Genomic DNA, 56331 nt, shown 5'->3' on the forward strand with positions numbered 1-56331 from the left:
CTTCATCCTGATTCGCCCACCAGGTATCGTAGCGCAGATAGCCATCCTGCAGGTAGCCGCTGTCACCCGTAAGCTGCTGCTGAACCACCCCGTTGCTGGAGAACTGGCCAGCGTTCCCGAACAGGCGCAGCTCATTCCAGGCAGACATGCGGGTACCGCCGTCGGTGGTCTGGCTGGCGTAAACATCGTAGTTAAACAGCAGGCCGTTGCTGCCGCGCCCGGGATAGCGCGGGCCGTTTTGCGCGGCACCCCCAAAGGTCTGCTTTGGCAGCCATTCGGACGGCACCGTCAGCAGAATGCGTTGCCGCTGGCGATCGTACTCCGCCTGCACCTGATCCATAGCGGAAACATCGATAATCGAGGCGGTGATGCGCGCAGTCGGAATACCCGCCCGCTGCAGGTCGGCGGCGCGCAGCAGATAGTGGCCGTTTTGAAACTGCACCGGCACCACCTGGTCTCTCTCCTCGCCATTGACCACCAGCCCCAGCATATAATTTTGCTGCTGCTGGCTGGCAGCGGCGCTCGGCGGGGGCGGCAGCGAGCGATAGGTTTCCGCGCTGCCGGTCAGCGGTGACAGGCAGCTTAGCAGGCCAGTAACGGCCAGTGTGCAGTGCCGGCCCGGCACCCGACGGCATCTGCTCATCGACTATGGTGCTGAGCGGGTACTACGCCAACTCTGTTTATGCTCCAGCTCGGCACTCAGCTCAGCCCCGCCGGAAACCGGCACGCTGAGCGGGAATGTGTTGCTGGCATCGGCCAGCACATAGCCGAACAGGCTGCTGGAGAGGCTGCGACCGCCGAGCGAGACGTTGCTGAGGCGGGCATGCCCGCTGCCACGATTGGTGATCTCCAGCGCCTGCTTGCCGCCCTGATTCACCAGGCGCCAGCTCAGCTGCGGGCGCGCGCTCTCCGGCGCCAGCCCGTCGCCATAGACAAAGAGCGGCACCGAATAGCGCATCTGGAAATTTAGCCCGGCCTGATTATCACCCGCCTGCTGCGGGGTCGGGATCTCATCCAGCAGCACGCGGTAGGCGGCCTCTTTGCCACCCGCTGGCGGCGTCTGCTTAATCAGGCGCACCATCTGGCGCTTGCCTGGCTCAATCCTCACCAGCGGCGGGCTGGCCAGCACCTGCTGCTGAGTCTGGTACTGCTCCTGGCCATTGATCTGCTGCCAGCTGAACACCCTGACCTGCATCAGCGTGGTGCTCTCGCCCCGGTTCTCCAGCCACAGTTCGCTGGCTTTCTCCTGCGGCGCGATCTTCGGGTCGATCGGCCAAATCAGCACGGAATTCCCGGCGCTGGCAGTAGGGGACACAACACCCAGTAACAGTGCCAGCAGCGGCCCTGTAAGCGCGAATTTGGTCATCACTTCTCCTTTTTTCCCTGCTGTTACCAGCTCAACGTGACCGTCAGCGTATCGCTGTAGGTCCCGGCGCGGTTGACGCCGCTCAGCTGAAGCTGCCCGTAGATTGGCAGCGTAATGTTGTTAGCATTGCTGTAAGTCAGTGCCACGTTCTGATTCACCGGGATCGCCGTGGTATGGCTGGCGTTGGTGTAGAGGTTGTACGCCACCAGGTTGCTATTGTTAGCCACCTTCAGATTGCGGGTGGTGGTGTAATTACTGCCGCCGTCGATGCTCATGCTGAGCGTGGTTCCCGGCGTGCAGGCCAGGGCAATGGTTGAGCTCTGCACGTAGGCAGCATTCGCCGTGGCGCTCCCCACGCCGGGCTGCGTACCGAAATCGAGCGTGCCAAACACGCCGGTATTGGTGCCGGAGACCACGCAGCCGTTAACGATCGAAGCGGTAACCTGGAAGGTTTGCGTGGGCAATGACACTGCGCAACCGCTGTAAACCAGCAGCACGAGAATGAGCGGACGAGCGTCGCCCGCCAGTCCTTGAACCAGCTTCCACACCATCTCTTCCCTTGCTGCCGCAATCAGTAATTCACTGCGACGTTAATCGTGTCCGTGTAGGTACCTGCCGGAATAGCGGCGTTATAGCCACCGCCAGCAATCCGACCATAAATCGGATAGTTGTCCCCGTTGACCGGGTCGGCAGTGCCGGTATTTGTCAGGTTGGTGTTGTTAGCAATCGGCGTGGTGTAAGAGGTGGTGCCATACAGCGTGTAAGCGACACCCTGGGTGGCATTGGTGGCGCTGACCAGATAGCGCGGCTGCGCCGTGACCGTCCCGTAAACGGTGGCGGGGGCGGCGTTGCTGCTGGTGAGCTGGACGTTGTAGGTTTGCCCGGTGGTGCAGCGAACGAAGATGCCGTTACCCAGTGAACCGACCAGGGTGGCATTCAGCGTATCAAACGTCGCCGCGCTGCTACCAAAGTCGAGGGTACCAAAGTTGACGGCGGAGGTGGCGGATTGACCGTTCACCAGGCAGCCGGTGGTTAATACCAGTCTGGCCGCGATAGTCCCTGTCGTGGTGGCGGCGAATCCCGAACTGACGACGCCAAAGCTCAGGCCGCAGCCCAGCAGAAAAAGCTTCATTTTCATAACCATTCCTTACTGATTAGAGAGATGAACGTGCTTTTTCGCCTGGTGGGATATTGACGTTAGCAGGGCTAAGCGCAACGGGATAAATAATAAAAACCCTTTAGTGGGTAAAATATAACGCAAGGAACAATCTGTTATTTGAATGAATAAGTTAACACAAGTTTCTCTTACTATAGATCAGGCTGAGAGAGCCTGTGAAGCGAAACGGAAAATATTATTTATGTGTCTGACGCTTTAGAGTGAGGCGCTGGCAGCCCGCGCGGGTACTGGGCTGGTAAAATTTTCAAGAATAATCCTAAGAGAGTCTAGGTGAATGACTGGCCTCAATGCTATGTTCTCAGCAGCAGAGCGGAGTTTTACTAAACGATATAAATTATAGGGATATATCAGATTACCCTTTAACCGCACTTCTTCAGTTTTTCTCTTTCCAGGGCAGTACTAAAGACCCGGGTGTTTATGCCGATAAATTAAGCATCAGCCTGGCCATTAATTTAATGGCCCCGGGTAACTTACACACAAAGTCAAAAATGGCTACAGCAGTCGGGATTGTCATATGCTCATGAGTTCGTACGATCAATTACTGGTTATCGTCTCTTTTATTGTTGCGTTTCTCGCCTCCTATACCGCGCTGGATATGGCGGGACGCGTGGCAACTTCAACGGGCAAGGTGGCGCTGGTCTGGCTGTTCGGTGGCGGCTTCGCCATGGGCGTAGGGATCTGGTCAATGCACTTTATCGGCATGCTGGCGATGAGCCTGCCGATGGTGATGAGCTATAGCGCCAGCCTGACGGTGTTGTCGATGGTGATCGCCGTGGCCGCATCGATTTTTGCGCTGTGGATCGTCTGCTACGGTGAGCTGCCGTGGTACCGGCTGTGCGGCGGGGCGATTGTGATGGGCAGCGGCGTGGTAGCGATGCACTATACCGGCATGGCGGCGCTGATGGTAAACCCAGGGATTGTCTGGGACTGGCGCTGGATCTGGCTGTCGGTAGCGATCGCACTGGGTGCCTCCGGCGCCGCGCTGTGGCTGGCATTCCATCTGCGCCGTGGCACCGGCAGACTGGCGCTGATGCGCAGCGGCGCGGCATTAATTATGGGGATTGCTATCGCCGGGATGCACTACACCGGCATGGCGGCGGCCAGCTTCCCGGCCAGCAGTCATGCCACCCATCTTGGCGTGAACAGCAGCTGGCTGGCGATCCTGGTGGTGGTGGTGACGCTGGCTATTCTCGGCATTACGCTGCTGGTGTCGATGCTGGATGCGCGCCTGCAGGCCCGCACCTCGGTGCTGGCGTCTTCGCTGGCGGAAGCCAACCGCGAACTGGCGCAGCTGGCGCTGCACGACAACCTGACCCGCCTGCCAAACCGCATTCTGTTGGAGGATCGCCTCGACCAGGCGATCAATAAAGCTTCACGCGAGAACTCCAAATTCGCCCTGATGTTTATGGATCTCGACGGCTTTAAAGCGGTCAATGACGCCTTTGGCCACCATATTGGCGACAGCCTGCTCATCGCCGTGACCGAACGGATGAAAGAGATCGTGCAGGGGCATCACACCCTGGCGCGCCTCGGCGGTGATGAATTTGTGCTGCTGATTGAAATTGAAGATCCCAACGATGCCGCTACCGTGGCGGATGCGTTGGTGAAAGCCGTGGAGCGGCCGTTTGATATTTCCCGCTATGAGCTGGTGGTATCGCTCAGTATTGGTATCGCAGTATTTCCGGGCGACGGCATAGATGAGCGTGAGCTGATGTTTAACGCCGATGCCGCGATGTATCACACCAAAAACAACGGACGCAACGGTCACAGCTTTTTCCAGCCATCGATGAACACCATCGCACAGAACCAGCTCCAGCTGATCAATGACCTGTGGCTGGCAAAGGATAACAACGAACTGCGTCTGTTTTATCAACCGAAGTTCTGTGCGCCACGCGGGCCGATTATTGGCTTTGAAGCGCTGCTGCGCTGGCAGCATCCACGTCGTGGCCTGCTGGCGCCAGACGTCTTCCTGCCGCTGGCAGAGAAAACCGGGCTGATTGTTACCATGGGCAACTGGGTCATTGATGAGGCCTGTCGCCAGCTGCGCGAGTGGCATCTACAGGGTAATACCGACTGGTCGGTGGCCGTCAACCTCTCCGCCCTGCAGTTCGAGCAGGCAGGGCTGGTGGAAACGGTGGTCAATGCGCTGGAAACGCACCGTATCCCGCCGGAATTGCTGACGCTGGAAGTCACGGAAACCACCGCCATGCGCGACCCGGATGAGAGCGTGCGCATTCTGACCGAGCTGACCGAGCTGGGGGTGAAAGCCTCCATTGACGACTTTGGCACCGGCTACTCCAGCCTGCTGTACCTTAAACGCCTGCCGGCCAGCGAGTTGAAAATTGACCGTGCCTTTGTCAATGAGCTGCAGGCGCAGACGGAAGATGCCACCATCGTCACCGCCATTGTTGCCCTGGCACAGACCCTGAATCTGAAAGTGGTTGCCGAAGGGGTGGAAACCGCCGAGCAGCAGCAGTTCCTGACCGGGTTGGGCTGTAACACTCTGCAAGGATACCTGCTGGGTCGCCCTGTTCCACCGGATCAAGTGCCGGATCTCAAACATTTTGTCGAGAGCGAAGGGGGCGAAGCACCGGTGGCCAACGCCCCAAAGCTGACCGTAGTGGCACCGCTCTCTGACGCCGTTTAGCGATTATGGGGTATAATAGTTTCCCATTCGCTTAAAATGGCCTGTAACAGTCGTGGCAAAATATGAACAGCTGGTTGAGCAAATCAGCCAGCAAATCGAGACGGAAATCTGGCTGCCCGGGGAAAAATTGCCCTCGCTGCGTGAGCAGGTGAACCTCAGCGGCATGAGCCTGATGACCGTGATGCATGCTTACCAGGTGCTGGAAAGTCAGGGGCGCATCCAGTCGCGCCCGCAGTCGGGCTATTATGTTGCCCCACGCGCTGAATTCCTGCGCCAGCCGATGAGCCACCAGAAAGTGCAGCTGGCCGAATCGGTGGATATCAACGCCTTTATTTTCGATGTGTTACAAGCCTGCCGCGACCCGGATATCATCCCCTTCGGTTCCGCGTTTCCCGACCCTGAGCTGTTTCCCCAGCGCCAGCTGATGCGTGCATTGACCACCGTCTCCCACAGCATGAAAGCGGTAGATGCCCTGCATAACCTGCCGCCCGGTAATGAAGCGCTGCGCAAAATGCTGGCGCAGCGCTATGCCCTGCAGGGGATACAGGTTTCGCCGGATGAGATCGTCATCACTAATGGCGCGATGGAAGCACTCAATCTCAGCCTGCAGGCAGTGACCGAACCGGGCGACTGGGTGGCGATTGAAAACCCGTCATTTTACGGTGCGCTGCAGGCGATAGAACGCCTGAAGCTGAAAAGCGTGGCGATTGCCACCGATCCGCAAAACGGGATCGACCTGGACGAGCTGAGCCGCGCGCTTCAGCGCTGGCCGATCAAAGCGCTGTGGATGATGACCAGCCAGCAGAACCCGGTGGGCTGCACGCTGACCCGCGAGAAGAAACAGCAGCTGGTTGAACTGCTGGCGCAGCACAACGTGGTGCTGATTGAGGATGATGTCTACAGCGAACTCTATAGCGGGCGTGAAAAGCCGCTGCCGGCCAAGGCCTTTGATCGACAAAATAACGTGCTGCACTGCTCGTCGTTTTCGAAGAATCTGGTGGCTGGATTTCGCGTTGGCTGGGTGGCGGCTGGCCAGCATGCGCAGCGTATTCAGCGCTTACAGCTGATGAGCACGCTCTCCACCAGTGCGCCCATGCAGCAGGCGCTCGCCACCTATCTTGGCACCCACAGCTATGACCGCCATCTGCGCGGGCTGCGCCAGATACTGGAACAGCGCAAAAACCTGGCGCGCCAGGCGCTGAAACGCTATCTGCCAGCGGGGGCGCAGATTAATGATTCGCGCGGCGGCTACTTCCTGTGGATAGAGCTGCCAAAGCAGGTCAACACCACCGAACTCTATTATCGCGCGCTGCAGCAGAAGATCAGCATCGCGCCGGGGAAGATGTTCTCCTCCAGCGAGCAGTACGCCAACTATTTCCGTTTCAACACGGCCTGGTGGAATGCGTCGCAGGAAGCAGCAGTCCAAATCCTCGGCGAACTGATCGCCGATCTGCTGTAGGGGTCAGGCATGCCTGACCGGAAGGCATCAGCGGTCACGGCATGCCACGCCCCGAAGTGATTTTCGTGATTTAAACCGCTGCCGCGCTTTGATGGCCCCAGGTCAGGTGGAATACGTCGTAAAAGTCGACTTCACCCTTCAGGGATAGCAGCTTATTAATCCCCTGTTTCACCTTATCCGGCACGTTTTCGCTGTGCAGGATATCGCTCACCGCCTGGTCAGACAGAGTACGCACGTAATACCATTCACCGTTGTAGCAGACGCGCAGGTCAAGCGCGTCGATATCTTCAAAGCGGTACTTCGGATTCACATCCATCAGCATCAGGCCGCTCATCAGCAGGATAAAAATGGTCGCGCCCCAGAAGGCGGGCCAGCCGAGAAAATCGGTGGTAAAAATCAGCGCCACGGTCAGCACATAGCAGCCATACATTGAGGCCCACAGGCCGGGATGCTTTTTCAAAAACTGAAAGCTGAAGCGCGGCTTGTTATCACGCTGCTCTGCACGGTTCAAACTGTCGATCTCGCGCAGCAGTATCTGTTTTACTTCTTCCATCATGTACCTCAGGGTAAAAGTCCTGGCAGAGTGCAATTAAAACATCTCTTAACCCATAGCAGCAGACACAGTTTACTGCTATTAAGCTATAACAGTTGGCTGGTTATAATGTAGCCTGCTGGCTGATTTGCGTGTAGAATCCTGGCCCCGCAGCATCAGGTCTACGGATGATGGAACAATGGGTTATAACATGATGTTTAAAAAGATCTTTATCCTTACCTTTTTCACACTCGCCATGGTTTGGGCTGTACCCGCGAGTGCCTACGACTGCACGCGTATAAAAGGAACTGCCGACCAGACGGTATGCAGCAGCCCGCAACTGTTGTGGCTCGACAGTGTTTATAACGAGGATTTTTACACTCAGGTGAAGCAGGACCCGCAGCATGCGCAGCAACTGATTGCCCCCATGCACCATGCACCTGATGCCTGCAGCAGCGAGGGCTGCCTGCGCGGAGCCTACCTGTATATGCTGGGGGTTCTGCACGGCACCGACCAGGATTTTGACTGGCAGGGGACCTGGTGGAACGCATCGGCCGCTCATGGCAATAGTGGAAAATTGCTGATCGGTAAACTCTCCGGCTGGGAGTTTCGCATGGATGCCAGCGTTCAGGCGGGCGTCTATGAGAGCGCGTTACGCGGCGATGTGCGCCTCTATTCCGGGGTAGGATTCACCGATAGCATTGCCTGGGGCGGCGATTGTACCGTTGTGCTTATCCCCCTACACGATGGCAAAATCAAGGTGCGCAGCGACAGCAAGAACAGCTGCAAGCTGCTGATGCCGGGAGGAATGACCATCGATGGCGATTATGTGAAAAGTGACCACGATCCGCGCCCGTCCGCCACGTTACTGAGCCTTGGCATCCTGCCCGACCAGCAGACCGATGAGAAATTTCGTCAGCTGGTCGGTAAGGATTACCAGAAGTACGTTGATACCGCCACCGCCTTTAATCACGAAAAGGACCTCGACGATCTGGGTGCCAGAGTGGTGACGATGTGGATGAAAGGTCGGGCTGACCGTCAGGCGGCGATGATCATGACCACCCCGCAGGGAAAAATCTGGGCGCTACGCGTCGATCCTGAAGCGGGCAACAAGGTTAGCCAGCACTATGTCACCACCGAGCAGGACAAAAAAACGCTGCCTAATACACTGGCAAACTGGCAGGCGCGCTTTAACCTGCCGTAACGTTTAAAATCTGTCCTGATGGGAAGACAATCAGGCGGCGGTCGCTGAAGCGCAGATCGTTAAACTGCACCCGGTTTTGCCCACCGGGGCCGAGAATACTCTTGATGATCCGCGCTTCGCCCGTATCAGCATAGTAGAGGGGCTGATAAATGAAGGTCATACCCTCAGGACCGCTGGCCAGCTGCTGCAAATTCACCTTAATCATAAACTGGCTGTCATCCGGGCTGGTGAGCATCAGAGTGGTTTTACCCTCATGCAGCGCGAAGTGCGGATCGTACAGCTCACGCTGGCGCGACAGCAGGTCGTAATAACCCAGCTGCACATCTTCCCGGTTTAGCGCTGGCACAAATTCAGCGCTGCTGCTGCCCTGCAGGGGCTTCATCAGCAGCGCGCCCAGCAGTAGCGCTGCGCTGACCAGCAGTAAACTAATTGACGCAGTTCGCCATTTCATTAAATTTTCTCTCAGTTTCCCGGTAGATCAGCGCGCTCAGCACATTGCTGTTGGTACGCCAGTTCAGTACTTTCATCGCCAGCTGTTTTTGCCCGCAGGCGTTTTTAAGCGTCAGCGTGTAATTTAGCGACGTGCCGTCAAAGGCATACACCACGTCCATGGTCACATCCTGATTTTTCAGATGTTGATTCAGCATAAACAGGGTGGGACCAAGCTGCTTGTTCAGCTCAATGCCGGCGGAAGGCTCCCCTCTGGTCACCAGCTCCTGCAAACGGATGTTGCTGTAAACCGTCGCGTCATTCCTCTTTAACTGCTGTGCCGGTGGCGTAACGTACGGCCAGACAATCCATGCCAGAATCACCAGCAGCACGAGCGCCTGCATCGGTACCAGCCAGCGCCAGAAGGATGCCCGATCGCGCGCGACCACAGCTGGCTGGTTGTCCAGCAGCTGGCCGTCGGTGGCGGGGGCTTCAGGGGCGATGCTTTGCGTGGGTAGCCGGTTGAAAAAGGGGTTCTCTTCAACGTCATCCAGTTCAGGTACCGGGACGAACTGACAATATTCCTTTTCGAGGATGTAGCCCTTTTTAGGAATGGTTTTAATAATCTTTTGCTGTTTACCGTCATCTTCCAGCGCCACGCGCAGGGCATGAATCGCATTAGGTAAACTGTTATTGCCAATCACGCGCCTTTCCCACACCAGCTGATTCAGCTCATCGCGTGACAGTATTTCTCCGGCGTGCTCTGCCAGCACCTGCAGCAGCCTGATCTGAAATTCACCCAGACGTCGTTGCTCACCCGTATTTTTGTGGGTAAGCGTCCCGACCGAGAAGTCGACATACCAGTGATGGATAATACAATAAGGAGTCATAGTGATCTTGTATCAGAGTTGTCCATGTGACCGCCGGATAAAGCGTCCTGGATATTATCATGGCCAGGATCTTTATTATGCGAGGGCAAAATCCCTATTAACTGATAATTCGATATTTCTGGAAATATCAGTAAATGAGCGTTTGTAAAAACTAATTGCCAGTGATGATGATTGTTAATAGTGATAGTGTCACTGAGCAATATTTAATTTTATCACAGGCAGTGGTAAAAAAGTGAAAGTTATTGTGCGGGTATGACAACAGCATGAATTTGACTTATGTTCAATTAAATTAATGTGTTATGTGATCTCTCGCGTGCAGGAAACATTGCAAGCTGGCTAAACGGTGCCACACTTAATTTAACAATCATTCAACACCGTTTTTGAAGCCACAGGAGCCTGTTATGCTGTCTGACTCTCGCAGTGTGATGTTGCTGATGTCGTTTGCTGCCGGAACTTTTGCTGCGGGCGCATCCACCAACCCGCGACATCTGATGCTGTCACAACCTTCCCAGGGCGTCCCCAATAATCCTTTGCCGCTGATCATTTATCCGCAGGTCATTCCTGATGAAACCGACGAGGATATGAGCGCGTGGTTTAAAGCCGAGTTTGCCGCGCACGGCTGGCCGGTTAGCTGGCAAGCGCCGGTTTTCCCCTATACCCATTACCACCCGAACACCCATGAACTGCTGGGGATTACCTGCGGCTGGGCCGAGATCCTGTTTGGCGGCGAGAGCGGAAGAATGGTCACGGTGTACGCCGGGGATGCGGTGCTGATCCCGGCCGGGGTAGGGCACCAGCAGATCGCAGCCAGCGATGATTTCCTCGCGGTGGGGGCGTATCCCCCTGGCGTTGTACCGCGGACGCTGCGTGACGAGCAGGCCTTAATGGAACAGTCTATGCTTGAAATAAAACGCGTGGCGATGCCGCAAGCCGACCCGATCACCGGTGGGGTAGGCGCACTGACCGAAGTCTGGCATCCGCTGGCCGCACAATAGTTTCACCTCTTCTTTAGCGCTGCGGGCTGCACTTTATTGGTGCAGTCTGCCGCCGCGTTTCGCTTTCCCCGTTGCCAGGAAAAGCTTTCGCCTGTTGTCGGTCCGCATGCCATGCGGCTCAGGACGCCACGCCTGACTCTGGCACACTTTGTGCAGATCTCATGACAGGTTCACAGACAGCGGTAGGGAAATCATGAATCAAAGCTATGAAATAGCGTCACACTTTTATGATGAAATGTTGCTGAGCGATGGACACTATCGTCGGCACTACCGGGAATACTGGCAATGGCTACAGCAGGCCGACCAGCAGGCGATTGCGCGCAAGCGCGAAGAGGCGGAACTGCTGTTTCACCGCCTTGGGATCACCTTTAACGTTTATGGTGAAGACGGCGGAGCCGAACGGCTGATCCCCTTCGACAGCGTTCCGCGCATTATTCCGGCCAGCGAATGGGCGATGCTGGATAAAGGCATCCGCCAGCGCGTGCAGGCCCTGAACGCTTTTCTGCATGATATCTATCACCAGCAGCATATCCTCAAAGCGGGCCTGATTCCCGCCGAGCAGGTGCTGGTCAACGATCAGTATCAGCCCTGCATGCAGGGCATCAACCTGCACCGCGACCTGTATGCCCACATTATCGGCGTCGATATGGTGCGCAACAACGACGGCGAATATTACGTGCTGGAAGATAACCTGCGCACCCCGTCCGGCGTCTCCTACATGCTGGAGAACCGCAAGATGATGATGCGCCTCTACCCGGAGCTGTTCGCCGACCAGCGTATTGCCCCGGTTGAGCGCTACCCGTCGCTGCTGCTGCAAACCCTGCGGGAAAGCTCCCCGGTTAACGACCCGGTGGTGGTGGTTTTAACCCCCGGGCGCTTTAACAGCGCTTACTTTGAACACAGCTTCCTTGCCCAGCAGATGGGGGTGGAACTGGTCGAGAGCGCCGATCTGTTTGTTAAAGATGGCGCAGTACTGATGCGTACCACCGCCGGGCCGTGCAAAATCGATGTGATTTATCGCCGCGTCGACGATGCCTTCCTCGACCCGCTGGCGTTCCGCCCGGACTCGATGCTTGGCGTGCCGGGCCTGCTGTCGGTGTACCGTTCCGGCAACGTGGTGCTGGCAAATGCTATCGGCACCGGGGTGGCGGACGACAAGTCGATCTATCCTTACGTGCCGGAGATGATCCGCTACTACCTTAACGAAGATCCGATCCTCAACAATGTGCCGACCTGGCAATGCCGCCGCCCGGAGGATCTGTCGTGGGTGCTGGCAAACCTTGAGCAGCTGGTGGTGAAAGAGGTCCACGGTGCCGGCGGCTACGGCATGCTGATCGGCCCCGTTGCCAGTAAACAGCAGTTGGAGGATTTCCGCGCGCTGCTGAAAGCCAAACCGCAGAACTATATTGCACAGAATACGCTGGCGCTCTCTACCTGCCCGACCTTTGTTGAACAGGGGCTGGCGCCGCGCCATATTGACCTGCGTCCGTTTGCCCTCAGCGGCGCCGATATTCGGCTGGTGCCCGGTGGGCTGACCCGCGTGGCGCTGAACGAAGGCTCGCTGGTGGTTAACTCCTCGCAGGGCGGTGGGACCAAGGACACCTGGGTTCTGGAGGATGACGCATGCTAAGCCGCACGGCCAGTGGCCTGTACTGGATGGCGCGCTATTTAGAGCGCGCGGAAAATATTGCCAGGGTGCTCGACGTCACCAACCGGCTCTCCCTGATGCCGGTGCGCGGCAGCCACAACAATGAGCTGCGCGTCCCGCTGAACCTCACCAACACCAGTGACCTGTACTGGTCAGTCAACGATCGGCTGGCGATGCCGGAGCTGTTCAACTTTTTTGCCCTCGACGAGCGCAATCCCGGCAGCATCTATAACTGCTGGCAGGCGGCGTGGAATAACGCGCATGCGGTGCGCGGCAGCCTCTCATCGGAAGTGTGGGAGAGCATCAACTCCAGCTGGATCGAACTGCGCAAGCTGCGGCGCAACGGCGTTAGCAACGGTGGGGCGGATGCCTTCTTCGACTGGGTGAAAGAGCGCTCACACCTGTTCCGTGGCGCCATGTTCGGCACCCTGATGCGCGGCGATGCGATGAGCTTTATTCGCCTCGGTACGCTGCTGGAGCGCGCCGACTGCACCGCCAGGCTGCTCGACGTCTACCAGCATCTGACCGATGAAGATGACGACACGGTGCGTGAGTACTACCGGCTGGATACCCTGCTGCGCTCGGTCTCGGCGCGCGAGGCTTACCACACTATCTACAAACAGCAGATGGCGGCGGATAACGTCAATGAGATGTTGATCCTGCGCGAAGAGAGCCCGCGATCGCTGCGATCCTGCGTCGAAGAGATCGCGAACCAGCTCAATCTGATCGGCAGCAGCGGTGAAGATCGTCCGCGTTACCTGCTCACGGTGCTGCATGCGCAGCTGCGCTTTAGTAGCTGGGAATCTCTGATGACGGACGGGCTGCACGCCTGGCTGCAACGTTTTCTGGCAGAGCTGGCGGCGATTGCCGACAGCATTCACCAAACCTATCTGGAGGCGAAATAACATGAAGCTGAATATTGAGCATAAAACTTGTTTCAGCTACCAGAGTCTGGTGCGCCAGAGCACGCAGTATCTGCGCCTGACGCCGCAGGACTCTGTCCATCAGCACATTATCTCGTGGGATCTCTTCCTGCCGGAGCAGGCGATCTGCACCACCGATGCCTGGGGCAATGTGATGCACGTACTGACGCTTGACCGCCCGCATCAGGAGATAGAGATCGCCGCGCGCGGCGTGGTCGATATTCTTGATGAAGAGGACAGCTCGCCAGACCCGGACTGCGTGCTGTCGCCGCTGGTGTTCCTGCGTATCACGCCGCTGACGCAGCCTGATATGGCTATCCGCGATTTCGCCCGCCGCTATTACCGTGAAGAAGCACCGCTCGCCAGCCTCGAACGCCTGATGGGCGAGCTGCTGCTGAAGATGCCGTATCAGCCCGGCAGCACGCTGGTGACCGATACCGCCGCCAAAGTTTTTGCCGCTGGAAGTGGCGTTTGTCAGGACCACAGTCACGTATTTTTAGCCTGCTGTCGCAGTCTGCACATCCCCGCTCGTTATGTTAGCGGCTATCTGTATACTGAAAATGTGGAACATGTGGCGACCCATGCATGGGTGGAAGTGTGGCTCGACGGCAGCTGGCACAGTTTCGATATTACCAATAATACCCGCAGCACCCGGCAGCATCTGAAGCTGGCTGTCGGTGTGGATTATCTTGATGCCTGTCCGGTGCGCGGCATGCGCCTGGGCGGCGGCAGTGAAGATATGCAGGCCGTGGCTGCGGTACAACTGGTGTTCTCGCAGCAGTAATTTTTGAACGGGCAAACTATGACCTACTGTGTGGCAATGCGCTTATCGTCAGGGATGATTTTCGTTTCCGACTCCCGGACCAATGCGGGCGTGGATCATATCTCCTCGTTCCGAAAGCTCCATGTTTTTCAGCAGGATGACGAGCGTACGCTGGTGCTGCAAAGCGCTGGCAACCTCGCCACCACCCAGAGCGCGCTGAGCCTGCTGCGGCGCGGCTGTGAAGATGGTAAACAGCCTAACCTGATGAGCTGCACCAATATGTACGATGTGGCACTGCTGGTCGGGGACACGCTGCGTACGGTGATCAAACGTGACGGCGAGGAGTTTGGCGGTACGCTGATGCTGGGCGGGCAGATTAAGGGTGAAGAGCCGCGGCTGTTCCAGATCTATCCGCAGGGCAACTTCATTGAAGCCAGTACCGATACGCCCTATTTCCAGATAGGCGAAAGCAAATACGGCAAGCCGATTATCGACCGGGTGCTGCGCTATGACACCGCGCTGGACCAGGCGATGCAGTGCGCGCTGATTTCGATGGATTCGACGCTGGCGAGTAATATCTCCGTCGGCCTGCCGCTGGATGTGATGGTCTATCCCACCGACAGCTTCAGCAGCATGCAGCAGTACCACATCACCGAAAAACACCCCTATTTTTCTCAGATCCGCCAGCTGTGGAGCAGCGGATTGCTCAGCGTTTTTTCGCAGCTGCCGCCGTTACGGCTCGACGAATAATCCGGGCTGGGCATGCCCAGCCCCTACAATCGGCCAAGCCGTTTTACCGTTATCTCCCACTGCCTCCCTGCTTTGCGCCATCGGTAAATTTACAGAATATTGCAGCTGTCATGTCACTGACACATCATCGTCATCCGGGCTGGTTAGTGTGCGGCTAAAACACCCGGAGATAAGCCTGTGTTTACTGTTGAAAGTGTTTTAGACGACCTCAGCCCTGGCCATCAGACGCCATCGTGGCAGAAAAGCCTGCTGCGCCGCCTGCTGCGTGAAAAAGAGTTCCAGCAGTTCAATCAGCGAAATCGCCACCTGAAAGGGCTGGACATGGTGGAGCAGGTGCTGGAATACCTCGACGTCAGCTGCGAGCTGAGCGAGCGCGACCTGGAGCAAATCCCCAGTCACGGACCGGTGGTGATCGTCGCTAATCATCCGCTCGGTACCCTGGATGGCCTGGCGCTGCTGCACGCGGTGTCGCAGGTGCGGCGCGATGTGAAAATCGTCACTAACCGTCTGCTGAACTGTCTCGCATCCCTCAGCAGCCTGATGGTGCTGGTGGACAATATGGGCAACCGCACCAGCCGCCAGCAGGTCGAACAGATGCAGGAGCAGCTGGAAAGCCAGGGCGTGCTGATCTTCTTCCCGGCGGGGGAAGTGTCGCGCTTCGGCAGCAAGGGGGTAAAAGACAGCCCGTGGAGCCACGGCTTCCTGCGCATCGCCGCCCGCTACCGCGCACCGATCGTGCCGATCCACGTCAGCGGCCGCAACAGCGCGCTTTTCTACCTTACGTCAAAAATTTACCAGCCGCTGTCGATGCTGCTGCTGGTGCGCGAGATGTTCGTCAATCGCGGTGCGCGGTTAAAGCTCAAGGTGGGCAAGCGCATTCCCTTCGCCAGCTGGCACGATGGCCGTACCCCGGCGAAAGAGCTGGCGGCGCGCTTCCGGCGTCATCTCTACCGTATTGCGCAGGGCAAGTCTGCCCTGTTCCAGACCGAAGCGGCGATAGCGCGTGCGGAAGATCGGGCGGTGCTGAAACGCGCGCTGGCCGGATGTGAAGTGCTCGGCCAGCTGCCGGACGGCAAGATGATTTACCTTTATCGCCGCCACGGCGAAGACTATGTCCCGATCCTGCGCGAGCTAGGGCGGCTGCGGGAAATTGCCTTTCGCGCGGTGGGCGAGGGCAGCGGCACGCGGCGCGATCTTGACGATTACGACGACGATTATTACCACCTGATCCTGTGGGATGCAGAGGCGCTGGACATCGTCGGGGCCTATCGCTTTATCCCGACCGCCGAGCAGTTCGAGCGCAAAGGCTTTGAGGGGATCTACAGCCACAGCCTGTTTCACTATGACCACCAGATGAACCCCGTTCTGATGCAGGGGATCGAGCTGGGGCGCAGCTTTATTCAGCCGGCCTACTGGGGCAAACGCGGCCTCGACTATCTGTGGATGGGCATTGGTGCTTACCTGGCGAAATATCCGCAATACCGTTATCTGTTTGGCCCGGTGTCAATTTCCGGCGGTCTGCCGCTGGCAGCGCGCGACCTGCTGGTGGCATTCTATCGCCTCTACTTCGCGCCTGCGCTGCCGCTGGCTACCTCACGCCGCCCGTACCCGGCATCATTGCCGGACGTGCTGGCGCAGTTCAGCGGTGATGATTATGTTGAGGATCTCAAACGCCTGAAGCGCCTGCTGAGCAACCTCGGCACTGGCATCCCGCCGCTGTATAAGCAGTATTCCGAGCTGTGTGAAACCGGCGGGGTTCAGTTTATCGACTTCGGCAGCGACCCGGACTTTAACCACTGTATTGATGGGCTGGTGCTGGTGGACCTCACCCGCTTAAAAGAGAGCCGCTACCAGCGCTATATCGCGGTGCATCAGGGTTAGCAGCAAGGTTCAGCGTGTAGGGGTTGACTCGCTTTTCCGGTCAACCCGTCCCGCAGCATGCCCATTTCTGTGACACTCCTCTGAAATAAATTTTTTTATCCTACTGAATTAAATCATCTTTATTTGAACGTTACCTCTCGGTTAACGGTCAGGCTTTGCGCGTAATTGTTGCAGAGCCTCCGCAGGCGCAGACTTGTAGCCAGACTGAAGCACCCCGTAATGGGTGCGCTCACAGGAGGTTACCGCATGATATCCACCCCCTCTCCCCGCGTCTGGGATACGCGCCGCCGTGAAAAACAGCGCCGTATCGCCAGCCTCGGGCTGAATCACAAAGTCCTGCCCACCGACGATCTTATCCCTATGCTGGAAAAACTTATCGCGCCCGGCGATCGCGTGGTGCTGGAGGGTAATAACCAGAAGCAGGCGGATTTTCTCTCCCGCTCACTGGCCGAGGTTAACCCACAGAAAATCCATGACCTGCATATGATTATGCCGAGCGTGGGCCGCAGCGAACATCTTGATATCTTTGAAAAAGGTATTGCCCGTAAGCTCGACTTTTCATTCTCCGGCACGCAAAGCCTGCGCATTTCCCAGCTGCTGGAAGATGGCCTGTTAGAGATCGGCGCGATCCACACCTACATCGAACTCTACTCGCGGCTGTATGTCGATCTCGCGCCTAACGTGGCGCTGATCGCCGGATTCAAAGCCGACCGTAAGGGCAATTTGTATACCGGGCCGAGCACCGAAGACACTCCGGCACTGGTCGAGGCCGCCGCCTTCCATGACGGCATCGTCATAGCCCAGGTCAACGAACTGGTGGATGACGAATGCGACCTGCCGCGTGTCGATATTCCGGGGTCGTGGATCGACTTCGTGGTGGTGGCCGACAGGCCATTCTTTATTGAACCGCTGTTTACCCGCGATCCGCGCCTGATTAAGCAGGAACACGTGCTGATGGCGATGCTGGCGATCAAAGGCATCTATGCCGAGCATCAGGTGCAGTCGCTCAATCACGGTATCGGCTTTAACACCGCCGCCATTGAGCTGCTGCTGCCAACCTACGGCGAGCAGCTGGGGCTGAAGGGCAAAATCTGTCGTCACTGGACGCTAAACCCACACCCTACGCTGATCCCGGCGATCGAGAGTGGCTGGGTGGAAAGCGTGCACTGCTTCGGCGGCGAGCTGGGGATGGAAAACTACGTCGCCGCCCGCCCGGATGTGTTCTTCACCGGTGCCGATGGCTCGATGCGCTCTAATCGTGCTTTCTGCCAGATGGCCGGCCAGTACGCGGCGGATATGTTTATTGGCTCCACGTTGCAGATTGATGGGCTGGCTAACTCCTCGACGGTGACCAAAGGCCGCCTTTCCGGCTTTGGCGGCGCGCCCAATATGGGGCACGATCCGCACGGCCGCCGTCATGCCACGGCTGCCTGGCTGGCGATGATCAATGAACCCGACCCGCTGGCACGCGGCCGCAAGCTGGTGGTGCAGATGGTGGAAACCTTCCAGGCGGGGGCAAAACCGACCTTTGTCGAGAAGCTGGAAGCGGTGGATGTGGCGAAAGCCTCCGGCATGCCGCTGGCTCCGGTGATGATTTACGGCGACGACGTCACCCACGTGCTGACCGAAGAGGGCATTGCCTACCTCTATCGCGCCAAAACGCTGGAGGAGCGGCGGGCGATGGTGGCCGCGGTCGCGGGCATCACCGATATCGGCCTCGGCGCCGACGCGAAGCGCGTCGCGCAGCTCAGGCGCGAGGGCAAAGTGGCCTTCCCGGAAGATCTTGGCATTCGTCGCACGGATGCCAGCCGGTCGCTGCTGGCGGCGGGCAGCGTCGCCGATCTGGTTGAATGGTCCGGCGGCCTCTATCAGTCACCGGCAAAATTCAGGAGCTGGTAATGAACCTGCAGCGGCAGCTCGCCGCCTCCCCGGCTGAACATTTTGCGCAGCGGCTGGCCGACCTGGCCAGCGCCTGCCTGCTGGATGAAGCCCGGCTGACGCCTAAACCCGGCCTGGTGGACCAGCGCGGCAGCGGCGCACATCGTGACCTGACGTTGGCGCTGATGGAGCGCTCGGCCTTAAGCCTCCGCCCGACGTTTTATGCGCTGGCGCTGCACAGCTGGCAGCGCCCGGCGGATATTGCCCTGCGCCAGCGCGTCGGGCTGCTGGGGCGCGCAGGGGAAGCGCAGATGATGCAGGAAACGGGCGGGGTGAATACCCATCGCGGAGCGATCTGGGCGCTGGGACTGCTGGTCAGCGCGGCGGCGATGTGCGGCGGCATGGGGGATGTTCAGCAGATCGTCACCTGCGCCGCCGCACTGGCGCAGCTGCCGGATGATGCCGCACCGAAGCAGTTCAGCAAAGGGCAGCGTGCCAGCGCCCGCTATCAGGTACCGGGCGCGCGGGAAGAGGCGCAGCGCGGATTCCCGCACGTGATCCATCTTGCGCTGCCGCAGCTGTGGCACAGCCGCCAGCAGGGGGCCGATGACAGCGCAGCGCAGCTGGATGCCCTGATGGCGATCATGACCTCCCTGAGCGACACCTGTGTGCTGTCGCGTGCCGGGATGAACGGCCTGACGGAGATGCAGCAGGGCGCCCGTGCGGTGCTGGCAGCGGGGGGAAGCCATCAACCCGCCGGAAGGCAGGCGCTGGCGCAGCTGGATGCAAAAATGCTGGCGCTGAATGCCTCACCCGGAGGAGCGGCCGACCTGCTGTCCGCCGCACTGTTTCTTGACCGGGTGGTTTCGGGACGACCGGAAAAGAAGGTCGTCCCCTACAACGCCAGATGATTGCTGTAGGGGCGGACCCTCTTTTTCGGTCCGCCCGCAAAGGGAAAACACATTTTCAGAGGTTCTTATGCAACAGTTCACGTTTTCATTTCCGGCTTCGCGCCAGCTCAGCGGTAAAGCGCTCGCGGGCGTGGTTGGCTCCGGCGACATGGAGGTGCTGTACATCGCCAGGGATAGCGATCTCCTCCAGGTCGATGTCACCACCTCGGTAGATAACAGCGCTGCACGCTGGCAGGCGCTGTTTAATCGCCTGAGCAGCCTGGGCGCACTGCCCGCCGGGCAGATGACCATCCACGATTTTGGCGCCACGCCCGGCGTGGCGCGCATCCGCATTGAACAGGTATTTGAGGAGGTCGCCGATGCGTAACGACCGCAGTTTTATCGAGCTTAATGCCCGCCAGCGCGCACGACTGCTGCTGGATGAGGGCAGCTACCGCGAACTGCTCGACCCGTTTGACGGCGTCATGTCGCCGTGGCTTGCTGCGCAGGGCGTCGTGCCGCAGGCGGATGATGGCATGGTCGTGGCGAAGGGCACCATTGACGGCCAGCCCGCGGTCGCCATCGCCATCGAAGGGGCTTTCCAGGGCGGCAGCATGGGGGAAGTGTCCGGGGCCAAAATGGCAGCCGCGCTGGAACTGGCGGCAGAAGATAACCGTAACGGCACGCCAACCCGTGCGGTGCTGTGCTTTGAAACCGGCGGCGTGCGCCTGCAGGAAGCCAACCTCGGGCTGGCGGCGATTGCAGATATCCATGCGGCAATCGTCGACCTGCGCCGTTACACCCCGGTTATTGGCATCATCGCCGGGACCGTTGGCTGCTTTGGCGGCATGTCGATAGCCGCCGGGCTGTGCAGCACGCTGATCGCCACCCGCGAGGCACGCCTCGGGTTGAATGGTCCGCAGGTGATTGAGCAGGAGGCGGGGATCGACGAGTACGACTCCCGCGACCGGCCGTTTATCTGGAGCATGACCGGCGGCGAAGTGCGCGCGCGCAGCGGGCTGGTGGATACGCTGGTGGCGGATGGCCAGCAGGCAGTAAAGAACGCCATGCGCGCAGCGCTGGCAAAAGGCATTCCTGCGCAGCATCGTTCGCAGCGCTGGAAGGAGTATCTGCCGCGCCTGACGCAGTTTGACAGCCGCCAGCAGGCGGATGCGCAGCAGATTACACAGCTCTTTAGCAGGGAGGATTGAGGATGAAAAAAACCATCACACGCGGCGAAACCTGGCTGCAACAGCTCACCGCCGGTGCCAGCCGGCTGCCCGGGCTCTGCCCATCGGTACAGGCTGCGGATGGCGAGCTGAACGGCGAGGCTGCACGCTTTATCGCGGTGGTGCCGGATGCCGCTAACCACTATCCGCGAGCGGCGGGCGGTGAGGTCGGGCTGCTGGAGGGCTGGACGCTGGCGAAAGTGGTCAGTGAAGCGGTGCAGCAGGATGCGGGTAAAGCAGGCAAGCGGCTGATTATCGCCGTGATTGATGTGCCAAGCCAGGCCTACGGCCGCCGGGAAGAGGCTTTTGGCATACATCAGGCGCTGGCCGCCGCCGCCGGAGCCTATGCCGAAGCGCGTCTCGCCGGGCATATTGTCATCGGACTGATCGTCGGCAAGGCGATGTCCGGCGCCTTCCTCGCGCACGGCTATCAGGCCAACCGGCTGATTGCCTTTAACGACCCGGGCGTACAGATCCACGCCATGGGTAAAGAGGCTGCGGCGCGTATCACCCTGCGCAGCGTTGCGGCGCTGGAAAAACTGGCTCAGACCATTCCACCGATGGCCTACGACATCAAAAATTACCACTCGCTGGGGCTGCTGGAAGCGCTGCTGGATATCCGCCAGCCGGACGCGCCCGATGAGGCTGACCTCAAGCAGGTGCAGCAGGCACTGAACGATGCCGTGACGGCAGCCCGGCGCGATCCAGGTCTGCAGTGCCGTTTGCAGGCGGAGCATCGCCGCAGCTCGAAAGCGGTGCGTGAGAGAATGCGCGCGGCCTGGTGAACGGCCACCTGACGGCAATAAGTAACATAACTACCTGCAGGGCGGGAGCGGCACGCAAATAGCCCTCACTCCCGCCTGAAAAAAATAATAATTGTCGCGCCTGCGCGCGGCGTTAACTAACAGGTGATGCTATGACTTACGTTATTATCCATGCTCTTGCCCCTATTTTTGTCATCATGTTACTCGGCTTTTATGCGGGTAAAGCCGGAATGGTTGATAATAAAAACGTCGTGACGCTGAATATCTTTGTGATGGATTTCGCCCTGCCCGCGGCGCTATTTGGCGCGACCGTCCAGACGCCGTGGCAGGGTATTATTGCGCAGTCCCCGCTGATTGTGGTGCTGGCATTAACCATGTGGGCGACCTATGCCGCGATCTACTTTATTAGTACCCGATACTTTCATAAGTCACCGCAGGATGCGGCAGTGCTGACGCTCACCGTGGCACTGCCTAACTATGCCGCGCTGGGCCTGCCGATCCTCGGCAGCGTGCTGGGGCCCGGGCCCGCAACCTCACTGTCGGTGGCGGCATCGATTGCCTGCGGCTCGGTGCTGATGACGCCCTTCTGCCTGCTGATCCTCGAGCGTGAAAAAGCGCGTGCAGCGGGCCATAGTCAGCACGGCGGAATAGGGATGCTGCCACTGCTGATGTGGCGTTCCGTCACCAAACCGATAGTCTGGGGGCCGCTGCTTGGGGTTGTCTTGTCCGGGGTGCAGCTGAAAATGCCGGACCTGGTGCTGGCGGCGATCCATCCTCTCGGGCTGTCCGCGACGGCGGCAGCGCTGTTTCTGACCGGCGTTATTCTCTCTGCGCGCAAACTGAAGCTCAGCCGGATCGTGGTGATCTCCAGCCTTACCACCATGCTAATCGAACCCTTTATCGCATGGGGACTGGTGCTGTTGTTCGGGCTGCATGGGCGTGTTGCCGTGACCGGCATTCTGATGATTGCGCTGTCGGCGGGTTTCTTCGGCGTGGTATTTGGCAACCGTTTTGGCGTCTATTCGCCGGACGCGGAAGCCACGCTGCTGATCAGTTCGCTGTTATGTATTATTACCTTACCGCTATTTATTACGCTGACTGCAGGACTCTGATATGACTTATGCGCCCCACGACCTGGTCTGGATCCGCCACTCGCAGGCTTTGACGGGCGATCTGCCCGCCTGGGTCAGCAGCCAGTGGCGCAGCGCGCTGCCGCTGGTGGTGCGCCGCGACAGCGATGAGAACGGGCGTGTCCCGGTTGGCGTGCGCGGGCTGCGGCGCGAGGAGCGTGCGGCCGGTTGGGTGGCTGCCGCTGACATCGTGCAGGTACAAAACCCGGAAGCGTTCAGCAGCGTGGAGCGGCTGCTGGCCTCGCCGTTTGTTTCGCAGCAGCCGGTGCAGGCGGCGATCCAGCTGGCGCAGCAGCGCTGGTGGTGGCCCTGGGGCATTACCGGCAGCGTCGGTTATGCGCTGGCGACCGAAGTGCCGGTGCTGTCAGCGACCAGCGATCTCGACCTGCTGATCCGCTGCCCGCATCCGGCCGCGGAGACGGAGCTGCGGCGCTGGCAGGCGTTTGTCAGCCAGCTGCCGTGCCGGGTCGATACCCAGGTCGAAACGCCGTACGGTGCCTTTGCCCTCAATGAATGGCTGCGCGATGGTCAGGTCCTGCTGAAAACCAACCTTGGCCCGCGCCTCACCGCTCAGCCGTGGAGTAGCCCATGATGAAAGTGCTGTTCACCTTTCCCGGCCAGGGGCCGCAGCGCCCCGGCATGCTGCAACAGCTGCCGCAGGGGGATGCGCTGCTGGATCGCGCCAGTGAAGTATTGCATGAGGATGCCCGAGCGCTTGACAATGCACAGGCGCTGCAGCACACGCGGGCGGTGCAGTTGTGCCTGCTGATTACCGCAGTGGCGCATGCGCACGCGCTGCAGCGGCAGGGGGTGGAAGCGGATATCACCTGCGGCCTGTCGATCGGTGCGTTTCCGGCGGCGGTGGTTGCCGGGGCGCTGGCGTTTGACGATGCGCTGCGGCTGGTGTCGCTGCGCGGCGAGCTGATGGAGCAGGCTTATCCGCAGGGCTATGGCCTGACGGCAATTGTCGGGCTGGAGCAGCAGCAGCTGGAACCGCTGCTGGAGACGGGCTGTTATCTGGCGAATATCAACGCGCCGCAGCAGCTGGTAATTGCCGGTAGCGACGCGCTGATGGCGCAGGTAGCAGACAAAGCGCTGGCCGCCGGGGCGCAGAAAGTGCATCGGCTGGCGGTGAGTGTGCCTTCGCACTGCGCGCTAATGGCCGCTCCGGCGGCAGAGCTGGCGGCCGCCTTCAGCAGGCTAACCCTCCAGCGCCCGCGCTGTGCGTACCTTAGCGGCAGCAGCGCCCGGGTGCTGTGGCAGCCGCAGCAGATCGCCGACGATCTGGCGCAGAACATGGCGCGTACCGTGCGCTGGCATGAAGCCATGGTGGCGGCGAATGAGCGAGAAGTCGGGCTGGCGATTGAGATGCCGCCCGGCGCGGTGCTGACGGGGCTGACGCGCGGGCCGTTATCTCGTGGGGAGGCGATAGCGCTGGAGCAGGGCGGGCTGCTGCTGGCCCGCCGTCTGGTGGCGCGAATTAAGTCTTAGTTTGCTGACGCTGGCGGCTGTACATGCGGCCTTCCGCCACCAGCGCCAGCAGGTTGGGGTCATGCTCGCGGTTGCGCTCGAAGACAATCGCGATGTTCTGGCGCATCTGGTATGGCTCCGCCAGCGGCAGCAGCTGCACGGAATTTTCATACACTTTTTTCATCCTCCCCGGCAGCAGGGTATAGCCGACACCCGCCTGCACCAGGCTCAGCATGGAAAAAATATCGTTTACCCTGGTGACAATATCCGGCTCATATCCGGCAACGTTAAACGCCTCCTGAAAGCCCTGCCAGGTAGCAAATCCTTCCGCCAGCGAGACAAATTTCTGCTGGCGAAAATCGCGCAGATCAGCGGGAAAGCTGGTGTCCAGCCCGGAAGCGGCCGGAGCCGCCAGGAAGATATCGTCATCGAACAGCGGGAGTATTTCAAAGCGGCTGTAGTCGATCTCGCCGGGCGTAAGCGCAATCAGAATAGCATCAAGATAGCCATCCTCCAGCTTTGTGGTGAGCAGCTGATTCGACCCCATCGTCAGCTCCATTTCGAGGTCCGGGCGGCGCAGTTTCATCCCCATAATCAGCTTCGGAATGGTTTCCAGCGTCAGCGAGTAGAGCGTGCCAAGGCGAATATGCCCCTGGCCGATACCCGCCGCTTTACGCGTCTCCTCCACGCCGCGCGACAGGGTATCCAGCGCCTCCTGACTGTATTCCCACAGGGTTTGCGCCGCAGGCAGCGGCACCAGGTTGCGTCCCTGATGGATAAATAGCGGGCAGCGCACGCTCTCTTCCAGGCTGTGCAGGGCGCGGTGAACGCTGACGCTGCTGATCCCCAGCGCTTCTGCGGTGCGTGCCAGGTTGCCACGGCTCATGAAGGCAATGAAGATCTCCAGCTTACGAAAAGTGATATCCGAATCGATGTTCATAGTCGCCCGTGTAGGTAGAAGGTAAGAAACAGGTCAGAGTAAGCCGGCTATTTTAGTGCCGACGTCAGGGGGGTTCTTGACGCATCGTAGCGCAGTGCCTGTAACCAGCCATGACAACAGCAGCATAATTTTGATAAACAGACTTGATGTTGAAGCGCCGTTTTGTGCTAAAAGAGTCGCCGCTAAAGCATTTAACATCAATACAACCTAAACAACAATTAAATAACGTTAACATTATTGATGTTTTTGCCGTGGCTTAATTAAAATTTTCAATGGATTTCTATTTACAATTCATGCGCTAATCATCTTCCGCTGTTGCTGGTGAGTTCAGATACATCGCCTAGGCTAATCATTGAGTGGCTTATCCCGCCATTCTCTGAGGTCTATTTTAAGCTGATAAAAGGAAGCAGCGTATGAAGCCTATCTCACGTCGTAATTTTATGGCCTTTGCCGCCGGCGGCACCGTGGCCCTGGCAGCAGGCAGTGTCCATGCCCATGACAAAACCATTAATGCGCAGCCGTGGAGTGGAAAAATGGGCGGCACCGACCCGGGGCCGCATGACCCGATGCGCGAAGGGGAAAATCCGGATATCGTTAATCCCCCCGCTACCGACAACGGCACCTTGCCGAATCTGCGTTTCTCCTTTAGCGACGCCCATGTGCGCAAAGGCAGCGGCGGCTGGACGCGCCAGGTCACTCAGCGCGAGCTGGGGATCTCCACCACCATTGCCGGGGTGGACATGCGCCTCAACGCGGGCGGCATCCGCGAGCTGCACTGGCACAAAGAGGGGGAGTGGGCCTATATGACTTACGGCAGGGCGCGCATCACCGCGCTGGATACCGACGGTGGCTGGTTTGTGGATGACGTTGGCGTGGGTGACCTGTGGTACTTCCCGCCCGGTATGCCGCACTCAATTCAGGGGCTGGGGCCGGACGGCTGCGAGTTCCTGCTGGCCTTCGACGACGGTAATTTCGATGAGGACAGCACTTTCCTGCTCAGCGACTGGTTTAAGCATATTCCCCCGGAGGTGCTGGCGAAAAACTTCGGCGTGCCCGCCAGCACCTTCGACCGGCTGCCGTCGCCGTCTGATGAGTATATTTTTGCCGGCGAGGTTCCCGGCGCGCTGAGTGCGGATGCGATGAGTGGAGCAAAGCGCTCTACGCTGCAGTTCAGCCACCGCATGATGGCGCAGAAACCGATAACCCTGAAGGGCGGCACGGTGCGGATTACCGACTCCTCCACCTTTAAAATTTCCAAAACCATTGCCGCCGCGCTGGTCGAGCTGGAACCGGGCGCGATGCGCGAGCTGCACTGGCACCCGAACAACGACGAGTGGCAGTACTATCTTGAAGGGCAGGGGCGCATGGGGGTATTCGCCTCGTCCGGCCAGGCACGCACCTTTGATTTCCGTGCCGGCGACGTCGGCTATGTGCCGTTTGCCATGGGGCACTACATTGAGAATACCGGCGATAAGCCGCTGCGTTTCTTAGAGCTGTTCAAAAGCGATTACTATGCGGATCTGTCGCTCAATCAGTGGCTGGCGCTGACCCCGCCTGCGCTGGTGAAGCAGCACCTGCATCTGGACGACGCCTTTATGGCTGCGCTGAATAAAAGTAAAACTCCGATCGTCGACTAACCCCTGTTGCTCCAGGCGGGGCAAGCCCCGCCCGTCTCATTTCTCTGTTGCCGCGCACGCCTGGCGGGCGCTGAGAGCGGAGTAATCTGTATCGGAATATGAATTGTAATAAAAGCGTCATCGGGAGGGATTAGCCTGGCAAGCGGCAAGGTTTCTACTTAAAAAATAAGGATGGTTTATGCGCTTTCGTTTGACCTTACTGACCGCAGCGCTGCTGGTCAGCCCGCTTTCCCAGGCAAAAACAACTTCCCCCCTCCCTGACGTGGCCGCCATCGCTGACAGCGTGACCAACGCGAATGACAGTGCGGATTATCTGGCGCTGCAGAATCACGTGCAGAGCGCGCTGGTGGAGGCCATCAAAGGCCAGCACGAAAAGATTGAGCGCGGCCAGCTGGAAGAGGCGAAGCAGGGTAACGCGCTGGCCGATAAAGCGTGGCTGAAAGCCAGCGGCTACGACTTTGGCAAAAAGGACAATCAGCAGGCGGGCATTGCGCTGCTTAGCGCCTTCAGCGCGCTGCCGCAAGACACGCTGAAGCAGAGCCTGGAGACGGTAGAGAGCATCAACCTGAATGCCAGCGCCACGCTGCGCCAGCAGGCGCTGATCGATGCTGAAGGGCAGAACTATCTCTACTTTCTCGCCGATGCGCTGGGGCCGCGCCTCGGTCAGGCCTTCGTCAACGCCTATAACAAAGGCGAGCTGGGCAAAGCTGCCGCGCTGATTAAAGCCAGCGAAGTCAGCACCGGCGAGGCAAAAAAGCACTTCGACTATAAGCGCCCGTTCCTGATCCCGGGCAACACCATTCACCTGGTACCGGACAGCGCGGTGGTGAAAGACAATCAGCCCTACACCGCCGACGGGGGATCGTTCCCCAGCGGCCATACCAACACCGGCTATACCGATGCGCTGCTGATGGCGCAGATGGTGCCGGAGCGCTTTGTGCCGCTGATCGACCGCGGGGCGCGCTACGGCTATTCGCGTATCGTACTCGGCGTGCATTATCCGCTGGATGTGATGGGGTCACGCATGGTGGCGCAGCGCAACGTGGCGCACTACCTGAACGATGCGGCGTATCGTAAATTGTTTGATGAGGCGAAGCAGCAGCTGCGCGATGCGCTGGAGAAAGAGTGCGGCATGTCGCTGAAGGCCTGCGCGCAGGTGCCGCTGAAGGCGGATCCGTACGCGGCGCAGCCGATGCAGACCTTCTATCGCTTCACGATGACATACAACCTGCCCGCGCAGCCGGTGAAAGCCGCGCCAGTTGTGGTGCCGCAGGGGGCGGAAGTGCTGCTGGAAGCGCCGCTGCCAAACCTGAGCGCCGCCCAGCGCCGCCAGCTGCTGGCCCGCACTGCGCTGGCGAACGGCTATCCGCTTTCCGGCAATGCCGACCAGAGCTTCTGGCAGCGGGTGAATCTGCACGATGCGGTAAGCGCGGGCAGGCGTTAATCCCGGGGTAAATACATGGGGCGGACATGCCCGCCCCCTACGCCATTCAATCGTAGGGGCCAGGCATGCCTGGCCCGTAGTAAATCCATCACGGCATTGCCGGGTACACGCCCGGTCCAATCGGCAGGCCCAGCGCATACCACGCCAGCAGCAGTGCAATCCACACGGCGAAAAACACCAGCGGGTACGGCACGATCAGCGTGTAGTAAGTGCCGAGCTGCGCATCTTTGCGGTAGCGCTGCAGGAAGCCGAGGAACAGCGGCAGGAAAGGGGACATTGGCGACAGCGGCAGCACGGCGGAGTCGGCGATGCGGAAAATCATCTGTGCAAAAGCCGGATGGAAGCCAAGCAGCATAAACATCGGTACGAAAATCGGCGCGAGAATCGACCAGATAGCCGAACCGCTGGCGATAAACATGCACAGAAATGCCGACAGGAACATCAGGCCGACAAACGCCGGGGCGCCGGTCATCGCCAGCTGCTCCAGCAGGTCGGTCAGCCCGACCGCCATAAACGTTCCCATGTTGCTCCAGTTAAACATGGCGACAAACTGGGCCAGCGGAAACACCATCACGATAAATCCGGCCATACTCTTCATCGGCTCAATTAACAGGGCGGGCACGTCGTCCGGGCGTTTAATCTGCTTCGTCGCCACGCCGTAGGTAATCGCCACCACAAAGAAGAACAGAATAATCAGCGGTACGATGCCTTTGATAAACGGCGAGGGAATGATCGAACCGCTGGCCGGATCGCGCAGCATCGAGCCTTCCGGCACCACCATCAGCGCGACCAGACCAATAAACACCGCGGCGGCAATCGCACTCATCAGCAGGCCGCGGTTCTGCAACGGCGTCAGGCTGGCGAGCTTCTCCTCACTGCTGCCCTGCCACGCGGGCAGGCGCGGCTCGACAAATTTATCGGTCAGCAGCCCGCCGGCAATCGTCAGTACCACCACCGAACTTGCCATAAAGAACCAGTTGTCCACTACGCTGACGTGCACCGTATCGCTGATGGCTTTCGCTGCCTCGCTGCTGATGCCGGAGAGCAGCACGTCGGTGGTAACAATCAGCAGGTTAGCGGTAAAGCCGGAAGCCACTCCGGCAATCGCCGCCAGCAGCCCGGCGACCGGGTGGCGGCCGACGGCGATAAACATCAGCGCGCCGAGCGGCGGCATCACCACCAGCGCGGCATCGGACGAGATATGGCTGAAGAAGGCGATAAACAGCACCATATAGCTGGCGTAGCGGGCGCTGACAAACGAGGCCATCTTATTCATCAGCGCCTGCAGCAGTCCGGTGCGCTCGGCTAAACCTGCCCCGATCATCAGGGCAAGGATTGAGCCAAGCGGGGCAAAGCCGCTGAAGTTCTTGATGATATTCGGCAGGATCCACTGAATGCCCGCCACGCTCAGCAGGTTCTTTACCTCGACCATTTTGCCGCTGGCCGGGTTTTTCACCGCTACGCCAAACCAGGAGAGCAGCGCGGTCGACACCATCAGCACCGCGATCAGGTAAACAAATAACAGAAACGGATTGGGCACTTTGTTGCCGATGCGCTCAATCCAGTAAAAGATTTTTCCCGGGCTTTTGTTGGCCGCTGTGGTTTCGCTCATGGATCATCCTTAGCCTTGTCGTCGTTACGGTGTTGTTTGCGTTTTTTGGTTTTTTTTACGGGGCCGGGATCGAGCCAGGCCTCCGGGTGGTGCTTGATGCGTTATGCCAGCGGCGTCGGTTTTACTCCGGCCGGAATAGGGCAGTGATAGGGCTGTTTTGCCCGCTGCTGGCGAAACTCCTGCTGCGCCTCTGCCAGCAGCTGCGCATCGCTGAACAGGGCCAGCGCGGTCGCTGCCAGCGTTTTACTTGCAAGAGACATGCCTTTATGGGCAATCGACGTGCGTCCCTGGGCGACCAGCTGCCAGCTGTGCAGCGCGGTGCCGAAGGCAAAGCAAGGGGTGAAACACTGCGCGGTTGGCGCCACCCAGCTGACGTCGCCAACGTCGGTGGAGCCGTAAAGTACCTCCTCGCTGGCGCAGTAGGGCGCCACGCTGTCCATCAGCACGCGGTCCCCCAACTCCTCAACCCATTTACGGCCTGCATCCCCCCCGGTACGCGCGGCGTTAAGGCCCGCGTTGCGCAGATCGTCCGCGCTCAGCGTCTGGCGGATCTCGCTGGCAAACTGGCGCTCAGCGTGGCTGTATTCGGGCAGGCCGAAGTGGCTGAGCTGGCGATACATCAGCCGTTCCAGCGTCCGATTGGGCTGATAGTTAGAGCAGGCTTTTTCAAAGCGCAGCGTCATTTCCGTGCCGGTCATCAGCGCTGCACCGCGCGCAATATCGGTCAGCCGCTGGTAAATATCCTGCAGCTGGTCGAGCTGCGGGGCGCGCACCAGGTAGAGCACTTCCGCCTCCGCCTGCACCACATTGGGGGAACTGCCCCCGCTGTTGGTCACCGCATAGTGCAGCCGCGCTTCAGGAATAATGTGTTCGCGCAGGAAGTTAGCGCCGGTGTTCATTAATGTGACGGCGTCCAGTGCGCTGCGCCCGAGATGCGGGGCGTTGGCGGCGTGGGAGGCGACGCCGCTGAAGTGGAAAGCCGCCTGGATATTGGCGAGGGTGGCGGTATTAAACATGCCGCTAAACCCTTCCGGATGCCAGGTGAGCGCGGCGTCGACGTCGTCAAACAGCCCTTCGCGCACCATAAAGGTTTTACCGGAACCGCCCTCTTCGCCCGGGCAGCCGTAAAAGCGGAGGGTGCCCTTAGTGCCATGTTGTTGTAACCAGGCTTTGAGCGCGCAGGCGGCGGCCAGCGCGGCGGTGCCGAGCAGGTTATGCCCGCAGCCGTGCCCGTTGCCGTCGGCCACCAGCGGCGTGCGCGTGCTGCTTCCCGCCTGCTGGCTCAGGCCGGCCAGCGCGTCATATTCGCCCAGCAGGGCAATCACCGGCTGGCCGCTGCCGTAGCTGGCAATAAATGCCGTTTCGATACCGCCCGCCGCCCGCTCAATGCGAAAACCCTCCTGTTCCAGCGCGCCGGACAGCAGCCCGGCGGCGAAGGTTTCCGTAAAGCGCGTTTCCGGCTGGTCCCAGATGGCGTCACTTAAGGCGGTAAAGCGCGCCTGATGCTGGTCGATATAGCGGGCGACAAAGTCATTCATCTCAGGGTTCATGCGGACTCCGGCTCAAACTGTTCAATATTGAAGGCAATTGCCGCGAGGGTCTTCACCGCCACGGCCATCACCTGCTCGTTGAAGTCGAATTTTTCGTTGTGATGCCCGGCGCTCAGCTCGGTGCCGAAAATAATGTAGGAGGCCTGGCCGCCGCGCTGTTTTACCCGCTCCATCATGTAGGTGGCATCTTCCGAACCGGCGGCCGCACCGCGCGTGTCCACCAGCGAGGTCAGCTCGGGAATATGCCGCGCCTGGCGGCGGATATAGCGTACCCACGGCGCGGTCGGCTGGCTGCTGCGCGCCGCACCCATCAGCGTCACCTGATGTTCCACACCGTACATCGCGGCGGCACCGGCCAGGGTTTGCAGGGCGCGCTGATAGATAAAGTCGTTGATTTCGTTGGTGGCACCGCGGGTTTCCACCTTCATCATCGCGCGGTCGGCCACGACGTTGCGCCCGGTGCCCGCCTGCAACACGCCAACGTTGACGCGGGCGCTGCCGCCGCTGTGCTGAGTCAGGGTATGCAGCGCCAGCGCGGCCTGCGCGGCGGCCAGCAGGGCGTTGCTGCCCTCTTCCGGGCGCGCTCCGGCATGGGCGGCATTGCCGCGAAAGCTAACGTCGAGCTTAGTGGTGGCCATAAAGTTATCGCTGCCGCACACCAGCTCCCCGGCGGGCACCCCGGTGCCGATGTGAATAGCGGTAAAGAAGTCGACATCGTCGACCACCCCCGCTGCAACCATCGATTTCGCGCCGCGCGTGCCCTCTTCGGCAGGCTGGAAAATCAGCTTAATTGTGCCGCACAGCTCCCCGGCGAACTGTTTCAGCACCGCCGCGAGCCCGAGTCCGATGGTGGTATGGCCGTCGTGGCCGCAGGCGTGCATCATGCCTGGATTAATAGAGCCGAAGCCCTCGGCGTGCGGGCGGTGCTCCGCGCTCTGGTTCTCAACCACGTCGAGCGCATCCATATCGACGCGAAATGCCATCACCGGACCGGGCCGGCCGGTTGCCAGCGTGGCGACAATCGCGCAGAAGCCGCCGGAGAAGTGCGGCAGCCATTCGGGCAGCGCCCCCTGTTCAAGCGCGCGCTGTTCGTGTTGAGCCAGCACGTGCGCGGGGGGCAGCCCCATGCGCGCTTCGGCGTTGACCACCTCTTTGCCGAGCTGCAGCGCGTAGCCAAGACGATGCAGTTCAGCGGCGACCAGCGTGGCGGTGCGGAACTCCAGCCAGCCGGATTCGGCAAATTTATGCAGGTCGCGGCGCTGCGCCTGCAGGCGTGGCGCAATCTCTTTCACAAAGTCAGCAATAGCCTGGTGCATCGGTTCATCCTTCTGAATTGGGCTTAATTTTTTCAGGGGTTCACCTTCTGTTCTACACAATGGATCCCGCAGGCAGAAGATGCCAATATCTTGTGATTGATAATCAACAGTTATCACAAAACGGAGATCCGATGCCCGCATCCATCAAGCTGCACCAGCTACGCGCCTTTGTTGATGTGGCGCGCCACGGCAGTATTCGCGCCGCCAGCCGCGCCGCAGGCCTGTCTCAGCCCGCTTTAACAAAATCGATTCAGGAACTGGAGGAGGTGCTCGGCGCACGGCTTTTTATACGCCGTCGTCAGGGCGTGGCGCTCACCGAAATCGGTGATAACTTTTTCCAACATGCGAGCCTGATCATAGAAGAGCTGCGCGTCGCGCAGGAGGATATCCAGCAGCGCCTGGGGCTGGCGGGCGGCACGGTCAATATCGGGGTGGGCGGCAGCATTGCACGCACCCTGATGCCGCAGGTGATCACCCAGTTCCGGCGTCAGTTTCCCAACGTGAAGATCCGCATCGTTGAAGGGCAGCTGGTCTCGATGATCCCCGAACTGCGCCAGGGCGAGCTGGATTTCACCATTAACACTTCCTATCCCGGCCACCTGGACAGCGAGCTGAGCTATGAACGGCTGATGGAGCGTGAATACCGCGTCGTGGTACGCAAGGGGCACCCGTGCCAGCACGCGACTTCGCTGGCGGAGCTGCAGCACTGCGACTGGACCATGCCAACGCCGCGCGGTAGCTACTACCGTCTGCTGCACGATCTGCTGCACGATATGGGCATGGCCCCGGCCATCAGCGTTACCTGCGAAACCTTTATGGCCTGCACCAGCCTGATTGCGCAGAGTGACTTTGTCAGTATTCTCTCCAGCGATGTGATTGGCGATCCTATTCTGGGCAATCAGCTGGTAGCGCTAAATATCAAAGAGCAGCTGCCTAATGCCACCTTCTATTTAATTCAGCGGAAGGACACTACGCTAACGCCAATGGGGGCCGAGCTGGCGCGTTTATTTCGCATTTATTGCGGAAAATCGGTTAAATAATGGTTTAAGCACTAAAGATCACGACGATGATCTAATTGATATTTTATACGTCTCCATTCGCGGATTTCTTATCAGAATTTATTAACAGCAATGGAGCGATATTTTGCAATATACAAGGATGTTACTGGGCGCGAGCGCGCTGATGGCTTTAGTTCCGGCCTCTCATGCGGAAGTGACGCTGTTAAAGAAGCAGGCTTTTGATATTGGCTGGCTCGATCCGTTAAGCCTGCAAATTGGCGGCAGTATCCGCCCGGAATTTATCTGGAACCGCGGGCCGGATAATCATAATGGTCATGATGGCGGCACGCGTTTACGCTTCAGCAGTGATTATGCCCTGACGTCAGACACCTCCATTATTGCCTATTACGAATGGGGTATTGATACCGCACATATGCTCGGTTTGAAAAATCATTACGATCACGATGGCAACTGGGACAAGCAGCGCCAGCTGTATGGCGGTATCAAAGACGATCGCTTCGGCACGCTGACATTCGGCCATCAGTACGGCGTTTATTATGAGACCGTCGGGGTAAAAAGTGACGTCTGGGATAATGACGGTCATGCGGCGGCGGATGGCAGCGGGGTGGCTGGGGACTACGACGGTGGCAACCGCCCCAAAAATAGCATCCACTACACCAACACCTTTGGCGACCTGACGCTGTATACCGCCTGGCTGCTGCCGCAGGATGATCTGGTGCTCGGCGGCAACAAATATTACCGTCGCGATCGCGGCGCGGCGATTGGCTTCGATTATCAGCTGGATAAAGATCTGACGCTCAGCGCGGCGTGGGATCAGACCAAAGCAACGATAAAACATGGCAACGGCACGCAAACCAGCTATCAGCAGCACTATTCCGGCATGGCGTTAACCTGGCAGCCAAATAACTGGTATCTGGCGGCGACCGCGACCTATTACCGTCATTTCCTGCCTAATCAGCACGCCGAGCGCACCGATCGCTATCTGGCCGGGGATGGTTACGGGCTGGAGGCGTTTGGCGGCTACACCTTCAAGATTAACAAACCCGGCCTACAATCGATTCAACCCTATGTGGCGGTGGACAGTCTGCGCCTGAAAAGCGATGAAAACTACCATGCGAATCACACCTATGTTGGGATGGGGGCCGATATCGGATGGGGCTTCAGCGTTTACCTGGAGCGGACGTTCACCGCCAGCAGTGACAACGATCCCGATGAAACCTGGCTGTCGTTTTACTATAATTTCTAAGCAGTTCCAGCAGAGAGTGGAGAAAATTTCATCTCAGCATTGGCGAATTTTCATTCGCCAATGCATGACCAAAGCGCTAGATTAATCCGCAATGCCAGAATTATCTTAACCAAAGCGGAGCTCACCATGATGCCCACACAGCATGTCACCATTCAGCGCTATCGGTCGGAGTTTCAGGCTGGAGTTGTCGATTTGATCCTGCCGATCCAGACCGAAGAGTTCGGCATTAATATCACGGCGGAGCAGCAGCCGGATCTGAGAGATATTGAAAACTTTTATCAGCAGGGCAGCGGGGATTTCTGGCTGGCTCTGGTGGGCAATAAGGTGGTGGGCTGCATCGGCCTGAAGGATATCGGCAACCAGCAGGCGGCGCTGCGCAAGATGTTTGTTGCGGCAGAATGGCGCGGCAGGCAGCACGGCGTAGCCTCGGCGCTGTTGAACACGCTGATCATGTCGGCGCGCGATCGCCGCGTAAAGGACGTGTTTCTTGGTACCACCTCCGCCTTCCTCGCCGCGCATCGTTTTTACGAAAAAAATGGCTTCAGTGAAATCCTCCCCGCGGAGCTGCCCGCCAGTTTCCCGCTGATGGCGGTTGACAGCAAATTCTACCAGTTCAGCTTCTGAATTATGGCGCCGCCGGGCGCCGTGATAATCACCGCCCGAAATTTCTCTCTGACACATCTTGTAATAATCAGCCGCTCGTCGTAGCATCGCCACGTAATTGCGATATTGATAATAATAATCATTTTCTTTTATGAGGTTGGCTATGACGTTCTGGGGTAAAGCATTAATCGTTGCTGGCGGGTTGCTCTCATCCGCCAGTCTGCTGGCCGCGCCGTTCGTGGTGGAAGATGTCAGCGGGCGTAAAGTTGAGATCAAATCCGAAGTGCAGCGGGTGATCCTCGGTGAAGGGCGGCAAATCTACCTGCTGGCCGCATTTGATACCGATGCCCCGTTCAAGCGCGTGGTGGGCTGGCGTGACGATCTTCCCAAAGCAGACTTTGACAGCTACCAGGTCTACGCGAAAAAATACCCGTCTATCACCCGGCTGCCAACTTTTGGCGGCGCGAAAGATGGTACCTTCAACGTTGAGCAGGCGCTGACGCTGAAGCCGGATCTGGTGCTGATGAATCTTGAGTCAAAAGCCGCAACTGATGAATCCCAGCTGACGGAAAAACTGGACAAGCTGGGCATTCCGGTGGTGTTTATCGATTTCCGCGAGAAGCCGTTTGAGAATGCCGAGAAAAGTATCCGCATCATGGGGCAGCTGGTAGGCAAGCCGCAGCGGGCGGAGGAGATTATTGCCTTCCGCCAGCAGCAGATCGACATCGTTACCGATCGTCTGAAAAACTTTCAGGGTACACGGCCTAAAGTGATGCTGGATAGGGCGGGTGGCTATACCGAAGAGTGCTGCATGTCATTCGGCGATGAGAATTTTGGCCGCATGGTCGAAGTGGCTGGCGGGATTAATATCGCTAAAGGGCTGATTCCCGGCACCTTCGGCACCCTTAATCCGGAGCAGATTATTGCCGCCCGCCCGGATGTGGTGGTGGTGACCGGCGCTAACTGGAAGAACTACAACACCGCCGGAGGCTGGGTCGGAGTGGGTCCCGGCGCCAATATCAGCGAAGCCACCCAGCGGCTGACGGCGCTGATGGCCCGCCCGGCATTTCGCACGCTGCCGGTGGCAACCAACGGGAACGCGCACGCTATCTGGCACCAGTTTTACGACAGTCCGTACCAGTTCGTCGCCATTCAGGCGCTGGCAAAGTGGCTGCATCCTGAGCTGTTCAAGGATATCGACCCCGATGCCACCTTCCGCGAGTTCCACCAGCGTTTCCTGCCGATCGACTATCAGCCGGGATACTGGGTGACGTTGAAGCCGAAACATTAAGCAGTTCACAAAGGATATGGCCGCCTGGCATTGCGGTCATTATTCTCTGAACAATATTTTCGCCAAGTTGACTGACTTCATTAAACAGCGTGGTTATTAGCATTCAGTAATCTTAAAAGAGCGTTAGCGCTTTTTATGAACTAAAAATCAAAAATCTGAGTATTAATTTTCGGGTTTTCAGCACTTATTATTATTCTTTTAAGTAAGGGACTGCATATGAGAATAAATTTTTCAGCACTTTGGAACGCACACCCTGAAGTGAGTGGGGAAGAAAACCCTTGTCGCCTGAAGGATGGTCGCAAAGCATTTGATGACCAATGTGCGATACGAATTGGTGTTGCACTGACTCGATGTGGCTATGATATGACAAAATTACCGGGACGATTTTGTTGGTATCACTCCAAAAGCGAGGGCCACATCCTTAGAGCAGAGGAGCTGGCGAGCGCGTTGAGAAACGCTAATATTCCAGGAGTTCGTCCGATGGTCAAAATAGATGTTAAAAATTTCGAAAAAGTCCTCAAAACAGAGCGAGGAATTATCTTCTTCAAGGATTATTGGCGGCGGGGAAATGAAAATTTCCTCAATCGCAGTGGAGATCACATAGACTTGTGGAATGGTGAACGGCTGACATCAAAGTTAAGTTACTTTCGTATTAACTGGGGGTTAAACATTGAGGGGATCTGGAGCAGTTTTGCCAATGCGAGAGAAATCTGGTTCTGGAGTGTGATATGAGAAAACTAAAGATTACTTTCTTCACCCTTCTCGGGGCACTATGTGGGGCTGGATTGATGTATCTGCTGTTGCCGGCTATCTGCGCCATTTTTGTCGGCCCAATCTATGGTGAAGACCAGATGTCACAGAATTTTGCAATATTCTTAATTGGCACCCCAGTGCTTGCTATCACAGGGGCGGCTACCGGTTGGTTCACCGCCTGCAGGCTGATCCATTCCCGATAGCAGCGGTTAAAAAAGCAGGGGCCAACCCTCATTTCGATCGGCCCTTTGCCTCTTGTTAACCGTGCGCGCCTGCGCCTGGCTCACTCAGCTTCTGCAAATCTTTATCCACGAAGAACAGCGCCTGGCCGCTGTTGCCTACCAGCGCCAGCTTATCCAGTACGGATTTAAACAGCTTCTCTTCTTCGTGCTGCTCAGCCACATACCACTGCAGGAAGTTGAAGGTCGAATAGTCCTGGGTGGTGATCGCCGCGTGCGCCAGCTCGTTGATTTTTCCAGTGATCAGCTGCTCGTGCTGATAGGCCTGTTCCAGCACTTCGTGCAGGGAGTTAAAGGTCACCGGAGGTGCCTCAATCGTACCCAGCACTGGCATCGCGCCGGTGTCGCTCAGGTAGTTGAACAGACGCTGCATATGCTGCATCTCCTCATTAGAGTGCTCACGCATAAAAGCAGCCGCGCCCTCAAAACCTTTGTCGTTGCACCATGCGCTCATCTGCAGGTACAGGTTGGCAGAATAGAATTCCAGATTCAGCTGATCGTTCAACTGAGCAGTCATTTCGTTAGTCAGCATGGTGACTCCTTTAATTTATTTATAGGGTGAAGCAAACAGGTGATTTCTGCGCATTATGCATGCATTAAGAACAAATAAAAACCGTTTTATATAGCAAAGGCTAAATTAAATTTGCTTACCTAAAGTTATGATTGGTAAGTGATAATCATTCCTTGCTGAATCTAAATTGTTCTGTTTTTTAAATAAGTTTGATAATTATTCTTATTAATAACTGGCGGGTTAAAAAAGCGAAATGAGAATAACTTAGATATAAGATATTTCTAATAACTGATGATTTTTATGAGGTTAAGTGCCTTTACCCTTAAGGTAAAGGCACACCGCAAGAGTCAGAGCGTTTCGCTTACCAGGCGGTCGAGTATCGCCTGGGCAGTTTTAATATCGGTGACCAGCGCGTTGATCATGCCGGAACGCACGGCGCCGATGATCCCGGCCGCTTTTTCCGGGGTGGCGGCCACGCCAATGCACAGTGGCGTGCGGCGCAGCTGATCGGGGGAGGCGGCGATCATGCGCTGTTCCCCCTCCCAGTCCAGCACTTCTCCCGCTTCGGTAACGTAATGGCGCAGCACATCGCCAGCGGCATGGCTCAGCGCCTGCTCGTCCGGCGTGGCGGTGCTGGCTTCCATCGGCTGCGGCGCATGATGCGTCAGGCCCACGCCGACAATCGCCACGTCAAGCTTGTCCCACAGCGAGGTAATTTGTTGCACGCCGGGGTCGCAAAGAAACGCATCGCGCAGCAACGGGGAGGAGATATAGGGCGCATGCAGAAAATGCGGTGTGCCACCCATCTGTTCTGCGGCCTGGCGCACAAATTCGTTAATCTGAAAATGCGCCGCCGCCTGCTGCATTCCGCCGTTCAGCGCCACGGTTATGACTCCCGGCAGGCGCGGCAGACCGGAGAGCGTGACTTCACGCACTGCCCGCCCCCAGCCGATACCCACCACAGAACCGCTAACCAGATCCGCTTGCTGCAGCAGCGAGGCGAGCGGAGCGCTCAGCGCGCTCAGCACGTTTGCGGGTGGCGACTCCACTACCGCTGCACTTTTTAACCCCAGTTGAGCAATGAGATCGGCGGTGATCTCCTCGGGGGACGTCAGCTCAATCACCTCGATCCGCACGATCCCCGCCGCGCGCGCTTTGGTCAGTAGACGCGAGATGGTAGCGGTGGAAACGCCCAGTTTTTTAGCGATATCAACCTGCGACATATCGGACTGATAGTGCAGCTTCGCCACCATGTGCATCATCGCCCGGGTGGTGGCGGGATCTTGTAAAAGTGGTTCTTTCAGGTTGTAATTCCTTTCTGCAATGTATTACACTCAGTTCATCGGTTGGAGAATTATTGCGCAACACCAGACAAATTGCAATGTGCACAGGTGGCAGAAACCCCTGACAGGACAGGAGATTCAGCGGAATCAGCCCGCGGTCGTGCACACAGGCTAAAGGTAACTTTCTGGTCGTCGATGACGGCTTTTTTTACCCTAGTACTAAGTGAGGACCACCCTATGTCACACATGTCTACTTCCGAACTGCGCGGCTATCAGCAAATTTGTGGCAGCAACGGCGCGATGCTGGTGATCGCCTGCGATCAGCGCGGGGCCATGCGTACCCTGCTGAGCGCCGACCCGGAACAGCAGAAAGCGATCTCCGAGCAGCAGCTGGGCGGCATTAAAGCCGATATCACCCGCTATCTTGCCAGCCAGGCCTCTTGCGTATTGGTGGACGCCGTCTGCGCGGTGCCGGATCTGGTTGATGACGGCATTATTGCCCGCGATACCGCGCTGCTGATCGGCCTTGACGCATCCGGCTTTGACACCACGCCGGAAGGCTACCGCAATTCGCGCCTGGTGGAGGGCATCAGCGCCCGCCGCGTGCGCGAACTGGGCGCTAACGGGGGGAAAATTATGGTCTATTTGCGCGCCGATCGCCCGGACGCCAACGGTCATAACCTCGATATTCTGCGCCACTGTATAGAGGACTTCGCCCGTGAAGACCTGCTGCTGGTGGTTGAGTTCCTCACCTACGCTCTGCCCGACGAAAGCGAAGAAGCGTATAAAAGCCGCGTGCCGTCGCTGATCTACGAAGGCACCAGGCTGTCGCTGGAGCTGGGCGCCAAAGTGCTGAAAATCCCTTATCCTGGCTCGGCCAAAGACTGTGCAGCGATCACCGAACTTGCCGGGGACGTGCCGTGGGCGGTACTCTCGGCTGGGGTCGACCACAGCACCTTCTTAGGCCAGGTGGCGGATGCGATGAGCAACGGTGCTTCCGGCGTGATTGCCGGGCGAGCGCTGTGGAAGGACTGCATCTCGCTCGATCACCGCGTCACCCGTGAAAAGCTGGAGACGCTGGCTATCCCGCGCCTGCGTGAAATCCAGGCGGTGATTGGCAAACATTTCCAGCCGCGTACTACCACAGAGGAAAGCACCAGCCATGCCTGATATGTCCACTCTGCAGCCCACTGCCCAGCAGCCCGGCGCTAAACGCCTGGTGATGGTTAACGGCGTACCCGCGTCGGGCAAGAGCCATATCGCGACCCGGCTGGCAACGGAAACCGGCTGGCCGCTGCTGACGCTGGACACGATTAAAGAGCCGTTTATGCGCCAGCTGACCGGCGTGGATCGTCCGATGAACCGTAAGCTGGGCATTGCGGCTTATCAGGCGATCTGGTCGATTATTGCGGCGGCACCTGCGGGGAACACCTTTATTGTCGATGCGTGGTTTGGCTTTCAGCCGAAGGCGGATCTCGAAGGCTTTATCTGCGGTGCAGGCATTGAAACGGTGGCAGAGATCTGGTGCCAGATCCCAGGTGAACTGGCGGCACAGCGCTACGCCGCGAGGCTGAATACACGCTTGCCGGGTCATCCGGGGGCGGAATATGTCGCCGAACTGCAGTTGCTAGCCGACAGCGCTGAGCCGATGAGTCTGGGGCCGGTATGGCTGGCCGATCAGCGCAGCGACATCGACTTCAGCCAGTTAACCCAGTGGGTGCGGAAGATCATCGAACGGGGGTAATAAACCTTTTAACTATCGCCGATAATTAAAGCCGATCTTTCCTGAGGGTTCACAGGAATTAAATTAATGACGAATACTGGTTGAAATAACCAGCTTGATGCCATGGCTTTAATTTTAATTGAGTGATATTTAATTATTTATTATTCAATAAGTCAGTTTGATCACGTTTTTAATATTCGACAGAAAGTATAGTGAATTAACTCTCTGAACAATAAACAAGGGCAGCCGAATGTTAACCGACTGGATTAATAACAGTAATCTGAAACTGTTAACGCATACTGATAACTGGCAAAAAGCGGTAGAGATTGCTCTGCAGCCGATGATCGATAATGGTGCAGTGGAACCCCGATACCTTAATGCTATTTATGATATGCATAAGCAGATTGGCCCCTATTATGTGCTGGGTGAAGGTATTGCGATGCCGCATGCCCGGCCAGAAGAAGGGGTTATCAGAACCGCGCTCTCTTTATTAATTGTTTCAGAGGGCGTGAGTTTTGGCAGTGAAGATAATGACCCGGTGTACGTGATATTTGCCCTGGCTGCTGTCGACAGCCATTCTCATATTGAAATGATCGCCAGTCTGTCACAGCTGTTTTGTGAAGATGGCGTAGTCGAGAGGCTGCGCCAGGCGAGAGAACCATCAGCAGTGCTGGAGATTTTACGCCAGTTCTGAACCCCGGAGCGGTCAGGGGAAGGGATGCCCGTCAACATACCCGCAGTCAGTAGTCGCGGACTAACAGACACTTAATTAAGGTATGACTGATGAAAAAATTATCCATTCTGGCGGTATGTGGCGCCGGGCTTGGCAGCAGCTTTGCCTGCGAAATGAGTATTGAAGCGGCGCTAAAAGACCTGGGTGTCGATGCAGACCTGTCGCACTGTGATATATCCAGTGCCACCTCATCTCGCGTTGATATTATCATGACCGGTGAAAACTTCCGTTCACAGTTTCAGCATTACACCATTAACTCCACCATTATTTACCTCAAGCGGCTGGTGGATAAAAACGAAATAAAAACAAAACTAGAGCCAATCCTTAAAGAGAAAGGCTATCTTATTTAATTTTCTCATTTAAATCCGATTATAAGTGAACAGGGGAGTATTATGTCTTTCCTTACCTTTATTGTCCATGATGTACTGGGGCAGGCGTCAATTCTTATTTCATTGATTGCCATGATCGGCCTGATCGCCCTGAAAAAAAGCCCCGGACAGGTCATAACCGGAACATTAAAAACGTTACTGGGTTTTTTAGTTCTGCTATCCGGTGCCAGCATTATTGTCGCCACGTTGACCTTCCTCGGGGAGATATTCCAGAAAGGCTTTAATATGCGCGGCGTGGTAACCGATGTGGGTTCTATCGCCGGGATTGCACAGCAAACTCTCGGCCGTGAGACGGCGTTGATCATGGTGGTGGCGTTTATCGTCAATATCCTGGTTGCCCGCCTGACGCGCTGGAAGTATATCTTCCTCACCGGGCAGGCCTCGCTGTGGATGGCGACCGTCTGTTCGGTTATCGGCTACATGGGCGGCCTGCGCGGGGTGGAACTGATCCTGCTCGGCGGGGTGATTGCCGGGCTGATGGCAGTGCTGATGCCGGCGATTGCGCAGCCGATTGTGCGTAAGATCACCGGCGGTGATGATATCGCCCTCGGGCACTTCTGCACTATCGGCTATATGGTGCAGGCCGGGGTCGCTAAAGTCACCGGCGACGTCAGCAAAAGCACCGAGGATATGGAGCTGCCACCCGCGCTCTCCTTCCTGCAGGATACTTATCTGTCGATGATGGTGGTGATGATCCCGATCTACCTGATCCCGGCGATTGCGGCCGGTCCGGAAGTGGTGGCGGCATCCTCTAACGGCGTCAACTATCTGGTATACGCCTTCCTGCAGTCGATTCAGTTTGTGGTTGGCGTTTACGTGCTGCTGGCCGGGGTGCGCCTGCTGCTGGCGGAGATCGTCCCGGCGTTTCGCGGCATCGCCCTGCGCGTGGTGCCGGATGCGGTTCCGGCGCTCGACTGCCCGGTGCTGTTCCCCTATGCACCGAACGCGGTGATTGTCGGCTTTATTTCGACCACCGTCGGCGCGGTGATTGGCATGTTCCTGTTCCCGTGGGTTGGGCTGGCGATGATCCTGCCGGGCATGCTGACTAACTTCTTCGCAGGCGGCACCGCAGGCATCTTTGCTAACGCGGTTGGCGGGCGGCGCGGGGCGATTATCGGCGGCGTGTTCCACGGGCTGTTTATTACCCTGTTACCGGCGCTGCTGCTGCCGCTGCTCGGTCAGTACGGCTTCCAGAACGTCACCTTTAGCGATTCGGACGTGATCGGCGTCGGTCTGGTGTTTGGCCACATCCTTAACTTCTTCCATTAATTAACCGGAGGCTTTATGGACGCAATTGACAAGATCTTACAGCAGGGCCTGGCGCCGAAGGAGTGCGCCGCCGCGCTTAACGAACTGGGTAAAGCATTCTCTGAGTCGGGTGACGGCGACAGCGCCATCCAGTGCTGGGAGCAGAGTATGGCCAGCTACGGTAAGCCGGGCTTTGCCCAGGCGCAATTGATGAAGGCCTACAACGCCAAACGCCGCGCCTGCTCGCAGGCCGGGGACGGCAAAGGGATGGAGCTGTACTCAGAGAAAATTGACGGCCTGATGCAGCAGAGCAAGGACGCAATCCGCTACGGCTTTTAAGCCCAAATCACTGCGGCGACCCGGCCCGGGCGTGGATACCGGTTAACGGTGAAGGTTATTTAACTAACTAATTATAAAGGTTTTTTTGAAATTTAACCTTTGTCAATTCGGAGGGTATGGCGCTATAGTCGGCGCGGCGCTTGAGGCTTTTTGCCTCATGTGGCCGGTCGTGATGCTGGTTTGTAGTGAGGCAGAAAGAAGAAAGCCCCGTAAGTTAATTTTCATTAACCCACGAGGCTCATCCTATGCATCAACAACATCAGGATAGCCCCTTACCCGCCGCAAGGCAAGGAGCCACAGGCTATGAAACTGCCACGCAGTACCCTTATCTGGTGCATATTAATCGTGTGTTTCACACTGTTAATATTCACCTGGCTGACGCGAAAGTCGCTGTGCGAAATTCGCTACAGAGATGGAGACAGGGAGGTGGCGGCTATCAGAAATCCATCTTCACGGTAAACTGCACTTCACGCGGGTCGCCAATCTGGTTGGACAGATTATTGCTGGCGATAGACGAGGTGTAGTAAGTCTTATCAAACAGGTTCTTCACGTTGACCTGCAGGGTGACCGGGTTCTGCGTCTTGATCTTATACGAGGCAAACGCATCGGCCACCGCATAGCCCTGCAGCGAATAATCCTCATCGTTGTCGCCGGAACGGCGGCTGACCGCGTGGCCGCCGCCGCCGACGGTCAGCGTATTACCGCCGATGACGTTGTGGAAATCGTAAGTCAGGAACAGCGAGCCGGTGTGACGCGGCACGTTAGGCAGCATCTTGCCCTGATAATCCGGGTCTTCCAGCACTTTGGCATCGGTATAACCGTAGCTGGCGATCACGTTAACGTTCTGCGTCAGCGCCCCGGCGACATCGACCTCAACGCCGCGCGAACGCACTTTTCCGGCGGTTTTCGCCACGCTTTCGCCGTTCACCGTGTCGGTATACAGCACGTTACGCTTGTCGATGTTGAACAGGGTGACGTTAGCGGTCACGCCGCTGAACAGGTCGAACTTGGCACCCACTTCATATGAGGTGGCGGTTTCCGGCGGCAGCTCGCCGATGTAGCTGGCGATAGAATACTGCGGCATAAACGACTGCGAGACGTTACCGAAGAAGGAGACGTTGGGTGCGGCCTTATACACCAGGCCAAATTTCGGCACCCAGCGGCTGTCGCGGCTGTCGGTATTGACGTTGAACGGGCGGCCTTTACCGGCGTATTCGGTGAAGGTGGTGTAGCGCATGGCGCTGACGGCAATCCACTTATCGTTCAGGTAGAGCGAGTCCTGCACGTAGCCGGAATAGCTGACCTGCTTGATAGTCTGGTCGCTGTCGGAGGCCGACACGGTAGTGCATTTGCCGGTTGCGCCGTAGGACGGATTGTAGATATTGAAATCTTTAACGTTTTTGCAGCGGATCATATCGGTGCGCAGCAGATCGTAGTTCTCATACGACAGCCCGGTGAGGATCTCATTATACAACCCGCCGATCACCACATCGCCCTGCAGGTCGAAGCGCGCGGAATGCTGGCGCTGGGTCGATCCCTGGGTGGCATCGACGCGGCGTGTCAGGTTGCCGGTTGCCGCATCATAGGCCATCACGCGTGCCTGATTATCGCTGTACTTATCCTGGCTGAAGCTGTAGTCAAACTTAGCCGTCCACTGATTGTTGATGCGGTACTCGGTGTTGAGCTGCGCGAGGTCGGATTCGCCGTCGGTGATATTGTAAGCCTCGTCAAAGCGCGTTTCGCGGCTGACGTTGACCGCATGGCCGGTATCCAGGTCAAAGATAGTGCCGCGATCGAACGGCGTGCTGTAGTTACGGTGTGCGTAAGAGACGTTTACCGTCGCGTCATCGCCAAACCAGGTCAGGGAGGGGGCGATAAAGCTGCTGCGCTCGCTGCCGAAATTACGCCAGTAATCTTCGTGCTGATATGAGCCGATCAGGCGGTAAGCAAGCCGGGTTCCGGCGATCGGGCCAGTCAGATCGACGCTGCCAGTACCGCCCCCGAAGCTGGTGGAGGTCGCTTCAATCGCGCCGCCAAAAGTGGTCTGCGGGCGCTTGGTGATGACATTAATCATTCCGCCCGGATCGAGAATGCCGTACAGCGTTGAGGCCGGGCCCTTTAACACTTCCACCCGCTCGGTGGCGGCGTTGAAGCTGCGCGGCAGCACGGTTTTTAGCCCGTTAGTCATCACCGAGCCGTCGCGATTACTGCCGAAGCCACGGCGTACAAACGCATCCTGAGTGCCGCCCAGCGTGTTGGTCTGTACCACGTTGCTGACGTTATTCAGCACTTCATCCAGCGTGGTGGCGTGCTGATCCTGAATCACCCGGTCGCTGACGGTATTCACCACTTGCGGAATATCCAGCAGCGGCATATTGGTCAGGGTGGCGGTGGAGGAGCTGAGCGGCTGATAGCCGGAAGTCATTGCCGCGTCTGCGTCAGCGACGCTGGCCTCTACGGTCAGCGTCCCGCCATCGCTGGCATCCGCTGAAGTTTTTGCGCTTTCCTTCTCCGCTGCAAGAGCGGCAGGCGAGGCCAGAGCACCGACAAACATCAGTGAAAATAAAGCCGATCCTTTTTTCCCCAGAAGCCAGGATAATTCTTTCATTGGTTCTTTTTCCCGCAAGCGATTCTCTCCCCTTTCCGGGGATGATGGTGAGTTATTGTCATTGCCCGATGATTGCGTCTCTGCGCAGCGCTATCCGTGAGACCCGGCAAACGGGAGTCGGATATGTAATTGAGAATCATTCAAACACGTAGTGATGTAGTAGTAAACGTAAAAAACAGCAATCAAACCGACAAGAATAAAAGCGGATTATTGTCCTGTTTTATTTAAGGTTGTTTTTTATTAGTCAATTGAAAATAAAAGGTATTATATTTATTTATCTTTCCTGTTATTTCCATAAAAAGGGTGAGCCTGCGCGGTAGTTCAGCTCGCTATTAGTTCTTGACTACTACAGTCATTCTACGCATGATCGAGAAAACGAATGAGAGTTATTTTTATTTGATACCTACGCGCGCGCTGGCTCTGCCGTCACGCCGTGGCGGTGCAGGAGCCAGCAATGCCACAGCGGGTGGAGAACACAGCAGATGAAATCACTGCGCCAGCAGAGCACGGAATGGTCCTTGACCAGCTGTCAGCAGGTTACGGCAAGCAGCTGATTGTTAATGGCGTCAGCCTGCACATTCCGCACGGCAAAATGACCGTACTGGTGGGGGCTAACGGCTCCGGCAAGTCAACGCTGCTGACCACGATGGCGCGCATGCTGTTACCGCTGGGCGGCAGCGTGCGGCTCGACGGCAAATCCATTCATCAGCAGCCGACCAAAGCGGTAGCGCGCCAGCTCGGCATGCTGCCGCAGTCGCCGCTGCTGCCGGAAGGGCTGACGGTGTTTGAGCTGGTATCGCGCGGGCGCTTTCCCTGGCAGGGGTTTATGCGCCAGTGGTCAGCGCAGGATGAGCAGGCGGTGGAAGAGGCGCTGCGCCTGACCGGCACGCTGGAGTTTGCTCATCAGCCCGTCGACAGCCTCTCCGGCGGGCAGCGTCAGCGCTGCTGGATCGCCATGGCGCTGGCGCAGCAGACCGCCACTATCCTGCTGGATGAACCGACCACTTTCCTCGACCTGCGCTACCAGGTGGAGATCCTCGAACTGCTGCACGACCTTACGCGCCTGCATGGCCGTACCGTGGTGGTGGTGCTGCATGATCTTAACTTTGCGGTCAACTACGCCGATATGCTGGTGTTCCTCAAGCAGGGGCGACTCGCGGGCGTGATTAACGAGGGTGAAAGCTGCACTCCGGAGTTGATCAAAACGGTGTTCGACGTCGAGGTGCAGATGTCGCTTAACCCGCTGACCGGCAAGCCTCTCTTTATGCCATTTCGCCGCCGCGAGACACCTGCCGGATGAGCGCTCTCGCCGCTATCCTGCGCCGTCGTCGCGCTCGCCCGTTCAGCGCGCTGCTGACCCTGCTGGCGCTGCTGCTGGCCTGTTCGCTGGTGCATCTCGGGCTGGGGGCGCGCTATATCGGCCCGGCAACCGTGCTGCGGGCGTTACTGGAGTATGACCCGCGCAACTTTGACCATAGGGTGATTGTCGACCTGCGCCTGCTGCGGCTGGCGGCGGCGCTGCTGACCGGCGCCGCGCTCGGCGTGGCCGGGATGCTGTTACAGGCGGTGATCCGCAACCCGCTCGGCGAGCCGCATATTCTTGGCTTAAATGCCGGGGCGGCGCTGGCGGTGGTCATCAGTTCGGCGCTTGGCGCCAGCTGGGGCGGAATGCTGTTTGGCCGCCCGCTGATTGCCGCCTGCGGGGCTGCCGCGCTGTTTGCCGTCGTGATGCTGCTGGCCTCTGCCGGGCGCAGCGGTTTGACGCCGCTGAAGGTGACGCTGTGCGGCGTAGCGCTCTCGGCCTTTGCCTCCTCCATTACCGCTGCCATTCTGATCCTGGACGAGCAGACTCTGCTGGCCATGCGCACCTGGCTGGCTGGCGATCTTGCCGGGCTGAGCTGGGCAGTGACGGCGGCGGCTACGCTGCCTGCGCTGATCGGCCTGCTGCTGGCGCTGGCGATTGCGCCCTATCTTAACGTGCTGGCGCTGGGGGATGTTGTCGCCAGCGGGCTGGGCGTCAATATCGCCCGTACCCGTCTGCTGGGGCTGATTGCGGCGGCGCTGCTGTGCGGTGCGGCGGTGTCGGTTGCCGGCCCGCTCGGCTTTATCGGCCTGGTGGTGCCGCATATCGTGCGGCGACTGATGACCGATGATATTCGTGCTGGTATTCCGCTGTCGGCGCTGTGTGGAGCCCTGCTGCTGCTGCTGGCGGATATTGCCGCGCGCACGCTGATTGCCCCGCAGGAGCTGGCCACCGGTGTGATGACCGCGCTGGTCGGCGCCCCGGTATTTATCTTTATTGCCTCAAGGTTCTTCAAATGAAAAGTGCCGCACAGCGCGTCGGTTTCCACCGCCTGCAAATGGCGCGCTGCACGCTGCTGCTGCGCCCGCGCCTGCTGATGATTGGCCTGCTGCTGGCCGCCTGCGCCGTGGCGCTACTGGCGTTTGGCCTGACGCAAGGCTCGCTGCCGGTTCCGGCTTCCGCGATTGGCCGGGCGCTGTTTTATCCGCAGCCGCTGCCGGCACAGCAGCACTATATCGTTTGGGATATCCGCCTGCCGCGCCTGCTGATGGCGGCCCTGTGCGGCGCGATGCTCGGCATGGCCGGGGCGGCAATGCAGTCGATCACCCGTAACGGGCTGGCCGACCCCGGCCTGATTGGTGTGAAAGAGGGCACCAGCGCGGTAGTGCTGACGCTGATCCTGTTATTTCCGGCGCTCAGCCTGCTGTGGCGACCGCTGGCGGGGATGGCGGGCGGAGTGATGGTGGCGCTGCTGGTTATGGCGCTGTCGCGAGACTTCTCACGGCCGCGTTTTATCTTGATCGGCATCGGCGTTTCCTGGCTGTTTGCCGCGGGCATCGGCGTTTTTATCACCACTGCCGATGTGCGTGACGTGCAGACGGCGCTGGTGTGGATGGCGGGCAGCCTGCATGCCGCTACCTGGCCTCTGCTGACGGTGGCCTTCGCCTGGGCGCTGCCCGCTGCGCTGATTCTGTTTCTCACTGCGCGCGCATCCGATGTGGCGCTGCTTGGCAATCAGGCGGCAACCGGGCTTGGGGTGCGCCTGCAGCGGCTGTCGCTGGTGCGTTTTTTCGCGCCAGTGCTGCTGACGGCGGCCAGCGTCTCCTGCGTCGGCAGCCTGGGCTTTGTCGGCCTGATCGCTCCGCACATGGCGCGTTTTCTGCTGCGCGGCGGCCAGGTGGCCCTGCTGAGCGGCAGCGCGCTGATTGGCGCTCTGCTGGTGCTGGTCACTGATAATCTGGGGCGGCTGGCGTTTGCCCCGCTGCAAATTCCGGCGGGCATTGTGATGGCGCTGGTTGGCGGCCCGTTTTTCCTGCTGCTGCTGTGGCGGCGGCGCGATATTTTGTAAGCCTTACTTCATGGATATCTGATGCGTATTCTCACTGTTTTCCTGCTGCTGCTGGCAGCTTCGGCGGGCGCGGCTGCACCCACCCAGCAATTTACCGACGACCTCGGGCGCACGGTGACCGTGCCGCTGCACCCCACGCGCATCGTCTCACTGCACGATCTTGATATCACGATTCCGCTGATCGAGCTTGGCGCGCCGCCGGTGGCCAGCCACGGCCGAACGCGCCCGGACGGTAGCCACTTCCTGCGCTCCAGCGGGCTGCTGACCGGGGTCGATTTTGATAACTCCGCTATCCAGTTTATCGGCAGCGCTGACATGGATATCGAAGCGATTGCCGCCGCCAAACCGGACCTGATTATCACCGAACCGAGCCGCAACGTGGCGGTAGAGCAGCTGGAGAAAATCGCGCCGACCGTCAGCATCGATCATCTGGTTGGCGGGGCGCCGCGCATCTACAGCAAGCTGGCGCAGCTCACCGGCACCCAGGCGCAGCTGGCGATCCTCGAACGCCGCTATCAGCAGCAGATCGCGCAGCTGAAGCACGTCGTCGACACGCAGCACATCAGCGTGTCGGTTATCCAGGCTAACAACGGCAAAATTACCGTGCATCACAGCTATCACTCGCTGGGCCGGGTGCTGCGCGATGCCGGGTTCAGGTTCCCGCCGCTGGTCGACAGCATCCCGGACGGGGGCCGCATCGATGTCAGTGCAGAACGCCTGCCGGAGCTGGATGCCGATTACGTCTTTGATACCTGGCGTGCCGATACTGGCGGTAAGCCAGCAGATGAGATCGCCGACATGAACCGGGTCATCCCCGGCTTCTGTGATTTCCTCAAAGCCTGCCGCAGCGGGCACTACATTCTGCTGTCGCGCGATGAGGTGATCTCCAACTCATTCGCTTCGCTCGGCCTGCTGGTGGCGCAAGTTCAATCCCATCTTTCCGGGCGCACGCTGCCGGAAAAAGCGGAGGCGCAATGAGCCTGCCAGGCAGCCGTCGGCGCACCGATCTGTACGGCGAGCGCTTTCGAGCACGGGCGCATCAGCTTTCTCCCCGTTTGTATGCCGTTGCCAGCTATATCAACGAACATCGCCACGTGGTACTGGAACATACGGCCATGGAAATTGCGGTCGCCACGCAAAGCTCCGATGCGACGGTGATCCGCGCCATTCAGGCATTGGGTTTTGCTGGCCTGCGCGATGTGAAATTGACGATGGAAGGCTTTCTCGGGCCGGGGCTGAACTCGGCGGAGAAGATGAACACCACCGTCAGCGCGCTCTCCTGCGATATCAATGCCAGTATCGATTTCGTCATTGAGGGGCACCAGCGCGCCTGCGAAGTATTAAGCGAGCCGAAAAATCGCCTGGCGATGGCGCAGGCCGTGGCGCTGCTGGCCGAGGCGCAGCAGATAGCGATTTTCGGCATTGGTGCCTCCGGCGTGCTGGCGGACTATACGGCGCGCATGATGACGCGCATTGGCACCCCGGCTTATGCGCTCAACCGCACCGGCATTCTGCTGGCAGAACAGCTGCTGAGCCTGCAGCGTGGCGACGTGCTGATCATGATGGGGCAGAAGTCGGCGCATCGGGAGGGGCTGACCACGCTGGCCGAAGCGCGGCGTCTCGGTATTCCGGCGATTCTGCTGACCAATGCGCCGGATTCACGCTTCAGTCGCGAAGCGCATACGGTGATCGTCGTGCCGCGCGGCGGGGAAAACGGCAAAGTGGCGCTGCACGGTTCGGTGCTGCTGTGTCTGGAGATGCTGGTGATGTCGGTGGCATCCACGGCGCCGCAAAAAACCATGAAGTCGATGAAACGCATTCAGGATCTGCACCGTTCGATTGGCAAGAAAGCGTAGTTTTCTCGCAGGGGCGAGGCATGCCTCGCCCGTTTTACCTTGTGCATCGATATGCGGGTCGACCAGAAAAGCGGTCGGCCCCTACAGGATGTGGAGGGGGGAGTAACAGGGTCGACCATTTTTTCGGTCGCCCCGATGTTTTCCAGCTTTACAGATCTGCGCCGTTGCTGGCGATCACCCGCTGATACCAGGCGAAACTCTTCTTCTTAGAGCGCGCCAGGGTGCCAGTACCGTCATCGTTTTTATCCACGTGGATAAAGCCGTAACGCTTGTTGTACTGGCCGGTAGTGAACGATACGCAGTCAATACAGCCCCACGGCGTGTAGCCCATCAGCTCAACGCCATCTTCCAGCACCGCAATCTTCATCTGCTCGATATGCGCCTGCAGGTAGGCAATGCGGTAGTCGTCGTTGATCTCGCCGTTGGCTTCCACGGTATCGTAAGCGCCAAAGCCGTTTTCCACGATAAACATCGGCTTCTGATAGCGTTCCCAGAAGGCATTCAGCGTGTAGCGCAGGCCTACCGGGTCAATCTGCCAGCCCCAGTCGGACGCTTTCACGTGCGGGTTCGGGCGGCTGCCGGGGAAGCCCTCAATATGGCGGCCATCATCGCTGTCCTTGGCGGAGAACTGCACCGCATTGCTCATGTAATAGCTGAAGCCAAGGTAATCGGCACAGCCGTCGCGCAGCACCTGCTCGTCGCCCGGCTGCATCTCGATCTGGTAGCCTTTACGCTGCCACTCTTTCAGGATGTAAGAGGGGTAGTAGCCGCGCAGATGCACATCGCCGAACAGATAGCGCTCGCGCATCGACTCCTGGGCGAACATTACGTCGTCCGGGTGGCACGACCACGGGTAGAGCGGCACAATCGCCAGCATGCAGCCAATCTGCAGCTGCGGGTTAATCTCATGGCCCAGCTTCACTACCTGTGCGCTGGCAACAAACTGGTGGTGCAGCACCTGGTACATCGCCTGCTCTGGCTTATCGTGGTCGGTAAAAATCACCCCGGAGTTGCAGTAGCCAAACAGCGGATAGCGCCAGTTACGCTGGTTGTTGATCTCGTTAAAGGTCATCCAGTATTTCACTTTGTGCTGATAGCGCTTCAGCACCACTTCGCTGTAGCGCACAAAGAAGTCGACCACTTTGCGATTCAGCCAGCCGCCGTACTCCTTGACCAGATGCTGCGGCATCTCGAAGTGCGAGAGAGTGATCACCGGCTCAATGCCGTGCTTCAGCAGCTCGTCAAACAGGTCATCGTAGAACTGTAATCCGGCTTCGTTTGGCTCCTGCTCGTCGCCTTTCGGGAAGATGCGCGTCCAGGCAATCGAGGTACGGAAGCACTTAAAGCCCATCTCGGCGAACAGCGCGATATCTTCTTTGTAGCGATGGTAGAAATCTACCGCCAGGTGATTCGGGTAGTTGAGCGACGGATCGATGCCGTCGGTGATCTGGCGGTCAACGCCGTGGGAGCCGCCGGACAATACGTCAACGATGCTCGGGCCTTTGCCGCCCTCATTCCAGCCGCCTTCAACCTGATGTGCCGCGACCGCGCCGCCCCATAAAAAATCGTTGGGTAACTGCTGTGACATAACCTTTTCCTTATCTGGTGAGATTAACAACGTCCTGGGCGAGGCATGCCTCGCCGCTACAAAATAGTGGAACATCCGCTGGGGGCGGGTGAGCCGCGCCCAGCGAAACCGAGAAATCCGTAGGGATCGGCATGGCCGATCCCTACGGATTTAATACCCGATATCTTTGTGCAAATTCGCGCCGTTGGAGGCGATCACCCGCTGGTACCAGCTGAAACTCTTCTTGCGGTAGCGCGCCAGATCCTTCAGATCGTGCTCGTCGCGATTGACGTAGATAAAGCCGTAGCGCTTGCTGATGCCCTGATGCGTGCTGACCAGATCGATAGCCGACCACGGACAATAACCGAAGATCTCCACGCCGTCGCTGATCGCCAGCTGCAGCTGTGCCAGGTGGTCGCTGAGGTAGGCGATGCGGTAGTCATCATGCACCTTGTTGTCGGCAGTCAGTTCATCAAAGGCACCGAGGCCATTTTCGGTAATAATCAGCGGCAGCGTGTAGCGATCGTATATCTCGCGTGCGGTAATGCGGAATCCCACCGGGTCAACATACCAGTTAAACTGGTTTTTCTTCAGGTGCGGGTTATTGGTGCCGACGTAAACATCCTTATCGATGCCTGCCATCTGCTGATCCACCTTCTGGCTACCTTCGCCCGCCTCATCCTGCGCGGCAGCCACGGTGGCAGAGGCATAGTAGTTGAAGGCAATAAAGTCCGGCTTCGCCTGCTTCAGCAGTTCCATATCTCCCGGATTAATCTTTGGCAGCCAGCCTTTCTCCTGCATAAAGCGCCACGCCACGGTGTTGTAGCGGCCATGGCAGGCAAGGTCGAGGTACAGCCAGTTGCGAATAGAGGTGAAGTTATGGGCCGCCAGCACATCCTCAGGCTTAGAACTGGCCGGATAGACGCAGGAGATATTCGGCGCCGGGCCGATCTTTGCGCCCGGCAGCATTTGATGGCAGGCGATCATCGCCCGCGCCTGTGCCAGCATCATATGGTGATTCTGCTGATACAGGGTTTTATGCGGATCGGGCGTTCCGGCCGGCAGCGTACCGATGACGTCGCCTTTCAGGATCATCATGTTCTGTTCATTGATGGTCAGCCAGTATTTCACCCGGTCGCCATACAGTTCAAAACAGGTGCGGGCGAAGTGCTCGAAGGCGTCGACCGTCGCCGGATCGGACCAGCCGCCTTTCTCCTGTAGCGCCCACGGCAGATCGAAGTGGTACAGCGTAACCAGCGGTTCAATGCCGTGCTGGGTCAATTCGCTCAGCAGCTGCTGGTAGAACTCCACGCCTTTCGCGTTCAGCTCGCCGCTGCCGTTCGGGAACAGGCGGCTCCAGGAGATCGACAGACGGTAAGTCTTCAGGCCCAGCTCAGCGAACAGGGCCACATCCTCTTTAAAGCGGTGGTAGTGATCGCTGGTGACGGTGAAGTCGGTGAGGCGCGGGTCAAAGCTGGCTTTATCAATCACCGATGGCCCTTTGCCATCCTCAAGTGACGCCCCTTCAACCTGGTAGGCCGAAGTGGACGCTCCCCATAAAAATCCGTCAGGGAAGGGCGCTAACTGTGGGTATTGCATCCGGTTCTCCTTGCGTGTTTAACGGGGCAGGCGCGCCTGACCCTCTTTTCGGTCTGCCCGCAGCCTCAGCCCTTGTGCTTCAAGGCCGCAATCTCGCGGTGCAGCAGGATAATCTCTTCTGCCAGCTCGCGGCACAGCATGGCGTTCATCAGGTGGTCCTGGGCATGCACCAGAATCAGGTTCATCGGCAGCTTGCCAACGCCTTCATCCTCACCGATTAAGGCGGTCTGGATCTTATGCGCTGCCTTTGCCGCCGCGGTCGCTGCCGTCAACTGCGCGTCCGCTTCCAGCCAGTCATACTGGCGGGCAGCGCGCAGCGCCTGCATCGCGCAGGAGCGGGCTTCGCCAGCGTTAATGATCAGCTCCATCACCGTGCTTTCCATATCCATCATGCATTCTCCACTGTTTTCAGTTCACCCTCGGACGGGGCAGGGGCTTCTGCTGCCAGTAACTGGCGCTCGTACATCTTGAAAAACGGGTAGTAGATCAGCGTGGAAATCACGATCAGCACGCCAACCAGGATCACCGCACGGAAATCCCAGCCGGTAGACCAGGCCGCGCCAATCGGGCCGGGCGTGGTCCACGGTGCCAGCGACACCACGTGATTGACCAGGTCGGTGCGCGTGGCAACGTAAGCGATCACCGCGTTGACCAGCGGGGCGGTAATAAACGGGATAAACAGCAGCGGGTTCATCACCACCGGGGAACCGAAGATAATCGGCTCGTTAATATTGAACATGCTGGGCACCAGGCCAAGCTTGCCGATTGAGCGCAAGTGCGCCGAGCGGCTGCGCAGGTAGAGGAACACCAGCCCCATCGTGGAACCGGAACCGCCGACCACGATAAAGAACTGCCAGAACGGTTCGATAAAGATCTGGGTAATCGGCTGCCCGGCGTTCAGCTCCTGCTGGTTTATCCCGAGGTTGGTCAGCCAGAAAGCCTGCAAAATACCGCCGACAATCACCGCGCCGTGGATCCCGGCAAACCACAGCAGGTGGCACAGCAGCACCGCAATCAGAATGGCAGGCAGTGAATCCGAGGCGGAGATAATCGGTTTGAAGATCGCCATAATCGCCTGCGGCAGCAGCATGCCAAACTGATCCTGCACCAGCAGGCTGAGCGGGAACAGCGTCAGGAAGATCGCCAGGATCGGGATCAGCAGATCGAACGACTGACGGATCTTTGGCGGCACCTGTTCCGGCAGCTTAAAACCGATATTGTGTTTTTGCAGGAAGTGCATCAGTTCGGTGGCGTAGAGGCTGACAATAATCGCGGTGAAGATCCCTTCCCCTCCCAGCGAACTGACCGGTAACGCGCCGTTAGTTTGCGGCGCGGCCACCACCAGGAAGGACATCAGCGCCAGACAGGCGGCCATAAAGCCGTTCATTTTGTAGCTGATCGCCAGGTTGTAAGCGATGGCGGCGCAGAT

General features: G+C 58.3%; 55 protein-coding genes and 1 pseudogene (2 of these 56 only partly in view). 38 read left to right on the forward strand and 18 right to left on the reverse strand.

Annotation, left to right across the window (positions count from 1 at the left end; genetic code table 11):
- The 4 genes in view from ID864_RS11465 to ID864_RS11480 are tightly spaced (at most 23 nt apart) and all read right to left on the reverse strand, a layout consistent with a single transcriptional unit that may run on beyond the window.
- Positions 1 to 643 carry the beginning of a fimbria/pilus outer membrane usher protein gene (locus ID864_RS11465; RefSeq protein WP_191149853.1) on the reverse strand. 1778 nt of this gene lie to the left of the window's left edge, so the window shows 643 of its 2421 coding nt (coding positions 1–643); its start codon is at positions 641 to 643; its stop codon lies beyond the left edge, outside the window.
- 3 nt (positions 644 to 646) lie between these two features.
- Positions 647 to 1366: a fimbrial biogenesis chaperone gene (locus ID864_RS11470; RefSeq protein ID WP_048914609.1), complete on the reverse strand. Its 720-nt coding sequence runs from the start codon at positions 1364 to 1366 to the stop codon at positions 647 to 649.
- Between the two features lie 23 nt (positions 1367 to 1389).
- Positions 1390 to 1917: a Csu type fimbrial protein gene (locus ID864_RS11475; protein ID WP_048914610.1), complete on the reverse strand. Its 528-nt coding sequence runs from the start codon at positions 1915 to 1917 to the stop codon at positions 1390 to 1392.
- A gap of 20 nt (positions 1918 to 1937) precedes the next feature.
- Positions 1938 to 2504: a spore coat protein U domain-containing protein gene (locus tag ID864_RS11480; RefSeq protein WP_048914611.1), complete on the reverse strand. Its 567-nt coding sequence runs from the start codon at positions 2502 to 2504 to the stop codon at positions 1938 to 1940.
- 553 nt (positions 2505 to 3057) lie between these two features.
- Here ID864_RS11480 and ID864_RS11485 point away from each other — a divergent pair.
- Complete coding sequence (locus ID864_RS11485) at positions 3058 to 5190, forward strand: putative bifunctional diguanylate cyclase/phosphodiesterase (protein ID WP_191149854.1); 2133 nt, start codon at positions 3058 to 3060, stop codon at positions 5188 to 5190.
- 52 nt (positions 5191 to 5242) lie between these two features.
- Positions 5243 to 6649 carry an aminotransferase-like domain-containing protein gene (locus ID864_RS11490; RefSeq protein WP_191149855.1) on the forward strand — a complete coding sequence of 469 codons (1407 nt, stop codon included), beginning with the start codon at positions 5243 to 5245 and terminating at the stop codon, positions 6647 to 6649.
- A 70-nt stretch (positions 6650 to 6719) separates the two neighbouring features.
- On the opposite strand, the gene ID864_RS11495 is transcribed toward ID864_RS11490, so the two are convergent.
- On the reverse strand, positions 6720 to 7202 hold the full coding sequence (locus ID864_RS11495) for a YlaC family protein (protein ID WP_048914617.1): 483 nt from the start codon (positions 7200 to 7202) through the stop codon (positions 6720 to 6722).
- Positions 7203 to 7566: 364 nt separating this feature from the next.
- Here ID864_RS11495 and ID864_RS11500 point away from each other — a divergent pair, with 364 nt between their 5' ends.
- Positions 7567 to 8385: a hypothetical protein gene (locus ID864_RS11500; RefSeq protein ID WP_191149856.1), complete on the forward strand. Its 819-nt coding sequence runs from the start codon at positions 7567 to 7569 to the stop codon at positions 8383 to 8385.
- On the opposite strand, the gene ID864_RS11505 is transcribed toward ID864_RS11500, so the two are convergent.
- Complete coding sequence (locus ID864_RS11505) at positions 8372 to 8836, reverse strand: hypothetical protein (RefSeq protein ID WP_048914614.1); 465 nt, start codon at positions 8834 to 8836, stop codon at positions 8372 to 8374. The genes ID864_RS11500 and ID864_RS11505 overlap by 14 nt on opposite strands.
- Entirely contained in the window at positions 8811 to 9704 is an 894-nt protein-coding gene (locus ID864_RS11510; protein ID WP_191149857.1) for a winged helix-turn-helix domain-containing protein, read from the reverse strand. The genes ID864_RS11505 and ID864_RS11510 overlap by 26 nt, the downstream gene beginning before the upstream one ends.
- A gap of 401 nt (positions 9705 to 10105) precedes the next feature.
- On the opposite strand from ID864_RS11510, the gene ID864_RS11515 reads away from it, so the two are divergent.
- The 14 genes from ID864_RS11515 to mdcH all read left to right on the forward strand — a co-directional run bounded on the left by ID864_RS11515 (position 10106) and on the right by mdcH (position 24046).
- Positions 10106 to 10699, forward strand: coding sequence for a hypothetical protein (locus ID864_RS11515; RefSeq protein ID WP_048914619.1), 594 nt, complete (start codon positions 10106 to 10108; stop codon positions 10697 to 10699).
- A 193-nt stretch (positions 10700 to 10892) separates the two neighbouring features.
- Positions 10893 to 12329 carry a circularly permuted type 2 ATP-grasp protein gene (locus tag ID864_RS11520; RefSeq protein ID WP_062818076.1) on the forward strand — a complete coding sequence of 479 codons (1437 nt, stop codon included), beginning with the start codon at positions 10893 to 10895 and terminating at the stop codon, positions 12327 to 12329.
- Positions 12323 to 13252, forward strand: a complete 930-nt coding sequence (locus ID864_RS11525) for an alpha-E domain-containing protein (RefSeq protein ID WP_048914621.1) — start codon at positions 12323 to 12325, stop codon at positions 13250 to 13252. Before ID864_RS11520 ends, ID864_RS11525 begins: the two co-directional genes overlap by 7 nt.
- Before the next feature lies 1 nt (position 13253).
- Entirely contained in the window at positions 13254 to 14054 is an 801-nt protein-coding gene (locus ID864_RS11530; protein ID WP_048914622.1) for a transglutaminase family protein, read from the forward strand.
- Positions 14055 to 14072: 18 nt separating this feature from the next.
- Positions 14073 to 14783 carry a proteasome-type protease gene (locus ID864_RS11535; RefSeq protein WP_099753690.1) on the forward strand — a complete coding sequence of 237 codons (711 nt, stop codon included), beginning with the start codon at positions 14073 to 14075 and terminating at the stop codon, positions 14781 to 14783.
- Positions 14784 to 14960: 177 nt separating this feature from the next.
- Complete coding sequence (locus ID864_RS11540) at positions 14961 to 16664, forward strand: lysophospholipid acyltransferase family protein (RefSeq protein WP_187498614.1); 1704 nt, start codon at positions 14961 to 14963, stop codon at positions 16662 to 16664.
- A gap of 246 nt (positions 16665 to 16910) precedes the next feature.
- Positions 16911 to 18563 (forward strand): malonate decarboxylase subunit alpha, encoded by a 1653-nt coding sequence (gene mdcA / locus ID864_RS11545; RefSeq protein WP_191149858.1) that lies wholly within the window; start codon positions 16911 to 16913, stop codon positions 18561 to 18563.
- A complete protein-coding gene (locus ID864_RS11550) occupies positions 18563 to 19453 on the forward strand; it encodes a triphosphoribosyl-dephospho-CoA synthase (protein WP_191149859.1) in 891 nt (296 codons plus the stop codon). The genes mdcA and ID864_RS11550 overlap by 1 nt, the downstream gene beginning before the upstream one ends.
- Positions 19454 to 19520: 67 nt before the next feature.
- The gene (gene mdcC / locus ID864_RS11555; protein WP_187496976.1) at positions 19521 to 19820 is read left to right on the forward strand and encodes a malonate decarboxylase acyl carrier protein; all 300 of its coding nucleotides are present in this window, start codon (positions 19521 to 19523) and stop codon (positions 19818 to 19820) included.
- The gene (locus tag ID864_RS11560; protein WP_191149860.1) at positions 19813 to 20643 is read left to right on the forward strand and encodes a biotin-independent malonate decarboxylase subunit beta; all 831 of its coding nucleotides are present in this window, start codon (positions 19813 to 19815) and stop codon (positions 20641 to 20643) included. Before mdcC ends, ID864_RS11560 begins: the two co-directional genes overlap by 8 nt.
- Before the next feature lie 2 nt (positions 20644 to 20645).
- Positions 20646 to 21446 (forward strand): biotin-independent malonate decarboxylase subunit gamma, encoded by an 801-nt coding sequence (gene mdcE, locus ID864_RS11565; protein WP_048914629.1) that lies wholly within the window; start codon positions 20646 to 20648, stop codon positions 21444 to 21446.
- A gap of 131 nt (positions 21447 to 21577) precedes the next feature.
- The gene (locus ID864_RS11570; RefSeq protein WP_099754841.1) at positions 21578 to 22537 is read left to right on the forward strand and encodes an AEC family transporter; all 960 of its coding nucleotides are present in this window, start codon (positions 21578 to 21580) and stop codon (positions 22535 to 22537) included.
- Position 22538: 1 nt separating this feature from the next.
- Positions 22539 to 23147, forward strand: coding sequence for a malonate decarboxylase holo-ACP synthase (locus ID864_RS11575; protein ID WP_048914631.1), 609 nt, complete (start codon positions 22539 to 22541; stop codon positions 23145 to 23147).
- Positions 23147 to 24046, forward strand: coding sequence for a malonate decarboxylase subunit epsilon (gene mdcH, locus ID864_RS11580; protein ID WP_048914640.1), 900 nt, complete (start codon positions 23147 to 23149; stop codon positions 24044 to 24046). The genes ID864_RS11575 and mdcH overlap by 1 nt, the downstream gene beginning before the upstream one ends.
- Here mdcH and ID864_RS11585 read toward each other — a convergent pair.
- A complete protein-coding gene (locus tag ID864_RS11585) occupies positions 24036 to 24965 on the reverse strand; it encodes a LysR family transcriptional regulator (RefSeq protein ID WP_048914632.1) in 930 nt (309 codons plus the stop codon). The two genes, mdcH and ID864_RS11585, sit on opposite strands and share 11 nt — an antisense overlap.
- Positions 24966 to 25378: 413 nt before the next feature.
- Here ID864_RS11585 and ID864_RS11590 point away from each other — a divergent pair, with 413 nt between their 5' ends.
- A complete protein-coding gene (locus ID864_RS11590) occupies positions 25379 to 26602 on the forward strand; it encodes an oxalate decarboxylase family bicupin (RefSeq protein ID WP_048914633.1) in 1224 nt (407 codons plus the stop codon).
- A 178-nt stretch (positions 26603 to 26780) separates the two neighbouring features.
- Positions 26781 to 28046, forward strand: a complete 1266-nt coding sequence (locus ID864_RS11595) for an acid phosphatase (protein ID WP_048914634.1) — start codon at positions 26781 to 26783, stop codon at positions 28044 to 28046.
- Positions 28047 to 28134: 88 nt separating this feature from the next.
- On the opposite strand, the gene abgT is transcribed toward ID864_RS11595, so the two are convergent.
- The 3 genes from abgT to ID864_RS11610 all read right to left on the reverse strand — a co-directional run bounded on the left by abgT (position 28135) and on the right by ID864_RS11610 (position 32524).
- Positions 28135 to 29658 (reverse strand): p-aminobenzoyl-glutamate transporter, encoded by a 1524-nt coding sequence (gene abgT, locus ID864_RS11600; protein WP_048914635.1) that lies wholly within the window; start codon positions 29656 to 29658, stop codon positions 28135 to 28137.
- Between the two features lie 101 nt (positions 29659 to 29759).
- A complete protein-coding gene (locus tag ID864_RS11605; RefSeq protein WP_048914636.1) occupies positions 29760 to 31208 on the reverse strand; it encodes a M20 family metallopeptidase in 1449 nt (482 codons plus the stop codon).
- Positions 31205 to 32524: an amidohydrolase gene (locus ID864_RS11610; RefSeq protein WP_048914637.1), complete on the reverse strand. Its 1320-nt coding sequence runs from the start codon at positions 32522 to 32524 to the stop codon at positions 31205 to 31207. The genes ID864_RS11605 and ID864_RS11610 overlap by 4 nt, the downstream gene beginning before the upstream one ends.
- A gap of 131 nt (positions 32525 to 32655) precedes the next feature.
- Between ID864_RS11610 and ID864_RS11615 the strand changes: the two genes are divergently transcribed.
- The 6 genes from ID864_RS11615 to ID864_RS11640 all read left to right on the forward strand — a co-directional run bounded on the left by ID864_RS11615 (position 32656) and on the right by ID864_RS11640 (position 37639).
- Positions 32656 to 33564 (forward strand): LysR family transcriptional regulator, encoded by a 909-nt coding sequence (locus tag ID864_RS11615; protein ID WP_048914638.1) that lies wholly within the window; start codon positions 32656 to 32658, stop codon positions 33562 to 33564.
- A gap of 142 nt (positions 33565 to 33706) precedes the next feature.
- Complete coding sequence (locus ID864_RS11620; protein ID WP_230049647.1) at positions 33707 to 34789, forward strand: porin; 1083 nt, start codon at positions 33707 to 33709, stop codon at positions 34787 to 34789.
- A gap of 126 nt (positions 34790 to 34915) precedes the next feature.
- Positions 34916 to 35413 carry a GNAT family N-acetyltransferase gene (locus ID864_RS11625; protein WP_191149861.1) on the forward strand — a complete coding sequence of 166 codons (498 nt, stop codon included), beginning with the start codon at positions 34916 to 34918 and terminating at the stop codon, positions 35411 to 35413.
- A gap of 142 nt (positions 35414 to 35555) precedes the next feature.
- Positions 35556 to 36683 (forward strand): ABC transporter substrate-binding protein, encoded by a 1128-nt coding sequence (locus ID864_RS11630; RefSeq protein ID WP_062818078.1) that lies wholly within the window; start codon positions 35556 to 35558, stop codon positions 36681 to 36683.
- Between the two features lie 216 nt (positions 36684 to 36899).
- On the forward strand, positions 36900 to 37415 hold the full coding sequence (locus ID864_RS11635; protein ID WP_048914642.1) for a T6SS effector amidase Tae4 family protein: 516 nt from the start codon (positions 36900 to 36902) through the stop codon (positions 37413 to 37415).
- Positions 37412 to 37639 carry a hypothetical protein gene (locus ID864_RS11640; protein ID WP_048914643.1) on the forward strand — a complete coding sequence of 76 codons (228 nt, stop codon included), beginning with the start codon at positions 37412 to 37414 and terminating at the stop codon, positions 37637 to 37639. Before ID864_RS11635 ends, ID864_RS11640 begins: the two co-directional genes overlap by 4 nt.
- Positions 37640 to 37694: 55 nt before the next feature.
- On the opposite strand, the gene ftnA is transcribed toward ID864_RS11640, so the two are convergent.
- Positions 37695 to 38207 carry a non-heme ferritin gene (gene ftnA, locus ID864_RS11645; protein ID WP_048914644.1) on the reverse strand — a complete coding sequence of 171 codons (513 nt, stop codon included), beginning with the start codon at positions 38205 to 38207 and terminating at the stop codon, positions 37695 to 37697.
- Between the two features lie 326 nt (positions 38208 to 38533).
- Positions 38534 to 39439, reverse strand: a complete 906-nt coding sequence (locus tag ID864_RS11650; protein WP_048918057.1) for a sugar-binding transcriptional regulator — start codon at positions 39437 to 39439, stop codon at positions 38534 to 38536.
- Between the two features lie 267 nt (positions 39440 to 39706).
- Here ID864_RS11650 and ID864_RS11655 point away from each other — a divergent pair, with 267 nt between their 5' ends.
- From ID864_RS11655 to ID864_RS23715, 8 genes and pseudogenes are all read left to right on the forward strand, one after another.
- Positions 39707 to 40639, forward strand: coding sequence for a tagatose-bisphosphate aldolase (locus ID864_RS11655; protein WP_048918056.1), 933 nt, complete (start codon positions 39707 to 39709; stop codon positions 40637 to 40639).
- Complete coding sequence (locus ID864_RS11660; RefSeq protein WP_191149862.1) at positions 40632 to 41213, forward strand: AAA family ATPase; 582 nt, start codon at positions 40632 to 40634, stop codon at positions 41211 to 41213. Before ID864_RS11655 ends, ID864_RS11660 begins: the two co-directional genes overlap by 8 nt.
- A 229-nt stretch (positions 41214 to 41442) precedes the next feature.
- Entirely contained in the window at positions 41443 to 41886 is a 444-nt protein-coding gene (locus tag ID864_RS11665) for a PTS sugar transporter subunit IIA (RefSeq protein WP_099755201.1), read from the forward strand.
- Between the two features lie 89 nt (positions 41887 to 41975).
- Positions 41976 to 42275, forward strand: a complete 300-nt coding sequence (locus tag ID864_RS11670; protein ID WP_062818079.1) for a PTS sugar transporter subunit IIB — start codon at positions 41976 to 41978, stop codon at positions 42273 to 42275.
- 42 nt (positions 42276 to 42317) lie between these two features.
- Positions 42318 to 43583 carry a PTS sugar transporter subunit IIC gene (locus ID864_RS11675; RefSeq protein WP_048914648.1) on the forward strand — a complete coding sequence of 422 codons (1266 nt, stop codon included), beginning with the start codon at positions 42318 to 42320 and terminating at the stop codon, positions 43581 to 43583.
- Positions 43584 to 43598: 15 nt separating this feature from the next.
- On the forward strand, positions 43599 to 43901 hold the full coding sequence (locus ID864_RS11680) for a hypothetical protein (protein ID WP_048914646.1): 303 nt from the start codon (positions 43599 to 43601) through the stop codon (positions 43899 to 43901).
- A gap of 245 nt (positions 43902 to 44146) precedes the next feature.
- Positions 44147 to 44278 (forward strand): annotated as a pseudogene (locus ID864_RS23710) (DUF5431 family protein); the annotation flags it as partial.
- On the forward strand, positions 44244 to 44360 hold the full coding sequence (locus tag ID864_RS23715; protein ID WP_288499907.1) for a type I toxin-antitoxin system Hok family toxin: 117 nt from the start codon (positions 44244 to 44246) through the stop codon (positions 44358 to 44360). The pseudogene ID864_RS23710 and the gene ID864_RS23715, both read left to right, overlap by 35 nt.
- On the opposite strand, the gene ID864_RS11690 is transcribed toward ID864_RS23715, so the two are convergent.
- The gene (locus tag ID864_RS11690; protein ID WP_048914647.1) at positions 44338 to 46509 is read right to left on the reverse strand and encodes a TonB-dependent siderophore receptor; all 2172 of its coding nucleotides are present in this window, start codon (positions 46507 to 46509) and stop codon (positions 44338 to 44340) included. The genes ID864_RS23715 and ID864_RS11690 overlap by 23 nt on opposite strands.
- Before the next feature lie 454 nt (positions 46510 to 46963).
- Here ID864_RS11690 and ID864_RS11695 point away from each other — a divergent pair, with 454 nt between their 5' ends.
- The 5 genes from ID864_RS11695 to ID864_RS11715 are packed head-to-tail and all read left to right on the forward strand — an operon-like array spanning position 46964 to position 51736.
- The gene (locus ID864_RS11695) at positions 46964 to 47809 is read left to right on the forward strand and encodes an ABC transporter ATP-binding protein (protein WP_048914649.1); all 846 of its coding nucleotides are present in this window, start codon (positions 46964 to 46966) and stop codon (positions 47807 to 47809) included.
- Positions 47806 to 48831, forward strand: a complete 1026-nt coding sequence (locus ID864_RS11700) for a FecCD family ABC transporter permease (protein ID WP_048914650.1) — start codon at positions 47806 to 47808, stop codon at positions 48829 to 48831. Before ID864_RS11695 ends, ID864_RS11700 begins: the two co-directional genes overlap by 4 nt.
- Positions 48828 to 49880 (forward strand): FecCD family ABC transporter permease, encoded by a 1053-nt coding sequence (locus ID864_RS11705; RefSeq protein ID WP_048914651.1) that lies wholly within the window; start codon positions 48828 to 48830, stop codon positions 49878 to 49880. The genes ID864_RS11700 and ID864_RS11705 overlap by 4 nt, the downstream gene beginning before the upstream one ends.
- Before the next feature lie 21 nt (positions 49881 to 49901).
- On the forward strand, positions 49902 to 50858 hold the full coding sequence (locus ID864_RS11710) for an ABC transporter substrate-binding protein (RefSeq protein ID WP_099754409.1): 957 nt from the start codon (positions 49902 to 49904) through the stop codon (positions 50856 to 50858).
- Positions 50855 to 51736, forward strand: a complete 882-nt coding sequence (locus ID864_RS11715) for a MurR/RpiR family transcriptional regulator (protein ID WP_048914653.1) — start codon at positions 50855 to 50857, stop codon at positions 51734 to 51736. Before ID864_RS11710 ends, ID864_RS11715 begins: the two co-directional genes overlap by 4 nt.
- A 148-nt stretch (positions 51737 to 51884) precedes the next feature.
- Here the strand turns inward: ID864_RS11715 and ID864_RS11720 are convergent, their stop codons facing one another.
- The 4 genes from ID864_RS11720 to ID864_RS11735 all read right to left on the reverse strand — a co-directional run.
- Positions 51885 to 53324 carry a 6-phospho-beta-glucosidase gene (locus ID864_RS11720; RefSeq protein ID WP_048914654.1) on the reverse strand — a complete coding sequence of 480 codons (1440 nt, stop codon included), beginning with the start codon at positions 53322 to 53324 and terminating at the stop codon, positions 51885 to 51887.
- Positions 53325 to 53474: 150 nt separating this feature from the next.
- Positions 53475 to 54902: a glycoside hydrolase family 1 protein gene (locus tag ID864_RS11725; protein ID WP_048914655.1), complete on the reverse strand. Its 1428-nt coding sequence runs from the start codon at positions 54900 to 54902 to the stop codon at positions 53475 to 53477.
- Between the two features lie 65 nt (positions 54903 to 54967).
- Positions 54968 to 55291 carry a PTS lactose/cellobiose transporter subunit IIA gene (locus ID864_RS11730; protein ID WP_048914675.1) on the reverse strand — a complete coding sequence of 108 codons (324 nt, stop codon included), beginning with the start codon at positions 55289 to 55291 and terminating at the stop codon, positions 54968 to 54970.
- A protein-coding gene (locus ID864_RS11735; protein ID WP_048914656.1) for a PTS sugar transporter subunit IIC crosses the window boundary here: on the reverse strand, positions 55291 to 56331 show its 3' portion. 282 nt of this gene lie beyond the right edge of the window; only the last 1041 of its 1323 coding nucleotides appear in the window; its start codon lies beyond the right edge, outside the window; it ends in the stop codon at positions 55291 to 55293. Before ID864_RS11735 ends, ID864_RS11730 begins: the two co-directional genes overlap by 1 nt.

Origin of the sequence: Erwinia aphidicola (assembly GCF_014773485.1) — a bacterium.
Lineage (GTDB): Bacteria > Pseudomonadota > Gammaproteobacteria > Enterobacterales > Enterobacteriaceae > Erwinia > Erwinia aphidicola.

Excerpts from the sequence above, each read along its gene's own strand:
- ID864_RS11525 (WP_048914621.1), top strand. The coding sequence starts at position 12,323 with ATGCTAAGCCGCACGGCCAGTGGCCTGTACTGGATGGCGCGCTATTTA.
- ID864_RS11705 (WP_048914651.1), top strand. The coding sequence starts at position 48,828 with ATGAAAAGTGCCGCACAGCGCGTCGGTTTCCACCGCCTGCAAATGGCG.
- ID864_RS11520 (WP_062818076.1), top strand. The coding sequence starts at position 10,893 with ATGAATCAAAGCTATGAAATAGCGTCACACTTTTATGATGAAATGTTG.
- ID864_RS11485 (WP_191149854.1), top strand. The coding sequence starts at position 3,058 with ATGCTCATGAGTTCGTACGATCAATTACTGGTTATCGTCTCTTTTATT.
- ID864_RS11615 (WP_048914638.1), top strand. The coding sequence starts at position 32,656 with ATGCCCGCATCCATCAAGCTGCACCAGCTACGCGCCTTTGTTGATGTG.
- ID864_RS11660 (WP_191149862.1), top strand. The coding sequence starts at position 40,632 with ATGCCTGATATGTCCACTCTGCAGCCCACTGCCCAGCAGCCCGGCGCT.
- ftnA (WP_048914644.1), bottom strand. The coding sequence starts at position 38,207 with ATGCTGACTAACGAAATGACTGCTCAGTTGAACGATCAGCTGAATCTG.
- ID864_RS11635 (WP_048914642.1), top strand. The coding sequence starts at position 36,900 with ATGAGAATAAATTTTTCAGCACTTTGGAACGCACACCCTGAAGTGAGT.
- ID864_RS11630 (WP_062818078.1), top strand. The coding sequence starts at position 35,556 with ATGACGTTCTGGGGTAAAGCATTAATCGTTGCTGGCGGGTTGCTCTCA.
- ID864_RS11670 (WP_062818079.1), top strand. The coding sequence starts at position 41,976 with ATGAAAAAATTATCCATTCTGGCGGTATGTGGCGCCGGGCTTGGCAGC.
- ID864_RS11605 (WP_048914636.1), bottom strand. The coding sequence starts at position 31,208 with ATGAACCCTGAGATGAATGACTTTGTCGCCCGCTATATCGACCAGCAT.
- ID864_RS11665 (WP_099755201.1), top strand. The coding sequence starts at position 41,443 with ATGTTAACCGACTGGATTAATAACAGTAATCTGAAACTGTTAACGCAT.
- mdcH (WP_048914640.1), top strand. The coding sequence starts at position 23,147 with ATGAAAGTGCTGTTCACCTTTCCCGGCCAGGGGCCGCAGCGCCCCGGC.
- mdcA (WP_191149858.1), top strand. The coding sequence starts at position 16,911 with ATGATATCCACCCCCTCTCCCCGCGTCTGGGATACGCGCCGCCGTGAA.
- mdcC (WP_187496976.1), top strand. The coding sequence starts at position 19,521 with ATGCAACAGTTCACGTTTTCATTTCCGGCTTCGCGCCAGCTCAGCGGT.
- ID864_RS11690 (WP_048914647.1), bottom strand. The coding sequence starts at position 46,509 with ATGAAAGAATTATCCTGGCTTCTGGGGAAAAAAGGATCGGCTTTATTT.
- ID864_RS11515 (WP_048914619.1), top strand. The coding sequence starts at position 10,106 with ATGCTGTCTGACTCTCGCAGTGTGATGTTGCTGATGTCGTTTGCTGCC.
- ID864_RS11510 (WP_191149857.1), bottom strand. The coding sequence starts at position 9,704 with ATGACTCCTTATTGTATTATCCATCACTGGTATGTCGACTTCTCGGTC.
- ID864_RS11495 (WP_048914617.1), bottom strand. The coding sequence starts at position 7,202 with ATGGAAGAAGTAAAACAGATACTGCTGCGCGAGATCGACAGTTTGAAC.
- ID864_RS11560 (WP_191149860.1), top strand. The coding sequence starts at position 19,813 with ATGCGTAACGACCGCAGTTTTATCGAGCTTAATGCCCGCCAGCGCGCA.
- ID864_RS11650 (WP_048918057.1), bottom strand. The coding sequence starts at position 39,439 with ATGGTGGCGAAGCTGCACTATCAGTCCGATATGTCGCAGGTTGATATC.
- ID864_RS11535 (WP_099753690.1), top strand. The coding sequence starts at position 14,073 with ATGACCTACTGTGTGGCAATGCGCTTATCGTCAGGGATGATTTTCGTT.
- ID864_RS11550 (WP_191149859.1), top strand. The coding sequence starts at position 18,563 with ATGAACCTGCAGCGGCAGCTCGCCGCCTCCCCGGCTGAACATTTTGCG.
- abgT (WP_048914635.1), bottom strand. The coding sequence starts at position 29,658 with ATGAGCGAAACCACAGCGGCCAACAAAAGCCCGGGAAAAATCTTTTAC.
- ID864_RS11725 (WP_048914655.1), bottom strand. The coding sequence starts at position 54,902 with ATGCAATACCCACAGTTAGCGCCCTTCCCTGACGGATTTTTATGGGGA.
- ID864_RS11590 (WP_048914633.1), top strand. The coding sequence starts at position 25,379 with ATGAAGCCTATCTCACGTCGTAATTTTATGGCCTTTGCCGCCGGCGGC.
- ID864_RS11710 (WP_099754409.1), top strand. The coding sequence starts at position 49,902 with ATGCGTATTCTCACTGTTTTCCTGCTGCTGCTGGCAGCTTCGGCGGGC.
- ID864_RS11505 (WP_048914614.1), bottom strand. The coding sequence starts at position 8,836 with ATGAAATGGCGAACTGCGTCAATTAGTTTACTGCTGGTCAGCGCAGCG.
- ID864_RS11570 (WP_099754841.1), top strand. The coding sequence starts at position 21,578 with ATGACTTACGTTATTATCCATGCTCTTGCCCCTATTTTTGTCATCATG.
- mdcE (WP_048914629.1), top strand. The coding sequence starts at position 20,646 with ATGAAAAAAACCATCACACGCGGCGAAACCTGGCTGCAACAGCTCACC.
- ID864_RS11675 (WP_048914648.1), top strand. The coding sequence starts at position 42,318 with ATGTCTTTCCTTACCTTTATTGTCCATGATGTACTGGGGCAGGCGTCA.
- ID864_RS11470 (WP_048914609.1), bottom strand. The coding sequence starts at position 1,366 with ATGACCAAATTCGCGCTTACAGGGCCGCTGCTGGCACTGTTACTGGGT.
- ID864_RS11585 (WP_048914632.1), bottom strand. The coding sequence starts at position 24,965 with ATGAACATCGATTCGGATATCACTTTTCGTAAGCTGGAGATCTTCATT.
- ID864_RS11595 (WP_048914634.1), top strand. The coding sequence starts at position 26,781 with ATGCGCTTTCGTTTGACCTTACTGACCGCAGCGCTGCTGGTCAGCCCG.
- ID864_RS11720 (WP_048914654.1), bottom strand. The coding sequence starts at position 53,324 with ATGTCACAGCAGTTACCCAACGATTTTTTATGGGGCGGCGCGGTCGCG.
- ID864_RS11680 (WP_048914646.1), top strand. The coding sequence starts at position 43,599 with ATGGACGCAATTGACAAGATCTTACAGCAGGGCCTGGCGCCGAAGGAG.
- ID864_RS11620 (WP_230049647.1), top strand. The coding sequence starts at position 33,707 with ATGGCTTTAGTTCCGGCCTCTCATGCGGAAGTGACGCTGTTAAAGAAG.
- ID864_RS11480 (WP_048914611.1), bottom strand. The coding sequence starts at position 2,504 with ATGAAAATGAAGCTTTTTCTGCTGGGCTGCGGCCTGAGCTTTGGCGTC.
- ID864_RS11475 (WP_048914610.1), bottom strand. The coding sequence starts at position 1,917 with ATGGTGTGGAAGCTGGTTCAAGGACTGGCGGGCGACGCTCGTCCGCTC.
- ID864_RS11610 (WP_048914637.1), bottom strand. The coding sequence starts at position 32,524 with ATGCACCAGGCTATTGCTGACTTTGTGAAAGAGATTGCGCCACGCCTG.
- ID864_RS11730 (WP_048914675.1), bottom strand. The coding sequence starts at position 55,291 with ATGGATATGGAAAGCACGGTGATGGAGCTGATCATTAACGCTGGCGAA.
- ID864_RS11575 (WP_048914631.1), top strand. The coding sequence starts at position 22,539 with ATGACTTATGCGCCCCACGACCTGGTCTGGATCCGCCACTCGCAGGCT.
- ID864_RS11655 (WP_048918056.1), top strand. The coding sequence starts at position 39,707 with ATGTCACACATGTCTACTTCCGAACTGCGCGGCTATCAGCAAATTTGT.
- ID864_RS11700 (WP_048914650.1), top strand. The coding sequence starts at position 47,806 with ATGAGCGCTCTCGCCGCTATCCTGCGCCGTCGTCGCGCTCGCCCGTTC.
- ID864_RS11715 (WP_048914653.1), top strand. The coding sequence starts at position 50,855 with ATGAGCCTGCCAGGCAGCCGTCGGCGCACCGATCTGTACGGCGAGCGC.
- ID864_RS11530 (WP_048914622.1), top strand. The coding sequence starts at position 13,254 with ATGAAGCTGAATATTGAGCATAAAACTTGTTTCAGCTACCAGAGTCTG.
- ID864_RS11640 (WP_048914643.1), top strand. The coding sequence starts at position 37,412 with ATGAGAAAACTAAAGATTACTTTCTTCACCCTTCTCGGGGCACTATGT.
- ID864_RS11695 (WP_048914649.1), top strand. The coding sequence starts at position 46,964 with ATGCCACAGCGGGTGGAGAACACAGCAGATGAAATCACTGCGCCAGCA.
- ID864_RS11625 (WP_191149861.1), top strand. The coding sequence starts at position 34,916 with ATGATGCCCACACAGCATGTCACCATTCAGCGCTATCGGTCGGAGTTT.